The sequence below is a fragment of the Arthrobacter endolithicus genome (assembly GCF_026627425.1).
GTDB lineage: Bacteria > Actinomycetota > Actinomycetes > Actinomycetales > Micrococcaceae > Arthrobacter_M.
In genome coordinates, this window is record NZ_JAPNLH010000001.1 from 55973 (window position 1) to 112308 (window position 56336).

Genomic DNA, 56336 nt, shown 5'->3' on the forward strand with positions numbered 1-56336 from the left:
CCGTTTCGCTCAGCAGAGCAACCCAGGCTGCGACCTCGGCCGGATCGGAGACCAGCACGCCGTCGACCAACCGGGCAGAGGGCGGCCGCGGCAGGAAATACTGCTGTGCGACAAGAGACGGGAAGGCGGAGTGCATGCCGTCCACCGGATCGCACACACTCATCGCCGCGAAGGTGTCGCCGTGGTAAGCGCCGCGCAGGGCCAGGAATTTCTGCCTGTGTGCACTGCCGATGGCGCCCTGGTACTGCACCGCAAGTTTAAGGGCGACTTCCACGGACACCGACCCGGAATCGGCGAAAAACACATGCTGCAGCGGTTCCGGGGTAATCCTGACCAGCTCTTCGGCCAGTCGCACGGCCGGCTCATGGGTCAGACCGCCGAACATCACATGGCTGAACTGTTCCGTCTGATTCCGCAGCGCCGTGTCCAGCACGGGATGGCGGTAGCCGTGGACGGCGGACCACCAGGAACTCATCGCATCCATGGGGGTAAAAACCGTGCCGTCCGCCGCGTCGAGACGGAGCCGGACCCCGGCCGCCGCGGCGACCGCATAGGGTGCCGGCCCGTTTAGCGGTGCATACGGATGCCAGAGTAACCCGCGGTCCCGGGAAATCAGTGCCCGCCCGGTGGGGCCCTGCGCGGTGTGGGACCGCTCAGACATTGGCCGCGATGTCCGTCCCGGCGCCGCGCCGGCGGATGGTGACGCGTCCTGCCGCGGCCGCACCGTCGTCGGCCGTCCCTGCGCCGAGCACCACAAAACCGTTGTCCTCGATCATCTCCAGATCGGCCTTCGCCTGCTGGCCTTCACTGGTGAGGTAGTCGCCCAGGAACAGCGAGTTGGCCACCTGCAGGGCCAGCGGCTGCAGCGAGCGCAGGTGCATCTCGCGCCCGCCGGCCATCCGCAGTTCGGTGGCGGGGCAGGCGAAACGCACCATCGCCAGGATCCGCAGGCACAGCGCGGGCGTGAGCAGCCAGGTGCCCTCCAGGGGTGTGCCGTCGAAGGGCATCAGGAAGTTGACCGGGATGGAATCGCTCCCCAGCTCGCGCAGGGCAAAGACCGCATCGATCAAGGCGTCCTGGTTCTCGCCCAGACCGACGATGAGGCCGGAGCAGGGGGACAGTCCGGCGGCCTTGGCGTGCTCCACCGTCCGGACCCGGTCCGCGTACTCATGGGTGGTGCAGATATCGGCGTAGTTGGCTTCGCTGGTGTTGAGGTTGTGGTTGTAGGCGTCCACCCCGGCGTCCCTGAGCCGGTCCGCCTGGCCGGCTTTGAGGATACCCAGGCAGGCGCAGACCTCGACGGCGGGGTGTTCGTCCTTGAGCTGATGCACCATGTCCGAGACGCGTGCGACGTCGCGGTCCGAGGGGCCCTTGCCGCTGGCCACCAGGCAGACCCGCGAGGCGCCGGCCCGGATCCCGGTGGTCGCCTGCTGCACGGCTTCCTCGGGCTTGAGCCAGGTGTACTTGAGGATCTGCGCGGCTGAGCCCAGGCGCTGGGAACAATAGCTGCAGTCTTCCGGGCAGAGGCCGGATTTGAGATTGACCAGGTAATTGACCTTGACGGTGTTGCCGAAATGCGCCCGGCGGAGGCGCCCCGCTGCGGCCACCATCTCCAGGAGCTGATCGTCCGCCGAGTTCAGTACGGCAAGGGCTTCGGTGCGGGTTAAAGTCCCGCCGGACAGCTGGCGATCGGCCAACTCGTGAAAGTAATTGAACACCGTTCAAGTATGCGAAGGACAGCGAGGGGTGTCAATTGTGCGGCATCATGGAGGGACGGCGGCCCGGTCATTTCGGCCGGACGTGCACGAGCAACGATCGGGATGTGGATGTCATTATCGCGGCAGCAGATTATCGGCACTGCCTTGGAAATCCTGCGCGACTACGGCCTGGCGGATCTGTCCATGCGGCGGCTGGCCCGGGATCTGGGCGTGCAGCCGGGGGCCCTGTACTGGCATGTGAAAAATAAGCAGGAGCTGCTGGGGGTCCTGGCCGAGCGGATTCTCCAGGACGTCGACGTAGACGGCGATGGCGACGGCGATGGCGATGCGGCGCCGGGAAACGCTGCCGGCGCCGGTGGCGGCGATCCAGCGGGCGGCGGCGGCGCGGCCGCGGCCGACGGCGGCGCGGGCCCCATCCGGCGGCTGACGAGGGAGATCCGTCGGGCGCTGCTGCAGGTCCGGGACGGAGCCGAGGTCGTGTCGCTGGCGCAGGCGCTGGATCCCCAGGGGCTGGCTCCGGTGACCGCGCTCCGCGGGCTGCTGGCCACCGGAGGTCTGGGGGAACTGGAGGCCGGTTGGGGTGCACGGGCGCTGACGCACTATATCCTTGGCGCGGTGGCGGAGGAGCAGACCCAGGCTGATCTCGCCCGCGCCGGACTGGTCACTCGGGACGCCGGAACCGGCCCCGGGGCCGGTTCGGATCTGGATCGGGCCTTTGAATTCGGCGTGGAGATGTTCCTGGCCGGACTGGCCGAGCGCACCGCGTCGGCAGGACGTCCGCTGACGATACGATCGTGGGATGCAGACCGAACCGGCTAGTAACGTCGTCGCGCAGGGCCGTCCGCGCGCAATGGCCGCCATGGTGGCCGCGCGGTGGCGTTCGCTGCGGCGTGACCAGCCTGGCAGCGATTGGGGGTGACCGCCGTCGTATGCTGCACCGACACGCAGGCCCATGGCGTGGTGCACGAGGCTCGGGCCCGGGGGACTAGCGTGCCCGTCCCGGCGGCCAGTGCGGAAGGCCCGATCCGGCGCTTGTAGAATTGGTAATGACGTCGCGCCGGTTCCAGGCAGCGAACCGCCAGGCCCGACCCCCTCGATAGGACAGCATCAATGAGCCTGATCCGGCTGCAGGATATCAGCGTGCGCTTCGACCAGACCCAGATCCTGCGGGAGGCCTTCTTCCGCCTCGAACCGGGGGACCGTGTGGGGCTGATCGGCAGGAACGGCTCCGGTAAGTCCACCATTTTGAAGCTCGTCCTGGGCCAGGTGGAACCCGACGCCGGAACAGTCACGCTGGAACTGGGCACCAAGGTGGGGTATTTCTCCCAGTTTTCGGAGCTGAACGGCGAAGCAACCATCGCCGAAGTTTTGGACGGATTGTTCGTCCACATCAAAGACATCGAAGCCGAATTGGCGGACATCGACGTGGCCATCGCGGCGGACTCCACCAGCAGCAAAGAGCTGGACCGGCTGATCCAGCGCCAGACCGAGCTGTTTGAGGACATGGACCGCCTGGACGGCTGGGACTACCAACGCACTATTGACTCCGTCCTGACCACCCTCGGCTTCGCTGCGGCGCATCGAGTCTGCCCGATCGACAAACTCTCCGGCGGATGGCGTAACAGGGCGGCGCTGGCGAAGATTCTGCTGGAGGACCCGGACGTATTGCTCCTGGACGAGCCCACCAACTTTCTGGACGTGGCCGGCGTCGAATGGCTGGAGGCGTGGTTCCGGACCTTCAAGGGCGCGGCGATCGTCGTCTCGCATGACCGGAAGTTCCTGGACGCCGTCGTCACCCGGATTATTGAGGTGGAGAACTACCACCTGCACGAGTACCCGGGGAATTTCGGCGAGTACGTCATCGCGAAGCAGTTTCGGCTCAAATCCTTGGAAAGCCAGTTTGTGCACGAGTCGGAGCTGCTGGCCTTCGAAGCGGAGGGAATCGCTGACCGCCGCGAAGCCGCCAAGGCCGCCAGCAAGGGCTTGGGGAATCAGCTGGCGAAGATCAAGAAGGCCCGCGCGCCGCGTCCGGTGGACCAGATCATCACCGAGATCTATGCCGGGCTGCATATTAAGGATGTGCTGTGCAGGGTGGAGGGGCTCGGCAAGGCCTACGGAGCGAAGACCCTGTTCAGCGGGCTCAGCTTCGAGATCCGGCGGGGCAACCGGATTGTGGTGCTCGGCGCCAACGGCAGCGGTAAGACCACGCTGCTGCGGGTGTTGACGGGAGACGAGCAGGCGGATTCCGGCGAGGCAGTCTGGGCGAAGGGTGCCGGGCTTGTCTCCTACAACCAGATGCTGGCGGAGCTCGACGACAACGACACGGTCAGCCACGCGGTCAACGCGCTGCCGGGCAGCCTGGCGCTGACGGCGACGAAGAAGTCGGTACACCGGTTCCTGGCGATGTTCCAGTTTTCCGAGGCGGACCTCAAGCAGCGGATCGGCAATTTGTCCGGGGGACAGCGGGCGCGGGTGGCCATGGCCCAGTGCCTGCTGTCCGGAGCCTCGGTCCTGCTGCTGGATGAGCCCACGAACCACCTGGACCTCTCCAGCACCCAGGTTATGGAGCGGGCGCTGCTGCATTTTCCCGGCGCAGTGGTGGTAGTCAGTCACGACCGCTTCTTTACCGACAAAATTGCCAATCGGCACCTTGTCTTCGGTTTTGACGGCGCGAAAGCCGGGGAAATCGATGTGCGGGCCGCTTAAACGTCGCTAAACTTCGAAAAAACACATAAGACAACTCGACTATGTCATGTGTCACACATAATGCGGGATATACTTTTCTCGCACCTACCGGAAAGCTGCGACGGTCTCCCTTTAGCGCCATCCGGAATCATTAGATTGCACCAGTACCGAAATCTTGCCCCCTTAATTTTTCTGTTATGCCTCGGCTGACCATGAAGTTTTTCGCATGCTCAATGATCCGGTGGTATGTCGAGCTAGGCGGAATTTTGCGTAAATGTACTTCTCTGCTGACAACTGCTTTTTTACTGGCGACCCTGTTGCTGACGGGAGTGACGCCGGCGTCCGCGGCTACGCCATCATCCGGTGACCCTTTCATCGCTAAAGTTCTGCAACTGACTAATCAATACCGGGCCGCCAACGGCGCACGGCCGGTGGTCTGGAATCAGGCAGTAGCGGGAATCTCCCAGCAATGGGCGGAGGAGACGGGCCGGAAGGTCAACAGCGGCACGCTGGATATGGCCGCCATTCACCGGCCGGACGGCGGTGGTTCGCTGATCCCCCGCGGAGCGGACTGGTATTCGGAAATCATCGCCATCAACAATAGTGCGCAACTGGTGGTGGATTGGTGGATGACTTCTCCGGCCCACCGCGCCGCGCTGTTGGACAGCAGAGTCACCGATGTGGGGATTGGCTACGCCAAGACGACGGCGGCGGGCTGGGGAGCGTACGCGGTCGTTGAGAACTTTGCCGGCTATGCCGACCACCGCCCGCCTGCGCCTGCGCCGCCGGTTTCCCCGGGGCCCGTCCCGCAGGCGATTAGGCCCGGCGATATTGCCGCCATCGATCCCGCTGGGAGCGTTTACGTCTACCCCTCCGCCGGTGGCGGGGATGTCTGGCAGCGGCGGTATCTGGCCGGCGGCGGGCAGGGAGCACGGCAGGCCGATGTTGTCGACTGGAACTCAGATGGCCGGCAGGACCTGATTATTGTGTGGGCTTCCGGCAATGTCTCAGTGAGCTATGGGCAGGCGGACGGAACGCTCGGGGCGGCTCAGCGGATCGGCGACGGCGGGTGGGGCGACTATGACATCACGGTCACCCGGTGGAGCCAGGCCGATAGATACCCGACGATCCTGGCGAAGAATAATCTGACGGGTGACCTCTTTTGGTACCAGAACCCGTCCGGTTCGGCCATCGGATCCCGGACGCGCATCGGTGCCGGAGGCTGGAGCCCGCTGAGCATTGTGGCGTTGGACTACGACGGCGACGGCCGCATGGATGTGCTCGCTAAAAACCCGCAGGGGCTGCTGTTGTTGTACCGCAGCAACGGTGCCGGTGCTTTCGTGGAGGAGTCGCGGCGGAGCATCGATTGGGGCTGGGACATGATGAACTTTATGACCACTACAACGTCGCACCTGGGCGATGGCAAGGATGGAATTCTGGCGCGCAGCCAGTCCGGATCGCTTTATTTCTACCCGGTGTCCCCGAACGGGATCAACGCCGGCCTGATGATCGGCCGCGATGGTTGGAATACAATGCTGATCGGCGGCTAGGGAACAGCGATGCAGCGTCCGTTTGATCAGGCCGCCGTGCCTGCGGACAGGACGTTGAGCCGCCTCCCTTGGGAGGTGTAGCCTCATGCCATGACACCGCAAGAGCTGGCTAACCTCGCGCATTTGCGCCGGGCGCGGGACCTGATTGACCGGGAGTTCGCCCGCCCGCTGGACGTTCCCACGATGGCCCGCCGTGCCTTGATGTCTCCGGCGCACTTCTCCCGCCAATTCCGTTCAGTCTACGGCGAGACGCCGTACAGCTATCTGATGACACGGCGGATCGAGCGGGCCATGGCGCTGCTGCGCTCGGGCATGAGTGTGACCGACGCATGCATGGCTGTTGGCTGTACCTCGCTGGGTTCTTTTAGCTCCCGCTTCGCCGGGATTACCGGTGAGTCGCCGAGCGCCTACCGTCTGCGGGAACATCACGCGGAGCTGTCCATGCCCGCGTGTGTTGCCAAGGTACGCACGCGGCCGCTGCGCGTGGACCGAGCTTCAGCGGGCAGCAGCGAATTGAGCAGGATTGAAGAAGCAGCCCCGGCCGCTGCCGTCTAATGTTGGCCGCATGACAATTTCCCTGCAGTTCTGCAATATCACCGTCAATGACGTGGACGAATCAGTTGCCTTTTACCGCGATGCGCTCGGCCTCCAGGTCCGTAACGACGTCGGCTCCGGTGGCTTCCGATGGGTCACCCTCGGCAGCGCCAGCCAACCGGATGTGGAGATCGTGATCTCTGAACCGCATGCCGGCCGGTCCCGTGCCGATGGAGACACCCTCCAGAAGTTGCTCACCAAGGGTGTGCTGCCGATGCTTGTGTTCCGCACCGATGATCTGGACGCGGCGTTCGAGAAGGCTCGGGAGTTCGGTGCGGAGGTGATGCAGGAGCCGATCGCGCAGCCCTGGGGCCCAAGGGACTGCGCGTTCCGTGACCCGTCGGGCAACACCGTGCGGATATCGCAGGCACCCGCTGCATAGCGGCTTCCTGCTTCAGCTCTTCAGCGGATTGTGGAGGATATCGTGGCAAGACTGATCTATACAGGCATCACCTCACTCGACGGCTACACCGCGGACCGGGACGGCAATTTTGACTGGAGCGCGCCGGACGAGGAAGTGCACACCTTCATCAACGACCTGGAACGCCCGATTGGAACGTACCTGTTGGGCCGGAGAATGTATCAGATCATGACGTACTGGGAGGCTGTGCCGAATCTGCAGGACGAGCCACTATGCATTCAGGACTTTGCGGCGATCTGGGGCACGGCCGACAAAGTGGTCTTTTCCAGGACTCTGGACGCAGCGTCCAGCGCCAGAACACGGATCGAGCGCGACTTTGACCCGGAGATGGTCCGGCACCTGAAGGAGACGGCAGGAGCCGATATTTCAGTCGGCGGTCCCGAACTTGGCGGCCATGCGATCCGGGCCGGTCTGGTGGATGAGTATCGGCGGTTTATCACTCCTTGGGTGGTGGGAGGCGGCACACCGTTTTTACCTGACGACGTGGCGCTGCGGCTCCACCTGGTCGACGAACGCCGTTTCGCCAACGGTGTGGTCTACCTTCGCTACCTGGCCCCCGGACTATGATTCCGGGGCGATCGGGTCCGCGGATTTCCCCTCCACGGGAGCTATGGGATGCGCGGCCGCCGCGTCTGCGGCAAGCGCCTGACGACGACGATAGACCTGTCCGCCGATGGCAGCCGGGATTGCAGCCAAAGCGGCCACGCGCATCCATGGCCGGTCGAAAATTTGACCCGTGGCCGCGTCAAGAGAGGCACGGCCGGCTCCGCCGATGGTGAAAGAAGCGGCGGCGAGTCCGAGCACTGCGGGGTACTCGAACCCACCATTCGTGGCGAAGAAGCCGTTGGGCGCGTGGACGCTCGCGGCGACTCCCATGGTGATGGCCGCGACGGAGCCCGCGGCGGGAGTCGCCAGGCCAAGGGCCAGGGCAACACCCGCACCGGCTTCACCGAGCCCGGCCAGCACAGCACTCGGCGTGGCCGGGCGGAAGCCCATCGCATGCATGCCCTTGCTGGTGCCTTCGATGCCGCTGCCACCGAACCAGCCAAAGAGTTTTTGGGACCCATGGGCGACGAGCACGCCGCCCAGGGCGACGCGGAAAAGGGCTTGTGCTGCAGAGGCTGAAGGGCTGGTCTGGGTGCTCATGGAACTTCTCTTGTTGCTGGGGAATAGATGGTGCCAGCGGCCGGCCCGGACAGCAGCCGGTTCCCACTGCCAGATGTTGCCCATGGACGCTGAGGTTGTACCGACCGCGTGAGTGAAGACGCGGTGCGTGCCAAAGCGGTGCGGCTGAAGCGGTGGATCCAGCGCCAAGTCTTTCAGAAATATTTTAGCGCGGCTCGCAGCGCGATCAGCGTATCCCTCCCGTGGCCGGCTGCCTTTGCGCTGCGGGCCACCCCTTGTTCGCGGGGCGCCTCTGTTCGGGGTGGCTCTGTTCGGGGTGGCAGACTCTGGGTAGGTTGGTCCTATGGCAAGCGAAGCAGTCATCCTTCCCGTCGGTGGCCCACACGGCGAACGCGAGGTGCGGATCTCCAGCCCACGGCGAATCCTGTGGCCGGAGCCCGGGATCTCCAAGCTGGATCTGGCTAACTATGTGGTGGCGGTAGGTGAGGCCTTCGTTACGGCGAACGGCGACAGACCGGTGTCGTTGCAGCGTTTTCCGGAAGGAATCGACGGGGAGCAGTTCTTCTCCAAAAACCCGCCGAAAGGTGCGCCGGAGTTTGTCCGGTCGGTGATGGTGGTCTACCCGAGTGCTCGATCCCATCCACAGTTGGTGATCGATGAACCCGCTGTGGCCGTGTGGGCGGTACAGATGAATACCGTGGTCTTCCACCCCTGGGCCTCGCGGGCGGAGAATTCGGACAATCCGGACCAGCTGCGGATTGACCTGGATCCACAGCCTGGCACTGACTTTGATGACGCGATTCCCGTCGCGTTGGAGCTGAAGTCTGTGCTGGCGGAGGCGGGGCTGACGGCGTATGTCAAGACCTCCGGAAACCGGGGATTGCATATCTTTGCGCCGATCGAACCAGTGCATGAATTCCTGGAAGTACGCCATGCGGTGATCGCGGCAGCCCGGGAACTTCAGCGGCGGATGCCTGAGAAAGTCACAACGGCCTGGTGGAAAGAGGAGCGCGGGCAGCGGGTTTTCGTTGATTTCAACCAGGCGAACCGGGACCGAACGATGGCCGGTGCGTACAGCCCCCGTGCGCTGGCGCATGCGCCGGTCTCCTGCCCGCTGGAGTGGGATGAGCTGGAATCGGCCAATCCACGGAATTACACCATTGCCACGGTGCCGGAGCGGCTCAAAAAAGTCGGGGATCCGTGGGCTGACATGCAGGCGCAGCTAGGCAGTATCGCGGCCTTGCTTGGCTGGTGGGACCGCGACGTTGCAGCCGGGCTGGGGGAACTTCCCTTCCCGCCAGACTATCCCAAAATGCCCGGGGAGCCGCCGCGGGTCCAGCCCAGCCGGGCCCGCAAGCCGGACGTGTAGGTCGGCCTCGTAGGTCGAACTCGTCGGTAGTAGTCGTCGGGAAGGTCCTGGAGCAGAACGACGCCTCGGCCGGATGCGGGAAAAGGCTTCCCTAGACCAGCACCCGGTTCAGATCATAGGCAATGGGACGTTCCAACTGTGCAAAGGTGCAGGAACGTCCCTCGCGATCCGGGCGCCAGCGGAAAAACTGCACCGTGTGCCGGAACCGTGAGCCCTCCATCTGGTCGTATCGCACCTCGGCCACCCGCTCGGGTCGGAGCCGCACGTAGGAAACGTCCTTGCTGCCGGAGAACCGGCTGCGCTCCGTTTCGCCCTTGACGATAGCGCCGTCGTCGTCCCGGAGGACCCACGGGGCGAGCTCATCGATCAGCTCGAGCCGCCGGGCATCGCTGAACGCCGACGCGCCGCCCGCATTGCGCAGCTCGCCGTCGGCGTCGTAGAGACCGAGCAGCAGGGACCCGACGCCGCTGCCGCTTTTGTGGATCCGGTAGCCCAGTACCACCACATCCGCCGTTCGGTGGTGTTTGGTCTTGAGCATTAGCCGTTTGCCCGGGGCGTAGGCGGCGGCGAGGGGTTTGGCGACGACGCCGTCCAGCCCGGCGCCTTCGAAGTCGACCAGCCAGCGGCGGGCCAGGTCCACCTCCGTGGTGGTGCGGGTGAGATGGATCGGATCACCCAGGCTGCCGGCCAGGGCTTCGAGGGCAGCCCGGCGCTCGCCGAAGGGCATCTGGAGGAGGCTGTCCGAGCCGCGGGCCAGGAGGTCGAAGGCGATGAAGATTGCCGGCGTCTCCTCGGCAAGCTTGTTCACCCGGCTGGCGGCCGGGTGGATGCGCTGCGACAGCGCCTCCCAGTCAAGGTGCTCCGCGCCGGGATTTCCACGGCGCAGCACGATTTCGCCGTCCAGCACGCACGGTTCCGGTAGGAGCCGGACGAATGCCGCCACCAGTTCGGGAAAGTAGCGGGTGAGCATCTTGGACCCGCGGCTGCCGATTTCCACCGTGTTGCCGTCGAAGTAGACGATTCCGCGGAAGCCGTCCCATTTCGGCTCATAGCTAAGGCCGCCGGTAACACTGTCCGGCTCTGGGACGTCGGCAATTGCCTTGGCGAGCATGGGCTGAACAGGGGACGCGACGGATGGTTCCATAGTCCGATCTTGCCTTAGCAGGCGGCCGGAGGGTAGGGGTCCGCCGGGGTCACACACCAACCGTCACCCAGCTAAGGCCACCCAGCTAAGGTCATCCAGCTAAGGTCATCCAGCTACTGTGGTCCCGTTACTGAACGGCGAGTCCGGTCCGTGCCATGGCGTCCGCGTAGGCCACCTGCATTTCCTCAAGCCATTCGACCTGCTTGGTCGAAGAGCCACCGAAGGAACGGCCGCTGAGGGAGCGGACCTTGTAGGTTTTGAGTCCGCGGCGCCAGATCAACGGGTTCTGGGTCTTCAACAGCAAGCCGGCAAGCCGGTTGGCCTCGGTCCCATGGGCCACGATTGCCGATGCCCGGGGGATCAGGGCCAGGAGCTTCAGCAGGGGCTTAAGACCGGCAGAGATCTGATCCGGTGTCAGCTTCCCATTGGACTCACCGGGGGTAAACCAGGGGTACACATTCCAGGGCATGATGTATTCGGGCCGGAGCCCAATCTGCCACTGGACGCCCAGCAGCCGCCCGGCTGCGTCGTCGTCGCCGGCGGTAATGAAGCCCGACTCGTGCGCCGAACCGATGTTGGAGTGCAGACTCAGGATCCTGCACTCATCCACGTCGTGGATTGGGTCAACGTAGGAGACTTCGCTGCCCGGCTTGAGGTCCCGCAGCGAATCGCAGAGCTCGTTCACGGCGCCGATGTTGGGATCATAGCGACGGTTCAAGAGGTGGTCGTTCTGCGTTTCACGTGCCATGACTGTCATCCGGTGCTGTTTCTCCTACAAAGGCGGGCGTGCGTGGTGCCGAGGGCGGGACTGCCGCTGCGGGCACCCGTGGGTGCTGAATAGTTGGCGGTTCGAGCGCGGGAGCTGCGCGGCCCTAAGGCCTGCTTCTGTTACCTTCCGCGGCGGGCTCATTGTCCCGGCTGACTGTATGCTCGATTTCCTCTATTCTACCGCAGTCCCTGGCGGACTGCCGCGCACGGCCGCCTTTAAGGTGCTTGAATCAGACGGTTTCGGTGGCCAGGTTGTGGTCCAGCCGAGGCAAACGCCCGAGCCAGGCGTTCTCGCCCGGCTTGCCGATGTTGACCACCATGATCGTTTTACGGCTGGTGCCGGCATGGAAGTCCGCATCAATGGCGTCGGTATCGAAGCCGGCCATTGGACCCGCGGCCAGCCCCGCCGCCCGGACGGCCATGATGAAGTAGGCGGCCTGCATGTGGCCGTTGTTGCCGGCCATGGCGGTCCGGAGCGCCTCTTGACCGTCGAACATGGCTTTGCGCTCCGGCGCATGCGGGAAGAAGGTCGGGAAGTGCTCGTGCCAGTCAGTGTCCACGCTGAGGACGGCGACCATCGGAGCGGCAGCGGTTTTCGCGGCGTTGTTGCCGGCCATGTAGGAAACCAGGCGTTTCCGGGCTTCCGCCGAACGCACCCAAGTGATCCGCAGGGGCTGGATATTCATCGCGGTCGGGCCCATTTTGGTGAGCTCGTAGATGGCGCGCATCTGCTCATCCGTCACCGGCTCATCCGTGAAAGTGTTGGCGGTGCGCGCTTGAAGGAAGAGTGCATCGGTGGCGGCGGCGTCCAGGATCAGTTCGGCGTGGACGTCCTCAGCGGGAAGATTGACGACGGCGGCGGTGGTGTCGATGCTCATGCGGGCGGCTTTCTGTAGGGGAGACAAATACTCTCCTCCGTGTAAGCGTCGTAGCCTGTGAAGTACTTCCCTGATCGGCAGTGTTTTTTGTCACAGGGGATATCTGTCACACCGCCAATTGCTCGGGGTTTGCAGTCTACGGTTCCGCGCGCGGCCAGGGGGTCTCTTCGAGCCGCTCGACGTCCTGATTGAACGCCCGCAGGAGTTCCATGAACCGGGTTTGCTTCTCTGCCGACCAGTCGCCCACCACGCGGTCCAGCCCTTCTTTATAAAGGGTGCGGGCGGCGATGAGCGCTTCCCGTCCGGACTCGGTCCAGGTGATGCGGCGAGCCACTTGGCTGGGGGAGCTTGCTGCATAACAAACGTATCCATGGCGCAATAGTCCGCCGACCTGGCGGTGGATCGTGGACGTGTCAAGGCCCAAGGCCCGCGAGAGCTCCTTCAGAGTCATCGGTTCAACCCGTTCCAAGCGGTTGAGCAGCACATAGGCGGATCGCTCCAGCATCGGCCCTTCGTAGTAATACGGGCGCAATTGATAGCGCGAAAGCAGCATGAGCTCGTACTGCATCTGCTCAAGTAACTCGTTGGATACCTTCATGATCCTCCCTGGGCCGCCTTGCTCTTCAGCTTATTCCAGTCCAACTGTGGACAAAACATATTTCATGTATGGTGCAAGTCTTTTGTACTATACAATAGATGAGATCAGTCCATCCTTTCCGCTCTCGTTCAGGACCCCCATGACACATCGCCTTACGGCCGCTCACGCAAAATCTCCCTCTCCCCGACTGGCAGTTGCCGTCTTGGCTTTCGTGGGAATCGTCGTCTCGCTGATGCAGACCCTCGTGGTGCCGCTGATCCCGCAACTTCCCCTGCTGCTGCACACCTCGGCCTCCAATGCATCCTGGGTTATCACCGCCACGCTGCTGGCCGGGGCCGTCATCACCCCCATCGCCGGACGGCTGGGGGACATCTTTGGCAAGCGACGCATGCTCATCCTTTCCCTCGTTTCGCTGCTGGTGGGGTCCGTGCTCTGCGCGCTGACCGACTCGATGGGCATGATGCTGGTGGGCCGGATCCTGCAGGGTCTGGCGATGGGCGCCATTCCCTTGGGTATCAGCATCCTTCGGGACGAGCTGCCTCGTGAAAAAGTGGGCGGAGCCGTCGCCACCATGAGCGCCACCATGGGCGTGGGCGGGGCCATTGGTCTCCCCATTGCCGCGCTGATTGCACAAAGTGCGGATTGGCATGCCCTGTTCTGGGCATCCGCCGGCCTTGGGGCCCTCGCGCTGGTTTTGGTTGGCGCAATGCTGCCGGAGTCCCCCGTGCGCACACCTGCACGCTTTGACGGCGTGGGGGCCGTGGGTCTCGCCGCAGGCTTGACGGCCTTATTGCTGCCGATCACCAAGGGTGCGGATTGGGGTTGGGGCAGCCCGCTGACGCTGGGGCTCTTTGCCGCAGCCGTTGTCATTTTTGTCCTGTGGGGCGTTTTTGAGCTCCGGGTACAGTCGCCGCTGGTGGACCTGCGCGTCTCCGCCCGCCCCCGGGTTTTGTTCACAAACCTGGCGTCGATTGCGGTGGGCTTCGCCATGTATGCCATGACTTTGTCCTTCCCGCAGTTGTTGATGGCGCCGTCGGTCACTGGCTATGGGCTCGGCCTGACCATGGTGCAGGCCGGTCTGGCACTGGCCCCCGGCGGCCTGGTCATGATGCTGCTCTCGCCGGTCTCGGCACGCCTGACAGCGCTGCGCGGACCCAAAACGACGCTGCTGTTAGGTGGCGCTGTGATCGGTGCAGGCTACGTTCTGGCGTTCTTCCTCACCTCGGCTGTGTGGCAGATCATTGTTGCCTCGATGGTGATCGGAGCGGGGATCGGGCTGGCTTATGCCGCCATGCCCGCGTTGATCATGGGTGCGGTTCCGCAGGCGGAAACGGGTGCGGCCAATGGGCTCAATTCGCTGATGCGATCTGTGGGCACCTCCACCTCCGCGGCCGTGATGGGCGTAATTCTTGCCAATATGACCATGAATTTGGGGCCGGTGCGTGTCCCCACGATGGACGGCTTCCACCTCACGTTCCTGACAGCAGTTGGCGCTGCGCTGGCGTCAATCGTCCTGGCAGCCCTTATCCCGCGCCAACGCAGCACGCCACAGCTGCCGACGGAAGCGACCCGGGAAATGGCCAACGCCTAGCCGATCACTAGGGCGGGTTCACCGGTGCACGCGGCGGCCCCGGTGACGCACGCTACGGGGCCGTGAGCTCCGCCAGGTCTCCGCGCAGCGGCCAACCCTGACCGTCAAGAATGACCTGTGCACAGCGGTACGTTGTGGTGTTGACGATGATGGGAGCCATCAAATTCACCGTCGTGGTTCCCTGCGCAAAATTCGCCACGACCAGAACCTGCGCCTGCTCCGGCGTTTGAAGACCCAGGGCGGTGCATTGTTCGTCAGTGAGCAGCGGGGCGTAATCGGGCAGATAGACCGCGGCATCCAGGACGTACAGCCGTCGTTGCGTGCCGCCGATGGACTGCATCGTGTACAGGCCATCGGCGTCGGCCACCGCGTCAAGGGCAAAATCCACCAGCGGTTCCAGGCCCGGCGGCGGCGCAATGAAGACGAGCGTCGCGGTCATCGGAGGAAGTCCATCAGCGACATCGGCAGCACCTTGGCGGTTACCGCGAGGGCCGCCTGGTAGCTGGTCGACTGTAGTTGCAGATCCAGGATGGCTTTCCCAAGATCCAGGTCCTCCACGCCCGCACGGCTGGCTTCCAGGGTGCCCTGCAGTGAGGTGTTGGCCTCCTTGGCACGGTCCAGTTGCGCCTGGCGCGTGCCGATCACCGTGCGGTCCGTGATCATGGATGTCATGCGCTTATCCAGCGCCGAGAGATGCTTACTGACGTCGGCTCCGGGGGACTTAAGGTCATCGACGATGTTCTTCAACAGATCGAAGACGGAAGGGTCAGCTGAGTTACCATCGGTACCGAAGATGCCGGCACCGTCCGCGTCAACGCGGACGGTGGTATCCGTACCAATGCGGCGTTCGACGGCGCCAAGGACCGGCCGCGTCGCCGGCGGCACCGCTGCGGTCGAAGGGAACGGTGACGCCGCGTCGGAGTTCCCGGCAAAGACGTTCCGTCCCAGGTACTTGGTGTTGGCCTGGCTCAGCAGGTCCGTGCGCAGACCGTCGATTTCGGCCGCGAGCGCATCCCGGCCCCCTTGGTTCAGGGACCCGTTGGAGCCCTGAACCGTCAGGTCGCGGACCCTGTTCATGATGCCGCTGACGTTGCCCATCGCGGTGTCGATGGTCGACAGCCAGCCGGCGCCGTCGTCGATATTGCGTCCGTACTGATTCGTGGCAGTTTGCTGCGCGCGGATCTGCAGGGCCTGCGCCGTGGCGCTGGGATCATCCGAGGGCCGGCCAATCGCCTTGAGGGTTTGGGCGCGGTCCTGGAGCCTGGCCAGCTCGGCGTTGCTGGCCTGAAGGTTCCGCTGTGCGGACGCCATCATGGTCTGGTTGGTGACACGGCTAAGCATGGCGCTATCTTCCCACGAGTCCGGTTCTATTGATCAATACATCCAGCATCTCATCCACCGCTGTCATCACTCGCGCGGCTGCCTGGTAGGCATGCTGGTAGGTGAGCAGATTGAGGTTTTCCTCATTCAGGCTCACCGAAGAAGAGGAGGCCTGCAGCTGCGTGGCATTGACCGCTGAAGCGGCCGCCAGGTTGCCCTGCTGCTGCCCGGTGCGCGATGCGGTACCGAGCCCGGTCACGAACCCGGACCAACTGGAATCCGGGGAATCCTTGCCGGTACCGAGCCGGGACAGGGCATCAGCGTTGGCGCCGCTGAGGGCTCCGCCTCCTGCAGCGCCGGTGGCCAGTTCAGAAACATCAGTGACGGCGACGGCGATGCCCTTGGCTGCCGGTTGGCCGCTAGTAATGCTAAAGAAGGCCACGCCAGTCTGCCCGGAAGTAGTGGCCCCCGCTTGGTGGACGGCGTTGACTTTGTCCGCCAACTTGGTGGCAAAAACGTTGTAGGACTTGGCTGCCTCGGCAATGACGCCGCCGGTGCCGGCCGCTCCGGTCCCGGCCGGTGCCAGTACGGACAGCGCGCCGGCAAGCTCGCCGCCGTCGAGCGGGACGGCAGATCCGCGCCGGTCCTGCCATTCCAACCGGACCGGGTCGCCGCCGGTACCGTCGGCATCCATCGCATAACCCCCGGTGACCTGCACGCCACGGGCCGTCCCGCCGGTCACAATCGCGTTCCCGCCCACCAGTACGTCCACCATGCCGTCGCCGGTGTCCCGGACGGACCCGCCGGCCAGAGAAGCAATGGTGGCGGTGAGCTGGCTCCGCTGGTCCAGCATCTCGTTGGCGGAGCCGCCGGCGGCGAGGGTGGACCGGATGCGCAGGTTCAGGTCAGCAACCTGGGAAGCGGCGTTATTCAGATCCGTGGTCATGTCGTCCACCTGTGCACGGGTCTTGGACCACTGGGACTCCAGATCGCGGTAGCCCCCGGCGATCTGGCCGGTCAAATCATTCGCGGCAGCCAGCAGAGTGGCCGCGGGACCGGACTCGCCGGCCTTGTTGGACATGGCACCCCAGCCGGCCCAGAAGATTTGCAGCTTGGCGGAAATTCCAGCGGCGCCGGGTTCGTGGGTGGAATCCTCCATGGCGGTGAGGACGTTGCTGCGCACGGCGGTGTAGCCGGCCGAGGCACTCGTGGAGCGGACCTGGGCGTCCAGGAAGGTGTCTGCCAGACGGGCCACGCCGTCTACGGAAACGCCCTGCCCCGGGCGGGCCCCATTGGAGAAGAGCCCAACATTCGCCGTTTCCCCCATGGCCGAGGTGGTCACCCGTTGCCGGGTATAGCCGGCGGTGTTCGCGTTGGCAATGTTCTGGCCGGTGACGCTTAGGCCCTGCTGTGCGGCGTTCACACCGGACAGCGCCGCATTCAATGTGCCGAAGGTGCTCATGGCGAAAACCTCACAGGTCCTTATCGAAGAGTCTGGCGCCGGCGTCCAGCCCGGTGCCGCCGCGGGAATCGTACGTGCCGGCGTCCGGGGCCAGCCCGGCGACCGTTTCCTGCGTCGAGCGGGCTGCGGCCCGCAGGAATTGATCATTGGCGTCGCGGAGCTCGCGGATGCGCATGGTCAGTTCGCCCAGAGCCTTGAGATGGCCGGCAAAAATTTCCGCCCACGGTCCGGCCGGCGCCTTGGCGGCAATGTCACGCAGGCTGGCGTCCTCGTCGATGCCCCACTCCTTGGCGAGTGCGGCGGCCTCCACGGTGCGGCCTAGTCCGGCACTTCGCAAGCGTTCAACCACCTGCTCTACTTCACGGGTTGCGTGCTGCAGCCAGCGGGTGTTTCCGGAGGTCAGGATCAGCTGTTCCTCTTCCAGCTTGAACGTCAAAAGCTCAAGAAGTTCCCGTTCTTTCCACAGCAACGAGGACAGTTCCTGGGCGCCCAACGTGATCAGCTCCTCTTCAATGTTCCGACAGACAACGCAGTCGCGCCTGGATTGTTATCCACTGTCGGCACGGAATGCTTCAATGTTAGTCCGTGGAGGTGATAGGTTTCAGCTAGCGCGCCCGAGCACGTTGTCAGCTTGTTGTTTTGGTCTCTTCGGGAGCCTTCTTGTTCTAACGGTATTTATGGCTCCTGGGGGAACCAACAAATGAATCGTATTAAACGCAATGAGCTGGTGATCGAGAACCTGCCCTTGGTGGGCTACCTCGTCTCTGAACTGTGCGCCAAGGCCACCCATCTTTCCAGGGATGACCTTGCCTCCGTGGGGGCCATCGCCCTGATCACGTCGGCCGAGGCCTACAACCCTGACTTTGGCGTACCTTTTGGCGCCTTTGCCCGCCGGCGGATCGTCGGCGCTTTCGCCGACGAAATGCGCTCCAGCGACTGGGCTCCGCGCTCAGTGCGCCGCCGGATCAAAGAAACCCTCGCCATCCGCGAGACTCTCACCGCGGCGCTGGGTCGCACGCCATCGGTGGACGAGATCGCAGCTTCCATGGGAGTGACCCGGGATGAAGCCGACGCCGCGCTGGCCGATGCAGCCCGCACCGTCTCAACGATTGACGAGGTCACGGCCGAATTCCTGGTCGCGGAAAACGCGTCCCCCGAGGGTGAGCTGCTGGCCGCCGAGCGGCTGCAGTACCTGCGCGCTGCCGTCAGCTCCCTGCCGGAAAAGATGCGCTACGTGGTGGAGCAGATCTATTTTGAGGACCGCAGCGTCAAAGACCTTGCCGCCGAGCTTGGTTCCACGCATTCGGCCGTTTCCCAGCAGCGCGCCGAGGCGATCCGGCTGCTCGGGGACGGTATGGGCACGCATTACGGGCACGACGGCGGCGCGCACGTTCCGCTGTCCCGGATCGCGCCGCAGCGCCGCAACGCCTACCTGACCGCCATGGGCGGCCACACCGCCGGTGGGATCACCCGCGGGGCGCATCACCATCCGGCGCCGGCGATGGATGCCGCCGTTTCCTAGCGGTTTTTCCGGGAGCGCGGGGGTTTCGCAAAGAACTTTCCCCAGTTGCTAACGGCTTTACCTGTTCCGCCGATAGTTGGGGTTACCAGGCCATGGATGGCCTAGTGAATTTGACCCAATCACGGAGGAATACAACATGGGCATGCAAATCAACACCAACCTCGCGGCAAACAACACCTACCGCAACCTGTCGAATACACAGAACGACCTGTCCAAGTCACTGGAAAAGCTCTCCAGTGGCCTGCGCATCAACCGTGCCGGCGATGACGCTGCCGGCCTGGCTATCTCCGAGGGCCTGAAGTCACAGGTGGGTGGCATGGCCGTGGCGGCCCGCAACGCGCAAGACGGCATCAGCGTCATCCAGACCGCTGAAGGCTCCCTGAGCGAGGTAACGTCAATTCTTCAGCGCGTGCGCGATCTGGCTGTACAGGCAGGCAACGACTCGAACAGCACCGAATCCCGCGCAGCGATCTCAACCGAGGTCCTCGCATTGGGTAAGGAGCTGACCCGCATTAGCGCTTCAACGAACTTCAACGGTACGACCTTGCTCGACGCATCCCGTGGGGACCAAGCCGGCCCTCCGATTGTTTCCGGGAAGCCGATGACCTTTCAGATTGGCGCTGGTGGCACTCAGAGTACTGACCAGATCGATGTCAAGTTTATGGACGTCGCTGCAATTGGTAAGACCGTAACGGACTTGGGCACGACGGGGTCATCTGACGGTTTTAAGGATGCTGCAACCGCGTTGACAACGATTACTACCTTGGATACAAATATTAAGGCTGTATCCACCGCCCGGGCTTCCCTCGGAGCGGACCAGAACCGGTTCGAAAGCGTGATCAAGAACCTGGCAGTTTCCAAGGAAAATCTCTCTGCGGCGGGATCCCGTATCCGCGACACGGACATGGCAGAGGAAATGGTCAAGTACACGCGCAATAACATCCTGTCACAGGCCGGAACCGCCATGCTCGCGCAGGCCAACCAGTCCAATCAGGGTGTACTGCAGCTCCTGCGCTAAATCCCGTGACCAGGCCCTGTGAGCAGGTTTTTCCGGTAACAGGGTCCGGGAATCAGGAACAGGTTTGACCGCGGCTCCTGCGGCCGATGGACGAGTGCGACTCACCGGTTCATCGGCCGCAGGGAGGCCGCACCCGCAGTTAGAGACGTATCAGGAGTTACGCGCATGGGAATCACTCTCGATGGCCTGTCGAGTGGTCTGGACACCACCACGCTTATTGCCTCGCTGATGAAGGTGGAGGCCATTCCGCAGACACTCTTAAAGAACAAGGTCTCCGACAGTCAGGTCATGGCGTCGTCGTTGCAGGCGTTAAACAGCAAAATTGCCGCACTGGCAGATCTCGCAAAGACGGCCGCTAAGCCCGCCGCCTTCGATGTCTATGCGGCAACGAGCAGCTCCGACAAGGTAACGGCTGTTTCCACGGCTGGGGCCTCCGCAGGGCAAATCGATTTGGTGGTCGATCGACTTTCCCAGACCCAGGTCAGTGTGACGGGTGCCTTGACTGTATGGCCGGACAGCGGGCTCACCCTCACCGCTAAAGACGGCACGGCGACCACCATCGCATTGACCTCCAACTCTTTGGACGATGTGGTGAAAGCGATTAATGCTGCACCGGCAGGTGTCACCGCAATGAAAGTGGCAAGCGGGACAGATTCGGGCGGTAACCCCCAGTACCGCCTCCAGCTCACTGCAGCTTCAGCGGGTGCCGCTGGCCAGTTCAGCATTTCCGGTACCACTGCCGCTGTGACAGAGATCAAAACCGCCCAAGACGCGCAGGTTACCCTTTGGGCGGGAACCGCCGCCGCCCAAGCCGTTATGTCGTCCACCAACACCTTTCCGGAACTGCTTCCGGGCGTCGCTGTGACGCTGGCTTCCGGTTCCCTAGGGCCGGCTACGGTTACCGTGGCACGCGATGACAAGCAGGCAGCCAAGATGGCCTCGGATCTGGTGACCGCCCTGAACGGGATCTTTTCCCAGATCGCCGCCCGCAGTGCCGTTACCACCAGTACGGATGCCGGCGGTAAGACAGTCACCGCCACTGGGCCGTTCACCGGAGACAGCACCATCAGGGACGTCAACCAGTCCATTCTCTCCGCGGCATCGATGCCGGTGAACGGCCACTCGCCAACGGAATACGGCGTTAGCATTACCCGCGACGGAAACCTGCTCTTTGACGCGGTCAAGCTGACGGCCGCTTTGGCGAAGGATCCCACCGGGACTAAAGCCGCCCTCGCTGAGATTTCCTCCCGGGTAAGCACTGCCGCCGCTAGAGCCTCCGATAAATACAGCGGTACCGTAACCTCCAAGATCACAGGCCAGCAGAGCGCCATCAGAGACCTTAGCGATCAGATCAGCAGTTGGGACCTTCGGCTGGCCAGCAGGCAGGCCGGGCTGCAATCAACCTATGCAGCCCTCGAGGTTGCCCTAGGGAAAATGAAGTCCCAGCAGTCCTGGCTGACCGCACAGCTGTCCGGCCTGTCGTCATCGAGCACGGGAGCCTGAGTACCATGAGCACTGCCTACGCACAGCAGATGGCCAAATACAACCGGGAGGCGGTCCTGTCCGCGCCGCCGGCCCGGCTGCTGACAATGCTCTATGACCGGCTGTTGCTGGACCTGGGCCGGGCCGAGATGGCCCAGACCGGACAGAACTGGGAGACCGCGTCGGAGAATCTGCTGCACGCGCAGGCCATCATCAGCGAGCTGACCTCGACGCTCAATACGGACGGCTGGGACGGCGCGGATGCTCTGCTGGGCGTGTATAACTACGTGGCAGCCGCACTGATTGAGGCCAACATCCGCCGGGATGCGGCGAAAACGCGGGACTGCATTGCGGTGCTGGAACCGCTGCGGCAATCCTGGCATGAAGCGGCTGCATCACTGCCCGTGCAATTGGCCACGGCATCGGCTTCGGGCGGAAACCTTGGCATCGGCTGAGGCACCCGCTAATGAATGGGCCCGCATTCTGGACAGGCTGGAAGAACAGCTGACCGACCCGGAGGTTCTTTGGCATCCGCCTGCCGATGCCGGGCCGATCCCCGTGGAACTGATCGAGCGGGCCCGCCGGCTGCTCGTGGACCAGCATGCCGCCGTCGGGCATCTGGAAAGGCAGCAGCGGGAGACGGCACAGCACCTGGCGGCCATTCAATCGGTGCCCGAATCCACCGGCGTTGGGCGCCCCGTTTTTCTGGATGTGAGCGGCTAGTCAGTCTGACGGCAACCTGACATTTAATCTTTTGCCGATTCTCCTTACGTAACCCCGTCAGATGCCGATAGCTAGAGACGAGCACGGATCGCTCACTTAAATGGCCACGGATCGGCCAGCTTGTCCCTTTTGACGAAGCGGGTAACAGTTGTTCGATTCCGTGACTACGGTGGCCCTTGATAGTGCCCTGGACGGTTTGGCCATGCGGCAGCGCACCATCGCCGACAATATTGCCAACGTCAATACGCCCAATTACCATGCCAAAAAGATTGCCTTCGAAGCCGCGCTGAGTTCCTCGGTGCAGGCACGCGACGGGCATACGACGGCCACGACGACCCGATCGCTGGACGCGACGCAGCTGAACGGGAACAACGTCAACCTGGATACCGAGACGCTCGCGAACATCCAGACGGTGCTGCGCTACCAGTTCGCAGCCCAAGCCTCCAACGCGCCGTTCACCGGCATGCGCACCGCGATGCGGACCAACGGATGACGGACGCAATCAGCATTGCCGGCTCCGCACTGACGGTGCACCGCAAGTGGCTCGATGCCGTGGCGGACAACCTGGCCAACGTCAATACCGCCAAAAGCACTACCGGCCCGGCGTTTCAGGCGCGCTATGTGCAGGCGCAGGAGGGACCAGGAAATTCCGGTGTCTTTGTGGCCGGCACCAGCTTTGGGGACGCTGCCGGGCGGCTGGTCCACGAACCGGCCAATCCGGTGGCGGATAAGGACGGCTATGTCCGTTACCCGGATATTGATTTGGGGCTTGAAATGGGCAAGTTGATCATGGCGCAGCGCGGCTACCAGGCCAATGCAGCCGTCGTGGACCGCGCCAAAACCACCTACGAAGCAGCACTGCAGATTGGACGCTCCTGATGGCCATCCCCGCAATCCCCTCGGTCCAGGGGGTCACGGCGACCGGCTACCTGCCGTCCGTGCAACCGACCGCGTCCGACGACGGCGCCGGTTTCGCGTCGACGCTCACGGGCGCTGTGAACGGCCTGCAGCAGCTGCAGTCCACCTCCAACGATCTGGCGATCAAGGCAGTGACCGGTGATCTGGGAGATATCCACACTGCGACGCTCGCCGCGACGCGTGCACAGGTGACCCTTGAGCTCGTGGCGGCGGTCCGCAATAAAGGCGTCGATGCGTTCAACGAGATCATGCGGATGCAGGCCTGATGCCGGTACAACTTTCCGCGTTCTTCGCCCGGTTGGGGCGGACGGTCGGCGGATTCAGCGTAGCCCAGCGGACCATCGCCATTATCGGCATCGCCGCACTCGTGCTCGGCGGTGTGGCCCTTACCTCTTGGCTCACCAAGCCCACACTGACCCCGCTGTTTTCCGGGCTCGCCGCGGCGGACGCGAACACCATAGTGGACCAGCTGCGTACCGACGGTGTGCCGTATGAGCTGACCAACGGCGGTGCCACGATTATGGTGCCGCAGGAGAAGGTGTACGACGAGCGGCTCAAGGCGGCCGCCGCGGGACTGCCGGCGAACAAGACGGCCGGCTATTCGCTGCTGGACAATATGGGCGTCACCTCCTCGGAGTTCCAGCAGACCGTGACATACCAGCGCGCCATGGAGGGCGAGCTTGCCTCCACGATTTCCGCCATGGACGGCGTGAAAACCGCATCGGTGAAACTCGCCATCCCCAAGGACACTGTGTTCGCCTCCCAAAAGCAGGACCCGACCGCCTCGGTGTTCATCGAAACGGCCAAGGGTGCGGCGCTGAATTCGGACCAGGTGCAGGCCATTGTGCACCTGACCTCCGCCTCCATAGACGGGCTGAAGCCGCTGAACGTGGCCGTCATCGATTCGGCCGGGACCGTGCTGTCCGCCGTGGGGACCGGGGCGGCCGGGGGAGCGGCCAAGCAGGGCACCGATTATGAAAAGCGGATCAGCGCTGCCGTGCAGACCATGCTGGACCGGGTGGCCGGACCCGGCAATGCGACCGTCGCCGTGGCTGCGGACATGAGCCAGCAGTCGGGCCAAAAAGTGCAGGAATCCTTCACCCAGCCGCAAAATGCCCCGGCACTGAACGAGTCAAAGGCCACCGAGTCCTCCACCGGCTCCGGAGCCGGTGCTGCCGGCGTGCTGGGAGCGGACAGCACGGCGCCGGCGAGCGGCAATAACGGCACGTTTACCTCGGATAAGACGACGAAGAACAACGCGGTCAACAAGACGACCGAGACCACCACCATCCCGGCGGGAGCGGTAACCCGGCAGACGGTGTCCGTAGCGGTGAACAAGGCGACGGCCGATGGGCTGGATATGTCAACGCTGCGTGACCTCGTCTCCTCCGCGGCGGGGATCAACGTTGCCCGTGGGGACGTGGTGACGGTGGCCGCGCTGCCGTTCAATACCGCCGGTGCTGCCGATGCCAAGGCCGCCCTGGATGCGGCCAAGGCCGAGGCGGATGCCCAGCGCACGGCAGAGACCTGGAAGACCATCATCATTGTCGCCAGCATCCTGCTCCTGATCGCCCTGGCGCTGCTGCTTTACGCGCTGAAGAACCGGCGGCAGAGCCGGCAGCCCGTTGATCTTGGCGAACGGCTGGACCCGCTGGGGCTGCTGGACCCGGCCACCACGGCCATGGCGCTGACCCCTGCGCCGGTGGCTCCGCTGCCGGTTGCTCCGCTGGCGGTCCGGGAAATCCCGCGGCTGCCCGACGCCGGGCCCAATGACCTGGACGGCAAACGCGCCCGGATCGATTCTCTGGCAACCCACGAACCGGAGAAGACCGCCGGCTACCTGCGCAGCATGATGGATGACAGGACCCCGGTATGAGCGTGCCCGCCATGAACAGCGCCGCCATGAACAGCACGGATATGACGCTGACAGGGGTGCAGAAAGCCGCCATCATCCTGATGCAGCTGGGCCCGGAAAATGCCGTCCGGGTGATGAAGCAGTTTACCGAGGCCGAGGCAGAGGAAGTCGCCGCGGAGATCGTGTCTATGCAGCGGGTGGACCCGGCCCTGGCCGGCCAGGTGATCAGCGAGTTCCACGAGATGACCTTTCACACCACGTCGAACACCCGTGGTGGCCGCGACTTTGCCCGCGAGCTGTTGGAGGCGTCCTTTGGCTCCGAGCGGGCTGCGAACGTCATGGGCCGGCTGGAATCCAATATGGCGGGAACGTCCTTTGAGTTCATGGCCGATGCGGACCCGCGCCAGATTCTGATCTTGGTGGATGGCGAGCTGCCGCAGACCATTGCGCTGATCCTGGGGCACATAGGAGCGCAGAAAAGCTCTGCCGTCCTGGCCGGATTGGGCGAGCCGCTGGGCGCGGAAGTTGCACAGGCATTTGCCGCTATGGGCACGCCGACGCCCGAGGCGGTCAGCATTGTGGCCGAAACGCTGCGTGCCCGGGCCAACGCCGTTGTCTCGATGCGCGAAACGGCCGAGGTGATTGGCGGCGTTGAATCTCTGGTGGAGATCCTCAACCGCGCCGACGTCAGCACCGAGAAGGCCCTGATGGACGGCCTGGAGGAACGTGATCCCGTGTTGGCGGAGGAAATCCGTTCCCGGATGCTGACTTTCCCGGACATCGTGAAACTTGACCGCAAGGACGTCCAGCAGGTGCTGCGCGGCATCGACGCCGGGATCCTGGCGCTGGCCCTGAAGGGTGCCGATCCCGAGCTCATCGAGGTGGTGCACGCGAATATCACCGAACGCAACCTCGAAATCCTGCAGTCCGAAAGCAGCGCTGCAGGTCCCGTGCGTGCCTCGCACGTGGAGCAGGCACGGGCAGACATTGTGCGGTCCATCCGCGAGCTGGAAGCGGCGGGAACTATCACCGTGCGACGGGCTGAGGAGGATGACCTTGTCTACTAAGTTCACTGCTGCTTCCGCCCGTGATTTCGCGACTGATTCCACCCGCACGGACCGCTCCGGTCACCAGGTCCCACGCACGGCAGCCGGCGCTACCTTCAAGCCGATAAGCTTCGCGGCGGTGGACTCTGATTCCCCCGACAGTCCTGGTTCCCCGGGGTACATCCGCGGACACTCGATCGGCTACACCTTTGGGATGCGTGCCGCTGCTGCCGAGGCCAAGATCCGCCGTGCCGAGATGGATGACGAGCATGCCGCGGCGATGGTGCGCCAGCGGGCTGAGCTGGACCGTGTCGTTGGTTTGCTGACAGCGGCGCAGGCGGCGCTTAACGCCGTGGTGCTGCCGGTGGTCACCGAGGCCCAGGATGTGCTGCTGGCTGGTGCGGTGGACCTGGCCGAGGCCATCCTTGGACACGAGCTGGCCCAGGGCCCCGCCTCAGCCAGGTCCGCGCTGACACGTGCGCTGGGGCAGCAGACCCCAGCCGGGACGTATGCAGTGCGGATGAACCCGGCGGATCTGGCCGACCTCAACGAGCTGGATGACCCGTCACTTGGGCAGGCCGGTATTCGCTTTGTCCCGGACGCCGCGCTGGCACGCGGGGATGCCATCGCGGAATTTGAGCACGGCTACCTTGACGCCCGCATTGCTGCCGCCCTGGCCCGGACGAAGGATGCCCTGGTGGAGGACCAGCAATGACAGCGCCTGACCAGATGACGGCGCCCACGCCAATGGCAGCGCCCACGCCCCGCAGCACCGCCGCCTGGCGCCCGCATGCCCGGCGGTTCGAGGCTGCCCTGAGCGCTGCGCGCCCCGAGCGGGTCGGGTCGGTTTCCTCCGTCGTTGGCCTCGGCATCGAACTCGCAGGCCTGGACGCCGCCATCGGAGATCTTGTCACCATTGGGGAGAATCCGCGGGTGGATGCCGAAGTAGTGGCGACCACGCGGGCCGGCATCCGGTGCATGCCGTTGGGCCGGATGACCGGCATCGGAGCCGGCTCACCCGCCCGCAGCAAGGGAACACCGTTGCTGGTGCCCACCGGAGCGGGGCTGTTTGGCCGGGTTCTGGATGGCCTTGGCCGCCCGATCGACGGCAAAGGCCCGCTGCTGGTGGACGGCCGGGTGCCGGTGGATCACGACACTCCCTCGGCAATGCACCGCAGCCGGATTTCCGAGCGCCTGCAGCTGGGGGTGCGGGTGATGGATACCCTCCTGACCGTCGGCAAGGGCCAGCGGATGGGCCTGTTCGCCGGCTCGGGCGTGGGAAAGTCCTCGCTGCTGTCCATGATTGCGCGTGGGACGGATGCGGAAGTGTCCGTAATTGCGTTGGTGGGGGAGCGCGGGCGTGAGGTGCGGGAGTTCCTCGAGGATGATCTGGGCGCCGAAGGACTGGCGCGTTCCATTGTGGTGGTGTCCACCTCGGATGAACCGGCCCTGATGCGGATGCGTGCGGCCTTCACCGCGACGCGGATTGCGGAATCGTTCCGGGACCGCGGGGCGGATGTGGTCCTGATGATGGATTCACTGACCCGGGTCGCCATGGCGCAGCGTGAAATCGGGTTGTCCGTCGGTGAGCCGCCCGCCACCCGGGGGTACCCGCCGTCGACCTTCTCGGTTCTGGCACAGCTGCTGGAACGCGCCGGGACCGCGGAGCGCGGCTCGGTGACCGGCGTGTACACCGTGCTCGTGGACGGCGATGACCACAACGAGCCGATCGCTGACGCCGCGCGCTCCATCCTGGACGGCCACGTGGTCCTGGACCGCAAACTTGCCGTTGCCGGGCACTTTCCGTCCGTCGATGTGCTCGGGTCCATTTCGCGGGTCGCCTCCAAGGTGATCTCCGCCGAGGAAGGCCGCACGGCCACCTACCTGCGGCGGGTGCTGGCCGCGCGCAAGGGAATGCAGGACCTGCTGGACGTCGGCGCGTACCAACGCGGCACCAACCCGCTCGTCGACTCCGCGGTGGATAACGAAGCGGCGATCAATGCGTTCCTGCAGCAGCGGATGGACGATCAGACGTCCGGCGCCGATGCCTGGAATCAGCTGAACCGGCTTGCCCAGACACTCGGAGGCCAATGATGTCCCGCACTTTCCCCCTCGCCGGCCTGCTGCGGCTGCAGCATCTGCGCCAGGACGCGGCTGCGGCCGACCTGGCCAGCGCGAACGCCCGCGCCTCGGCCAATGGCGCACGGCAGAGTGCTGCCCGCCGGGACCTGCAGGAAACGTCCAGCGAAGTGGCCACGGCCGCCGCGCTCAGTGCCGTAGCCGCCGCCCGCTCCTCCTCCCGCAGCATGCTCGCCGAGCTGGAAGCGGCGTCCCTGGAAACGCAGGCGCACCAGGACCAGGCGCAGACGGTGTTCAACGAGGCACGGGCAGCGTCGGTCCGGCTGGAAAAGCTGGCTGCCAAGCACGACGAACGCGTGGCTGCCGAACTGCTGCAGGCCGAGCAGACCGTGCTGGACGAAATTGCCGTGACGTCGTGGCACCGCAACCGGGACCGGAACGAGCCTGCGCCTGATGCTGCCGTTAAGGGCGGGTCGGCGCCGACCGGGTCTGCTGCCGCGGGCTCTGCTGAGAATGCGGGGAACCGATGAGTCCGTTGATGGGATTGCCGACGACGACGGCCCCGGGCTTCCGCACGGGCGCGGGCGTTGCTGCCGGAGCGGCGGCAGGCCAGCGTGGTGCCGGTGCCGGTGCCGGTGCCGGTAGGCAGGGCGGGGCGTCCTTCGGCTCGGTCCTGCAGGGTGTGCTTGGCGGACCGGACCAATCGGCGAAAAAGGGAAACGGCAAGGCCGCGGATGCTGCGGCCGGCAGCCGTGACGTCCCCGAAACCGAGGGTGCTACAGCGGATGTCGCCGCTAACGTCCTTGCCGCCAATGTCAGTGCAAAAAACCTCGCGGGACCAGCAATTGCGTTCCCGTTCCCCGGCACTGCGCTGCCCGGTATTGCGGTGGCTGGTTCAGCGCTGGCCGCTTCTGAAGCGCCTGCGCCAGCTGACGCCACAGCACGCGCTACTGCGATGCCCGTCGTGGACATCCCACCGACCACCGGGCCTGCCGAGACCACCGCACCCGCGACAATGCCAGCACCAGCAGCAACACCAGCAGCAACACCGGCAACAGCAACGGCACCGACGGCAGCGTCCGGGCCTGTCGCACCGGCGGTAGTTCCGTCCGCAGTGCCAAGCACTAAGCTCGGTCAGGCCGTTCCGCCGTCGGAAGCGCCGCAGTCGGGCACTCAGCCGTCGGGCACTGAGCCGTCGGGCACTGAGCCGTCGGACGCGTCGCCGCCCGACGCGCCGACCACGCCTGCTCAGCCCGACCCCCAGTTTTTGGCCGACACGCAAAACGTGGTCGCAGCGCCAGCGATCATCGTTCCGTTGACCAACCCAACAGCTGCTGCCCCGGCAGTGATCGCCTCGGCAGTTCCCGCAGCAGCGGCAGCGACGGGCCAATCGGGCGCTGTGCTCCCGGCAGCGTCGGTTGCTACCGGCGGACTCCCGCCGGCCAGCGTTCCATCGGCGTCGGCTGCTGCAACACCTGCACCCTCTGCGACAGCTGCGATCGCCCCACCGGCTGCCGGACCGATCCTCGCCCCGACTGCAGGTCCGTTGCCCGCCCCGCCAATCGCTGCAGCGTCGTCATCCGCCGCACCGCTGGCGGGTCAGATCTCCGGTCCTCTAACCGATTTGGCCGCGGCAACGCCCGGCGAGCATGTCATGACGGTTCGTGTGGCCCCGGATTCGCTGGGGCCCGTGACGGTCCGGGCACATATTTCCCCGGACCACGTCCGGATCGAGCTTTACGCGCCGAACGACGCCGGGCGCGATGCGCTGAGGGCCGCTTTGCCGGAGCTAAAGCGTGATCTGGCTGCGTCCGGGATGAGCGCCAGTTTGGACCTGGCGTCCGGGAATCAACCCGAGGCCCGGGATGCGCAGGCCCGCGGCGGTCAAGGTCCGGGCCGCCAGACCTCCCGCGGCAACGGACACTTGCCAACGGCCGGTCCCGAGCCGGGATTCGCGGCCCAGCGTTCCAGAGCAGGATCCACCCTTGATGTCATCACCTGAGAAGAGGAGCACACGGTATGCCTATTGACCCGGTATCGGCAGTAACGGCAACCCCTGCAGCGGTCTCACCGCCAGAAGCGAGCAGCGCCAGCAATTTGTACTCTGCTCCTTCCACTAAGGCTCCCAAGCAGGTGATGGACGGCTCCATGTTCATGTCCCTGCTGGTGGCGCAGCTGCAGAACCAGGACCCGAGCTCGCCAATGGACACGAACCAAATGATCGGCCAGACCACGCAGCTGGCCATGATGGAAAAGCTCTCGGCGTTGGATACCACCAGCAACGAGAACTTTTCCCTTCAGATGCGCATGGCGGCCGCGGCCCTTGTGGGGCAGCAAGTCAGCTACGCGGGCAAGGACGGGGAGACCGTGACCGGCATCGCCAGCTCGGTGTCCTATGCCGGACCCGTTCCGCAGATCACCGTGGACGGCAAAACGCTCGCGCTGGATGCTATCTCCGGCGTCACCACGGCGGCGCCGAAAACACCGGTACCGACAACAGCGGTGCCGACAACAGCGGTACCGACAACGTAACCGGCGAAGATCCACCCACCGGATCCGTGGATCCGCCTATCCGGATCCTCGCACCCGCCTGATCCCCTCTTATCTTCAGCACCGCCCCTCCCGAAAGGAAAACACCGTGCTCCGTTCCCTGTACTCCGGTATCTCCGGACTCCGCGCCCATCAGACCATGCTGGACGTCACCGGCAATAACATCGCCAATGTCAACACCCAGGGCTTCAAATCGTCCTCGGTGCAGTTCCAGGACACGCTTTCGCAGCTGACTAAGAGCGCATCGTCGCCGCAGGCCGCGGCCGGCGGAACCAATGCCGCGCAGGTCGGGCTCGGTGTGCAGGTCGCGGGGATCGCCACCAATTTTGCCCAGGGCTCCACGCAGGCCACCGGCAAGTCCACTGACATGATGATCTCCGGAGACGGGTTCTTCATCACTAAACATGGTGGCGCTACCCTGTACACGCGTGCCGGCGCGATGAACCCCGATGCGCAGGGCAGGCTGGTGACCCCCGACGGTGGTATTCTGCAGGGCTGGATGGCGTCGCCGGACGGTACCGTCGGCACGGGAGCCCCGGTCAGTGACATTGTGCTCTCCACTGGGACAACCGTGCCGGCAGCTGCGACCAGCAGGGCGACGGCGAGTGGAAACCTGCCATCGGACGGAGCGGGCTCGCCGTTGACGCGTGATATTCAGGTCTACGACAACCTCGGAAAGGCCACCAACATCGCCATGACCTTTACACACTCCGCGGGGAACAGCTGGACGGTGTCGGCCGCAGGCTCGCCGGCAAAACCGCTGACCTTCGATGCGAACGGCGGCTTGCCCGCCAACACCACCATGACCGCGGCGGGGGTGACGGTGGACCTGTCCACTGTCACCGGATTCGCCGGCTTGAGCACCATCACCGCAAAGGCCGACGACGGCAGGGCAGCGGGAACGCTCAAGTCATATTCCGTGAGCCAGGACGGCACGATCGTGGGATCGTTCAGCAACGGGATAACCCAGTCCGTTGGCCAGGTGGCACTGGCTACCTTCACCAACCCGGGAGGTCTGGAAAAGGCCGGAAATTCCTCGTACACGGTGACCGCCAACTCCGGTGCGGCGACCACCGGGACCGCAGGTTCAGCGGGGATGGGGACGCTCGCCAGCGGCGTGCTGGAGATGTCCAACGTGGACCTTTCCCAGGAGTTCACTAATCTGATCGTGGCCCAGCGCGGGTTCCAGGCCAACGCCCGCATCATCACCACCTCGGATGAGGTCCTCCAGGAACTGACCAACCTGAAGCGCTAATGCACTAAAAGCCGTCCCCGGCAGCTAACAAAACGCCGGGGACGGCCGACAGTACCTTGCGACGGTCCACTGGACCTGAGAGGTGAGGATGAACCAATGATCGTAGTGACCCGGCTGGATAACCGCGAGTTCGCGATCAACCCTGACCTCATTGAGCGCATAAATGCCAACCCGGATACCACTTTGGTGATGGCCGACGGCGCCAAGTACATCGTTACCGAAACGCTGCCGGAAGTCATCGAACTCATTGCCCAGTACCGTGCCTACGTGATCGGGCTGGCCCGCGACACGCACCCCATGACCGCGCAGCACGGCGGCCGCACCCTCAGCATTGTTCCGCCCCCCGATCCCGGCAGCGATCGTCCTGGCAACTCCGTTCCGCTGCCCCCAGCAAGGTAGCGTCATGGATCCATCAACACTTATCGGCCTGGCCCTGGCCTTCGGCGCGCTCTTCGGTATGGTCACCCTTGAGGGTGCCCATATCCAATCCCTGCTGCTGCCGCCACCCATGATTCTGGTCTTCGGCGGAACCCTGGCCGTGGGGCTGGCAGGCTCCACCCTCAAAGATGTGATCCAGGCGCTGAAGGCGCTGCCGGGGGCCATTAAGGGCAAGAGCACACCGCCGCAGCAAAGCATTGACCAGGTGGTGAAACTCGCGGAAACGGCCCGAAGCGAGGGTCTGCTGGCCTTGGAGCAGGAGGCGGCCAAGGTGACCGATCCATTCCTGAGGGGGGCACTGCAGAGCATCGCGGACGGTACCGACGGAGACGAGCTGCGGATGATGCTTGAGGACGAAGTGGCGACCAAAATCAAAACCGATCATGGGGCCGCCAAGTTCTTTAATACCCTCGGTGGTTACGCGCCGACGGTCGGGATCATCGGCACGGTCGTTTCGCTGACGCACGTGCTGGAGAACCTCAGCAGCCCGGACAAATTGGGCCCCATGATCGCCAGCGCTTTCGTGGCAACGCTCTGGGGTTTGCTGTCGGCGAACTTTATCTGGCTGCCGATCGGCAGCCGGATGGGCAGGGTTTCTGAGCTGGAGGTGGAGCGGATGATGCTGCTGATGGAGGGCGTCCTGGCGGTCCAGGCCGGAAGCCAGCCCCTGGTGCTGCGGGAACGGCTAAAGGCTATGGTCCCGGCCCACGAGCTGAAGGCCCCCGGTTCCAAGAGCAAGGACGCCAACGGTTCCAAGGGTTCAAAGGGCTCCAAGAGCAAGGAAAAGGAAGCGGCGTGAGTGCCCGCCCGCGCCGGCGGAATTTCGGCAAGCCAGCCGAACAGCATGCCGATGAACGCTGGATGGCCTCCTACATGGACATGGTCACCGTGCTGATGTGCATGTTCATCGTGCTCTACGCCATGTCGTCGGTGGACGCGAACAAATTCGAGCGGCTGAAGAATTCGCTCGCCACGGGTTTTGGCGTTGAACAGACCACCAAGGTCGATACCGCGACCGGCGTCGTCGTTCCGCCGGACAAAGTGAAGTCAGAAGCAGAGGGCTTTGCCGGCCCGGCACTGGTGCAGGCCAGCGCCGCCCCGGCTGTGGCCTCGCCGGCTGTGTCGGCTCCGGCAGTAGCCGGGCAGCCGGAAGTCACCCGGACGGAGCTGGCGCAGAAGGAAGTCGCGCGGCTGACAGCCCTCCGGGACAAGATGGCAGCCAACCTTGCGGCCATTGGCATGACTGCTGCCGCGAAGTTCCAAATCGACGAACGCGGCCTCACCGTCCGGTTGGTAAGTTCTGAGACTTTCTTCATGCCAGACGATGCTCACCTGACGGCCCCTACGAAGGCGGTCCTGGACGCGATTGCGCCGGTCCTGGCGGAGGTTTCACTCGATGTTTCGGTGGAGGGGAACGCGGCACTGGTGCCGGAGTCGATCCCGAATCCGCAGTATTGGGAAATCTCCGCCGCCCGTGCCACCAATGTGGTGCGGCACTTTATTGACGCGGACGGCATAGCCCAGCAGCGCATGGCGGCAGTGAGTTTTGGGGCTGCACGACCGGTGGGCACGAGCACCGCTGCGGACGATCTGGCGAAGAACCGGCGGGTGGACATTGTGGTGCTCTCCGACCAACCAGAGAGTGTCCGCTCGCTGATTCCCCAACTGCTTAAATCTGCCGGGCAATAACTGCTAACGGGACGCGGATTTCGGCCGATAGTGGCAGAAGTGAGCGTTGTGCATGAAGGATTCCTTGGTGTGCCGGCAGGTGGCCCTGCCGGCGGTACGGCCGACGGTGAAGCGGTGCGGAGGGTCAAAAACGTCGAGGTTTTTGACTTTGGCCGTCCCACGACGTTGACGCGCGAGCACAGCCGTGTCCTGGAACTGGCGATGGAAACGTTTGCCCGGCAATGGGGGACGCACCTGAGCGCCCGGGTCAGGGTGAAATCGCTGATCGCCTCCACCACGGTGGTGATGCAGACCTACGACGAGTATGCGGCCTCCTTGCCGTCGACGACGGCGATGGTGCTGTGTGCCCTGGAAGGGAACTCCGCGCAGGCCGTGATCCAGTTTCCGACGGCGGCCGGTCTTGGTTTGGTGGTGCAGATGCTGGGCGGTGATGGGGGCCAGCGGCTTCCGCACCGAAAATTCACCCAGATTGAGCAGGCGCTGGTCATGGCCCTGATGGACGATGCCCTGGAGAACCTTCGCTATTCGCTGGATTCGCTGCTCAGCGTTCCGATCCGTCTGGCCGGCATTCAGTACAATGCGCAGTTTGCCCAGGCTGCGGGTCCCTTGGATCTGATGATCGTTTCCGCTTTTAAGATCACGGTCTCCGGTGTCACGGCACCGGCCACCGTGGCCATCCCGGCAGAAATTTTGCTCCCGCACCTGGGCGCGGCAAATCCGGTGGATTCCGCCGAGCACAGCCGGGAACGGATCCTGGAGCAGCTGATTCATGTGCCCGTAGACGTTTCACTGCAATTGACGTCAACTACCGTCCGACCCAGCACCATCCTAAATCTCGCCGTGGGAGATCTCATTGAGCTGCCGCATCCGAAGGACCGCCCGGTTGATGTTGCCGTCGACGGGCTGCCCTTGGCCCACGCGGCCCTGGGCTCCAAAGGATCTCGCTTGGCCGGCGTCATCGTAACTACTGAGGAGAACCCGCGATGAGCGCGAACCAGACCCTGCACACCACCGCCGCCGCCGCCTTGGCGGAGCTGCTGCCCACCATGACACCGTTGAACGCCACGGTGCATCCGGGCGGCATTCCGGCAGGGGTTTCGGCAGCTGAGGCCGTGATGGCTTCCTTTGTCGGGGCATTATCGGCCGATGTGGCGCTGGTGCTGACGGATGGATCGTCCATGGCCGGCGCGGGCGGCGGCGCGGCCCCGGGGTTTGTCTCGCTGCAGGATGTGCTTCGCCCCGCATTTGAGCGCGCGACGTCCGTGCTGGGAGCCGGCGTGCTGGGGGAGTCCAGGACCGACGATGCCTCCGCTCTCTTTGCGGACCAGGAGACCGTCGTCTTCGAGCTTGGCGGAGCCGGTCAGACGGCGGGCTGGTTCGCCATCCGCATCCGCGAGCACGCGCTGTCCGGATCCGGCGCCCGGACCTCGAATGAGTCAGTGCTCGGTAAGCTCGGGCGGATCAACAACGTCGAGATGACGCTGACCGTCGAGATCGGCCGCACCCGGATGTCCGTCCGGGACGTCCTCGCGCTGGAACCGGGCCGTGTCATCGAACTGGACCGGTCAGCTGGTGCTCCTGCGGATGTGCTGCTCAACGGGCGCCTGATCGCCAAGGGCGAGGTCGTCGTCGTTGATCAGGACTACGCCATCCGCATCACGAAAATCCTCGACGTGGTCGAAGCGGCCAGTTAGATGGACACACTCATCCTCGCTTTGCGGGTGGTCCTTTCGCTCGGAGCGGTGATAGCGGTGCTGTGGCTGGTGCAACGGCGCGTCAGCCGTGGCGCAGGGGTCCGCGGGACCGCGGATCCGCTGAAGGTTGTTGCCCGCAAGGGCCTGGGGCAGAAGGCCTCGGTGGTGGTCATTGAAACAGGCGGCCAGCGGTTTTTGCTCGGTGTGACCGAGCATTCGGTCAATGTGCTGCAGGAGTTGGCAGTACCCGCCGAGGAAGTGGCTGCTGCGGCGTTCGCGAACTCCCTGCAGCAGGCCCAAATGGCCGATCCGAACCTGACCACAAAAGATCTGACCATTGCTGATCTAAACGGCTCCGCCCGGCCTTTCCCGTCGCGCCGGGAGAGCCGGACCCCACCGGCGACGGGCGCCCTCGGCGGTTCAATCCTCGCCGGTGCCACCTGGCGGCAGGCTGCGGCCGCGGTCCGGAAAGGACTGACCGGGTGACGACAGTCGTCACAGCTCGGAGGGGCAGGCGCGTGGTGTTGGTGATGCTGGCGTTGCTGGCCGCTACGGCGCTGTTGCTGCTCGGCTCCGCCAGCGCGCAGGCCGCGCCGCAGCTGCAGGGCCAACCCGTGCAGACACAGCAGATAAGGACTCAGGCCGTCCAAGTCCGGCCGGCGCACCTTTTACAGGCGCACCTTCCACAGGCGCCCGGGGACCCAACCGATCCCACCGCTCCGGCTACTCCGACGGACCCGGCCAACCCGTCCTCACCCGACGGCGGCGTCACGGTTAAGATCAACGGGCCGGACGGCACGCCGTCGTCCGCCGTTGTCACGCTGATCGGCATCACCCTGCTGTCGGTGGCGCCGGCGCTGCTGCTGATGATGACCTCCTTTACGAAGATTTTTGTGGTGCTGGCGATGACCCGCAACGCACTGGCCCTGCCGAACATTCCTCCGAATCAGGTGCTGGCCGGGCTGGCGCTGTTCCTGTCCTTTTTCATCATGATGCCGGTGCTGACGGACGTGAATAATCTGGCGGTCCAGCCATATCTGCACGGCAGCCTGGATTTTGGCGCGGCGATTCAGGCTGCCTCCAAGCCGCTGCAGACCTTTATGCTGGCCCACACACGGCAGGAGGACATCGCCCTGATGACCCGGGCGGCGGGCATGGCTAACCCCGCCAGCGCCGCCGATGTCCCCATGACCACGCTGATTCCGTCCTTTATGATTTCCGAACTCCGGGCTGCTTTCATCATCGGTTTCGTCATTTTCATTCCCTTCCTGATCATCGACATTGTGGTCTCCTCGGCGCTGATGTCGATGGGCATGATGATGCTGCCGCCGGTGATGGTCTCATTGCCGTTCAAAATTCTGCTGTTCATCCTGGTGGACGGCTGGGGCCTGGTTATCACCGCCCTGATCCAGAGTTACCGGGGCGGCTGATGGATACCAGTGCAGTTATGGACATTGGAGCGCAGGCACTTTTACTGGCGGCCAAGCTGGCCGCACCCGTTTTGCTGACCGCACTGGCCGTGGGCCTGCTGATTTCGCTGCTGCAGTCCATCACGCAGATCCAGGAGGTCACGTTGTCCTTTGTGCCCAAGGCGGTGGCGGTGGCGCTGGTGCTGCTGGTCGCCGGGCATTGGATGATCAGCGAAACGGTGACCTTCACGCACGAAATGTTTGCCCGGATCCCCGGCCTGCTCAACGGCGGCGGCTAGGGTGGCCCTGACACTGAATCCGGCCTGGCTGGAGGCCTTGATGTTGGCCAGCGTGCGGATGATCGCGTTCTTTGTGGTGGCTCCGCCGTTTTCCTACAACGGCTTTCCGATCCGGATCAAGGCCATGCTGGGGCTGGGGCTGGCGCTGGCCGTCTCGCCGCGGGTGGCATCGACGTACAAGTCCCCGGATACTGCGGGTTTCATCACGGCAGTGGTCCTGGAGATCGTGGTCGGGGCGGCCCTGGGGTTTTTGGTCATGCTGATCTTTTCCGCCATCCAGTCCGCCGGCAGCCTGATCGATATGTTCGGCGGATTCCAGATGGCCCAGGCCTTCGACCCGCAGGCGATGCTCAATGGCGCCCAGTTCACCCGTTTGTTTCAGATGACCACACTGGCCCTGCTGTTCGTCTCGGACGGTTACCAGCTGGTAATTGGCGGCATGATCCGCAGCTTCACAGCGCTTCCACTGGGCGGCGGAATCGACCTCAGCCACCCGATCCAGGCGATGACGGCGGCCACCGGACAGATGTTCCTGGCGGCCGTGCAGATCGCCGGGCCGCTGCTGGTGGTGCTGTTCCTGGCCGACGTAGGGCTCGGCCTGCTGACCCGGGTTGCCCCGGCGCTGAACGCCTTTGCGCTGGGCTTCCCGTTGAAGATTTTCCTCACGCTGACCCTGGCCGGCGCGGTGTATGCCGCCCTGCCCCGGATTGTTTCGGCCCTTGCAGGCCAGGCCTTCACCCAGTTATCGGGAGGCTAGATGGCCGATTCCCAGGAGCGGACCGAGAACGCCACCGACAAACGGATGAAGGAAGTCCGGTCCAAGGGACAGTTATCACGGTCCCAGGACGTCACCGCCTGGCTCGGCGTGGGGGCGGCAGCCGTCATGCTTCCGGTCACCATTGCCCGGGCCGGGGATTCGGCGGCGGATCAGCTGTTCACGCTGCGCTCCATCGCCGCCAGCCCGGATCCGGGTCACGCGCTGTCGGCCCTCGGCGCTGGCTGCGCGTCGCTGGCCGGTTCGCTGACGCCGATGCTGATCGTGGTGGCGCTGGCCGTGCTGGCGGGAGCGGCGCTGCAGGGCGGTGTGCACTTCAAGAAATTCGAGGTGAAGTTTGACCACTTCAACCTGTTGAAGGGGCTCAAACGGGTCTTGGGCACCCAGGCGTTGTGGCAGGGGCTGAAAGCGCTGCTCAAGACTGCCGTCGTCGCGCTGGTGCTGTACGTTGTGATCCAGGGACTCATGCCCGTGCTGCTCAACGCCGGCGGTCTGTCCATCACCGCACTGACGTCCGCGGCGGGCGACGGCGCGGCATCGATGCTGGAGTTTGCGGTTGCCGCCGGTTTGGTGCTGGCCGCCGCGGACGTCATTGTCGTGATGCGGCGGAACCGGAAGAAAACCCGGATGACCAAGCGGGAGGTCAAGGATGAGAACAAAAACACCGACGGCGACCCGCTGATCAAGTCGCAGCGCCGTTCCCGGCAGCTGGCAATGAGCCGGAACCGGATGATCGCCGCCATCTCCGGTGCCGACGTCGTGCTGCTGAACCCGACGCATCTGGCCGTTGCGCTGAAGTACGAAGCAGGGAAATCCGCTCCCCGGGTGGTGGCCAAGGGGGCAGGCCACATGGCGGCGCGGATCCGCAAGGAGGCCGACGCGACCGGGGTGCCGATGATCCAGGACGTGCCGCTGGCCCGGGCGCTGCATGCAAGCTGCGCTATCGGTGCGGAGATTCCGCTGGAGCATTACGATTCCGTGGCACGCGTGCTGGCGTTCGTGATGGCGATGAAGTCCCGCGGCAGATTCGGGACCGGCGGTCCGCCAAAATCCGGCCCGGCCAGTACGGCACAACCCGGCCCGGCCGGCCCGGCACAGCCCGGTACGTCACGCACCCGCATTAGCGCAGAAGGAATCTAGAGTGAACCGCAACTTCTCCAAGCTCGTCGTCCCGGTGGGCGTGGTCGGCGTCATCATGCTGCTGATCATGCCGATCCCTTCGGCCCTGCTGGATGTGCTGATCATCATCAACATCTCGCTGGCGCTGGTGACGCTGCTGACCACCATGTTCGTGAAGAAACCGCTGGACTTTTCCGTCTTCCCCTCACTACTGCTGGTCGCCACGCTGCTCCGGCTGGGGCTCAATGTTTCCTCCACCCGGCTGGTGCTGGGCCAGGCCCACGCCGGTGCTGTCATCCAGGCCTTTGGCAAGGTCACCGTGGGCGGATCACTGATCATCGGATCGGTGATCTTCATGCTGCTGGTGGTCATCCAGTTTGTGGTGGTGACCAAGGGCGCCGAACGCGTCGCCGAGGTCGGTGCGCGCTTCACCCTGGATGCCATGCCGGGCAAGCAGATGGCCATTGACGCGGACCTCAACGCCGGTCTCATCACGGATGTGCAGGCACGCGAGCGGCGGGCGGAGGTCTCCGCGGAGGCGGATTTCTACGGTGCCATGGATGGCGCTTCCAAATTCGTCAAGGGTGATGCCATTGCCGGCATCATCATTATTGTCATCAACCTGGTCGGTGGCATCGCCATCGGCATGGCCCAGCGCGGGATGTCCATCACTGATGCGCTCAATACCTACGCACTGCTGACCATCGGCGACGGCCTGGTCACGCAGATTCCCGCGCTACTGATGGCCGTTTCCACCGGTATGATCGTCACCCGCTCCAACGCCGAATCGGATATGGGCAGCACGGCGTCCTCCCAGCTGGGCCAGTCCCGGACGGCACTGCAGATCGCCGGCCTGGCCGCCATTGCGATGGGACTGATTCCGGGAATGCCGGTGATTCCTTTCATGCTGGTGGGCCTGGGGCTGCTGGCCGCATCGCAGCGGATCAAGACCCAGGACCGTGCGGACAAGGCCGCCAGTGCTGCCGCCGCAGCTCTGGAAGCGGCCGTTCCCCGTTCGGAAACCACCGAGGACCTGATCGAAGCGATGCGGGTCCACGCGGTGGAGATTCTGCTGGCGCCGGATCTGGTGGACCTGGTCTCCGGTGCCTCCGATGATCTGCTGGCCAGGGTGCGCTCGCTGCGGCACAAAATTGCCATGGAGCTGGGCCTGGTGGTTCCGCCGGTGCGCACGCGGGACAGTGTGGAACTGGCCTCGGGTACGTATGTGATCCGGATCGCCGGGGTGGAAGCCGGGCGCGGCAGCGCGCCGGGGGGCAAGGTCCTGGCGCTCGGGGAGAACCTGGATGGACTGCCCGGGATCACCACGGCCGAGCCGGTGTTCGGACTGGCCGGCAAATGGATTCCCGCGGAAATGCGGCACAGCGCCGAGATGGCCGGAGCCACTGTCATTGACAGGGTCTCGGTGCTGGTGACGCATCTGTCCGCCATCGTCACGGACAACGCCGCACGGCTGCTCTCCCGCGAAGACGTCCGGGTGCTGACGGACGGCGTGCGCGCGGTCAATCCATCCGCCGTGGAGGAGCTCATTCCGGGCACCCTGTCGCTGGCCGAGGTGCAGCGCGTCCTGCAGGGACTGCTGGCCGAGCAGGTCCCGATCAATGATCTGCCGCGCATCTACGAGGCGCTGACCCTGCGGGCGAAGGCGGGCACAGACCCCGAGGGCCTGATCGAGGCCTCGCGGCAGGCGCTGGGCCCCGTCCTCGCGGCCAAATATCTGGACGGCCAGACGTTGTCCGTGATCATGATCGATCCGTTGCTGGAGCAGTCCATGCTGGAGGCGATCCGGGTCTCCGAGCACGGCACCCAGATTGTCATGGATGCCGGCCGGATTGAGCACGTGCTGGACTCGCTGAAAACGTCGGTCGACGCAGCCGGAGCGATGGGCCGGGACGTGGTCCTGGTCTGTGCACCCGCGTTGCGGCCGGCCATCCGGCGCCTCGTTTCGGCGCAGTCCGCCGGCCTGCCGGTACTGTCATACCAGGAGGCGACGGCGGCCAATGTGGCCATTGAAACGGTAGGGGTGGTGCGTGGTGCCGAGCAGATTTCAGCTTAGGGGGGAGTCGCTGGAGGGAATTGAGTGGCGGCTCTTCAACAGTCACGGCAGCACAGCGCGGATCATCTCGGCGGAGAAGGTCTCCGAGGGCGGCCTGGGCGGGTTCTTTGCCCGGCAGTTCTTCGAAGTTGTGGTGGAGGTGGACGACGGCGCCGTAGCGCCTGAGGGGTCAGTGCCGGCTCCGGGACAGCCGGGTTACCTGCCGCCCGCTTCCGGTAAGGCGAAGAAGCGTGCCGGCCGGCCACCGGCGTCCGCACCGACCCCGGCAGGGTCCGGGATCCCTGCCGGGTCCGGGATCGGCGCGCTGCTGCAGGATGCCGACGACGCCGATGGATCCTTTGGCGGCACGGCCGCCCCGCAGGAAAAAGAGTTCCCGTCCGTTTCCACCGCTTCGCAGGGCTTTGCCGAGCTCCTGGCTGACCTGGCAACAACGGTCCCTGCAGCAAATACCACGGGGACCCCGGACGCACCCGCGCTGCTGGCTGGGGCTGGGAAGGTGGTGATGATCGTTGGCCTGGCGACGGATCCGATGGACGTGGCCCGCTCCATGCGCCGAGTCCTCAAAAACGCGGAAATCAGGACAGCGGGGTCCATTAAAGCCGTCAGCGTGGACCACGTGGCCGGCCGTCTTGGCCTCGCCGCCGCGCGCGCAGCCGGTACGGCGGCCGGGCGCACGGTGATCGTCGCCTTCGGCATCACCCCCGGTGGACAGGTCCCCTCGGCCGCTCTGAGCGAGGTGGAAGCGGATCAGATCTGGGTGGTGGTCGATGCGGCACGGAAACAAGCCGACACCGCCGTCTGGGTGGATCGAGTCGGCTGGGCTGTGGAGGCTGACGCCCTGGCGGTATTGGGAAGCATGGAGACGCTCACGCCCGGAACGGTGCACGAGCTGGGGCTGCCGATCGGCTGGATCGACGGCGGACCGGGGACCGCCGCTGACCTCTAGCCGCGCGGTCCGGTGGCTTTCCCGGTGTCTGACGCGCCGCCGTCGCTCGTTATCACCTGTGCCGTTCCACAAAGTCTGCGTTCGGCAAAAACAAGATAGGGTCAAACAGTGCTGGTACTTACACGCAAGCTCGGTGAAAAGCTGCTCATCGGGGAGGACATCGTCATCACCGTCCTCGACGTGCGCTCAGACAGCGTCAGGCTTGGCATCGATGCCCCGCGCGGCATCACCATTGCCCGCGCCGAAGTGGTCGAAGCGGTCAGCCAGGCCAACATCGCCGCCGTCCAAAGTGATCCTGGCGCCGAGGAGCACATCAAGAACCTGCTTGGCCACGCGCTGCCCGCCACGAGGCCGCGCCCCGTGGAACCTGAACCCCGTAGAACCTGAACCCCGCGGAACCCGAACCCCGCGGACGGCCGGCCCTTGACGGAAGGGGCCCTGCGGGTTCTAGCGTAGGTGGTGGGGAACCGCTACGAGAAAAGGGCACGCCATGAGGAACATCGCATTGGGATCGCAGGGGCTCGAAGTCTCCAGACTGGGACTGGGATGTATGGGAATGTCGGCGTTCTATACGGGCAGCGGACAGGACGAGGCTGGTGCCCTGCAGACCATTCACCGGGCCCGGGAATTGGGAGTGACCTTCTTTGATACGGCGGAAATATACGGGCCGTATGCGAATGAGGAACTGCTCGGTAAGGCACTGGCAGGCTGCCGGGATGAAGTCGTGATCGCCACGAAGTTCGGCACCATGCTGCACCGTGGTGCCGGCGGACGCGGGTTGGACGGCAGCGCTGAGAACGTCCGGCTGTCCGTCGAGGGATCGCTGCGGCGGCTGAAGACGGACTACATCGATCTGTATTACCAGCATCGGATGGACCCGGACACGCCCGTCGAGGAAACCGCAGGGGTCTTGGCGGAGCTGATCACCGAAGGCAAGATCCGGCACTACGGACTCTCCGAAGCGGCGCCTGAGACAATTCGCCGCGCCCATGCCGTTCATCCGGTCACCGCGGTGCAGACGGAGTACTCGCTTTGGTCACGGGACCCTGAGCAGGAAATTCTGCCTACGGTGCGGGAGCTGGGCATCGGATTTGTTCCCTACTCACCGCTGGGCCGGGGCTTCCTCACCGGGCGGATCCGCTCGGTCAATCAACTGGACCAGGACGATTTTCGGCGCAACAATCCGCGTTTCGAAGGGGCAAACCTCACGGCCAATATCTCGATTGTGGAGCAGGTGGACAAAGTGGCCGCCGAGGCTGGTGCTACACCCGGACAGGTGGCGCTGGCGTGGCTGCTGGCCCAAGGCGACGACATTGCCCCCATCCCCGGGACCAAAAGGATCAGCTATCTGGAGGAAAACGTCGCCGCCGATGCCTTGACGCTGACCGGGGACCAGCTGGCGGCGCTGAACGGACTACCCGCCGCCGCGGGGGATCGCTACGCGGACATGTCGCCGCTGAACAAGTAGATCCCGTCCCGGTGCCCGGCCTGGTGCCCGGTGCCCGGCCTGATCACGGGGAACCGGCGGTGGTGACCATCCGCAGGACCGCCGTTCCTTGATCCTCCCCCGCCGTGAGGTCGACGTACAGGCCTCCGAGCTCCGCGAGGGAGGCAACATGGGTGCCGCCGCAGGCAATGCGGGCCTCCCCATCGGGCAGCGAGCAGACCCAGTACCGGCGGTCGGTGAGGGCATCGCCGTCGCGCTCTATCCGTACCGGCGATCCGGCCAGTACCCAATTGGCCAACGTTGCGTTGACAGCGGCGCTGACGGCGGCCAAATCCCCGGTCAGACCCTCGACGGTGAACCCTTTGCGGCGCAGTGACTTATTCAGCCGGAAAACGTCCACCGAGCCGTGCTCCTGAATGGTTGAGGACGCGATGGCGGCGGCGTCGAAGTCGGGGCTGCCCAAAGCATCGGCCCGGGTCTCCTTGGACCAGCGCGGCGCCATGGCGCGGTTCAACGCCAGCGATGCCGCGTGGCACGCCGTGTGGCCAGCGCTCAGGGCGGCGCGATGACCGGCATCGACGACAACCTCGACGACGGTGCCCTCCGGCAGCTGTGCCTCGGCGGGTAGCAGATGTGCCACCACGAAACTCCAGCCCTCTGTGTCCTTGCTGACCGGGATAGCGGCACCGATGAACAGCTTCTGGCCGTTTGTCGCCGCCACGACGCAGTCCAGCACCGGCCACTGCTGCCCGCCAGCCGCGGCCAGAATGCGGATCACCGCCCGGTCAGGCCCCTGGTCAGGCCAGCCCGCGTCCACCGGATGGCACGGGGTGACGTCCAGCAGAACCGCCAGCTTGCCGCCGTCGGACGTCTGCCCGTCGTCAATCAGCTGACTGCCTATAACGATTTCGGTGTGCAGGACGACGGCGGCACCGGCGGTTTGCGCGGCGGGGTAGGTAACGAGCGTGTCAGAAACGGGAAGCGTCATGAAGAACAGCCTAAGACACCGGGTGGAGGAATTTTCGGCGGCCGCTAGAGCCACTTCTTCCGCTTAAAAATCGTATACATCAGGGCACAGAGGATCAGCATTAGACCGATCGCGAAGGGGTAGCCGAATGTCCAGGAGAGCTCGGGCATGATGTGGAAGTTCATCCCGTACAACGAAGCGATAAACGACGGGGCAAAGAAGATCGCCGCCCAGGAGGAGATTTTCTTCAGTTCTTCGTTCTGTGCGGCGCTGGCCTCGTTCTGCCGGTTGGTGGTCAGCGTGCCATCGACGGTCAGTGCGTTCTGCAGCAGTTGGCGGAAGGAATCCGCGCGGGCCGTAACATTTTGGACGTGGTCCTGGACATCGCGCAGCGCGCGTTCCAGCTCCCGGTGCACGCCGGTATTTTCGAACCCAAGTTCAAGGTTGGTGAGCATGTCCGTGAGCGGATGAATGGCCCGTTGAAACTGGATCACCTCGCGGGAGAGCTCGTAAATACGGCGGGAAACGGTCGGATCGCCGGCAAAGAGCTGGTCTTCGATCTCATCGATGTCATTCTCCAGCCCGGCAACCACTGGCGCATAATCGTCCACCACCTGGTCAAGGATGGCGTAGAGCACGGCCTCGGGGCCCAGTGCCAGCAGCTCGGGATGGTCCTCGAGCCTGCGGCGGACGCGTGCCAGCCCGGGCGTCTCTGCATGGCGAATGGCAATGACAAAGTCCCGGCCGGTGAAGATGTGCAGCTCGCCGAACTCGACCACCTCATCGGCGTCAATATAGTGCGCAGGCCGAAGGACCGTGAACAGGATGTCGTCATAGCGTTCCATTTTGGGCCGCTGATGGGCCTTAATGGCGTCCTCCACGGCCAACTGGTGCAGTCCGAACTGGGCGGCAACTGAGTCCATCTCGGCCGCAGTGGGCCGGAACATGCCAATCCACACCATTCCGCCCCGTTCGGCGAGGATGTCATGGGTGTGTTCCAGGCTGAGCGGATCGGCGGTGCGAACGCCATTGACGTAGACCGCGTTGTCGATGATAGTCACCGGTTCATTATCCTTGTCCCGGCCCAGAACGTCCGCTTCTCGCCAGCTGCGGCAGCAGGCCGTGCTTCGCGGATGTCACCGGCCGTCACCGGTCTGTGGCCGTCACCGGTCTGTGGCCGTCATTCGTCTGTGGTCGTCATTCGTCCGCGGCCATGCCGACCAATAGCGGTTGAACCCGGTATGGGATGTGCTCATGCAAAGCCAGGGAGGTTTCAGTGCGGATAACCCCGCGGATGCGCAGCAGCGCGCGGAGGGCATTCTGCAGGTGATGAACGTCGGTGGCGGCGATGCGGCACCACACATCGCCGCGCCCGGAAATTTCGTAAACCTCCAGCACCTGCGGCTGCTTGCGCAGTGCGGTGATGACCCCGTCCAGCTCGCGGTGCGTCACCTCTATCGTCACAAAGGCGACGACGTCGTAATTGATCGCGGCCAGGTCAACTTCGCGTCCGCCGTCGCGCAATGTCCCGGAGCGCAGCAGGCGCCGCAGCCGTGTTTGTACGGTATTGCGCGCGATGCCGAGAGTCTCGCCAAGCTCGCCTATCTGGGCGCGCGGATCGCGGACCAACTCCAGCAGCAATTTCAGGTCCATGGCGTCAAGTTTGCTCATCGGGGTCACTCCTATTCGGTTGGCGGGAAGTTATTTGAGCAGAATGGTCAGTTCGGCGCTATTTGAGCGGTCAATTGAGCCTTGCTGCTTCAGTCTATAGAGGAAATAGTACAGTTCTCGGGCCGCCATAGGGGTTGCTGGAGTGAGCCGATGGGTGGGCAGTATGAGCGTCCTGAGTGAGTTGCGGATGCGTCCGGCGATGGTATCCCGGCGGGGCTGGGACGCCTCAATCTCTGCGCGGCTTGTCCTGGCGGGCGTCGTCATTTTTACACTCCTTGTTGGCGCCAACCTGGCCACACCGCTGTACTCCCTGCTGCAGGTTCGTCTCGGGCTAAGCCCGCTCGGTGTCACGGCCGCCTTCGCCAGTTATGTGCTGGCTCTGGTGCTGGGGCTGTTGTTGTTCGGCCACTGGTCGGACCATATTGGCCGGCGGGCCGCGCTGGTGTTGGCCGTGCTGATCGGATTGGCCGGTGGTCTGGTGTTCGGCACGGCGCAGAACCTGCCGATGCTCGTAGCGGGCCGCGCACTGCAGGGACTCGCCGTCGCCCTGGCCACGGGAGCCAGTGCCGCAGCCCTCCGGGACCTGCTGCCTACCCGGCCGGAGTGGGCCTCCCGGTTCACCTTGCTGGCCTCCTCCGGGGGAGTAGCGGCCGGGCCGGTCATCGGCGGCTTGCTCTCACTCTTGCCGGACCATACCCGGGCGCCGTTCCTGGTGCACTCCGTGTTGCTCGTGCTGCTGCTCGTTCCCCTGTACCTGCTCGACGCGCGTCCAGCCATCCGGCCGGCGGTCAATGGAACGGCATTGGCAGCGCTCAAGCCGCGCCGGCCTGGCGTTTCGCGTCAGGCGCGCGGAGCTTTTTGGCTGGCCTCCAGCGTTGGGTTTCTCAGTTTTGCGGTCTTTGGCTTTTGCCTCTCCCTGGCGCCTGGCTACTTCGCCCAAGTGGTTGAAGTAGATGCACGCCCGCTGATCGGGCTGCTCGCCGCAGTGACGCTTGGTGCCTCAGCCGCGAGCCAACTGCTGAGCGTGCGGGGTCGGCTGCTGGTTCCCGTTGGCCTGATCGTGCTCGGGGTGTCGGTGCTGCTGATCGCGGTAGCGGGCATTGCCCATTCGCCGTGGTTGCTGATTCTCGCCTCCATGGCGGCCGGTGCGGGACAGGGCATCGCCTTCCGCGTGGTCTTCAACGAGGTGGCCGGAAAGGTGGAACCGGCCCGGCATGCCCAGATCATCAGCGGAGTGTACGTCATTACCTATCTCGGCAGCGCGCTGCCGGTGATTGGAATGGGCGCCGCGGCCAATCTTTGGGGACTGCCCGTCGTGGTGACCGGCTTCGCGGTCCTCGTCGCCGCGGCATCCGCCACACTCGCCGTCGTCGCCTGGCCCCGAGCCCGCACCGTCAGCAAGCCAACCCCGCCCGGCCGCTAGCCCGCCCTGCCAAAGCTAGGTGAGTGGGTACGTCTGCCCCTTAAAAGCCGTCGCAGTGGGGCAGATGTACCCACTCGACGGCCGGGGTGCGGAGAATATTAGCCAAGAAACCCCGGGCCAGTAGCCTAGTGATCATGCATTTGATGCGGAAATTCGCATCAAAACGTTCATATATTCGTTTCTATAGCCAAACGCCGAACGTTGTCGGCATACTTAGGGAAAAGTTCCGAAGTAAGCCCTGATAGCCGGGGCACAGGTAAGGTGGCGCAGATGCTTAGTCCGGATTCTATGGCGGTACATGCAGGCCGCGAGGGGCTCACCGCCCAGGGTCTGCATGCAGTTCCGCTGGATATGTCCACCACTGCTCCGCTGACCTCCGTGGAAGCGGGTGGTCTGGCCTACGAGCAACTGGCGACCGGAGGAATCCCGGGGGACGGCCAGAGCACGGTCTACCAACGGCTCTGGAATCCCACGGTGGCGCGCTTTGAAACCGGCCTTGCCACCTTGGAGGGTGCCCCGCAGGCTGTCGCGTTCGCCACCGGGATGGCGGCGCTGACAGCGGTTCTGTTGGCGGTGGTAGCCGGTGGCCGTAAGCATGTGGTGGCTGTGCGTCCGCTGTACGGGGGGTCGGATCACATTCTTGCCACCGGAATGCTAGGGACGGAGGTCACCTACACCACGCCCGCGGAGGTCCATGCCGCGCTGCGGCCCGATACGGGCCTGGTCCTGGTGGAAACTCCGGCCAATCCGGACCTGCAGTTAGTGGATATAGACGCCCTGGTGCACGGCGCGGACGGGGTTCCCGTTTTGGTGGACAACACCTTTGCCACACCGGTGCTGCAGCAGCCGCTCCGGCATGGCGCGGCCCTGGTGCTGCACAGCGCCACCAAGTTTTTGGGCGGCCACGGGGACGCGATGGGCGGGGTCGTGGCCACCAGCGCCGAGTGGGCGGTGCGGTTGCGGCAGATCCGCGCGGTGACCGGCGGTCTGCTGACGCCCTGGCCGGCGTATCTGCTGCACCGCGGACTGGCCACTTTGCCCATCCGCGTCCGTGCCCAGCAGGATGGTGCGGCGAAGTTGGCATCCGGCCTTGCCTCGCACGAGCTCGTGACGCGTGTGTTGTACCCGGGTCTGCCGGAATGTGATCCGCGCTCGCTCGTGGGCGGGCAGATGTCCGGTCCGGGCTCGCTGTTGTCCTTTGAAGTGGCCGGCGCGGATCATGCGGAACGGATTGCCGGCGCCGTGAAGCTGATAATCCATGCCGTATCGCTCGGTGGGGTGGATACGCTGATCCAGCACCCCGCCGGTCTCACGCACCGGCCCGTTGCCGCCGAGGCCAAGCCGCATGCAACGATGCTGCGGGTGTCCGTGGGGCTGGAGGACCCGGCGGATCTGATGGAGGATCTGCTCCAGGCGATTGAATCAACGCGCTAGATCAGGACGGAAGCGGCCCTGTGTTGCCAGGCATATGCGCGAACACCAGCGTGGTCTCGGTGTGGCTGACCACCGGGTCGGTAGTGAGATTATCCAGCACCCAGTCGCGCAGCACATCCGTGTTGGGCACGGCAATATGCAACAAATAGTCCACCGATCCGGAAACGTGGAACGTGGACAGGACCTCGGGGAGCCGCGGAACCGTGCCGGTGAACCTATCGATCTGGTCCCTGTCATGGGCGCGCAGCCGGACGGCGATGAGCGCCTGTACGCTTCGGCCGACGGCGCTGAGATTCAGGTTCGCGTGAAAGCCCTCGATCGCGCCGCGGTCAATGAGTGCGCGGGTGCGCATGAGCGCGGTCGACGGCGCAATGCCCACCGCCTCGGCTAGGTCCCGGTTGGTGATCCGCGCGTCCGTCACCAGCGCGTCAATGATCTGGCGGTCGACGGCGTCCAACGGGTCCGCGGTCCGCGCGGCTGCGGGCGGGGAGCGCCGGGGGGATTTCGCGGCTGACGTCATGGAAGCTCCCTCACTGCTCGAACATTACACGCGAAATTCTATCAGTACCCGAATTTTCTGCACCCTTTCTCGTGCGGCGGATGGAGCCACAATCGCGCATCGGCCATCCTGCGCGCTTAGCCGTCCCGGCCGGGGACGCCGCTGGGCAGGAGCAGCAGCGCCGTCGCCGCGGCCAGCACGCCGAGAGCGGCCAGCACCGCCACCAGCGCGGACCAGCCGGCGGATTGGAAGACAAATCCCGAAGCCCAGCCGATAGCGCTGGAGCCTGCGTAGTAGCTCAGGTTGTAGATCGATGCTGCCTGCGCCCGTCCTGCCTGCGCCGGCCCGGTCCTTCCTGTCTTCACGCCTCTGACCGGGGCCAGGCCGCCGGTCCAGCCGGAAGCAACGCTGTGGGCGCCGAAGAACCCGGCCGTGAAGAACACCAGTCCCAGCAGGATCAGCGGCAGCGGCGCGAGCGCTGTGATCGACAGCCCGGCGGTCATCACTGCGATACTGCCGAGCAGAATATTCCGGCGTCCGGCCCGCACCGAGAGTGCCGCAGCCCACCGTGAGGAGACCGTTCCGGCAAGGTACGCCAGAAAAATCAGGGCGACGGCGGCCATCGGCAGCAGGTAGGGAGGTGCTTCCAGCCGAAATCCCATGTAATTGTAGACGCTGACAAAAGACCCCATGAGCAGGAACGCCTCGGTATAGAGGGCCAGGAGCCGCCTGTCCCGCAGGGCCGGCAGCAGCCGGGACAAGGCCCGGCCAAAGCCCACCCGCGGCGCAGGCGTGAAACCGCGTGGCGCTGGTGCCAGCACTAGAAAGCCCACAGCCGCGGCGGCGGACACAACCGAAACGCCCAGAATTCCGATCCGCCAGCCGGCAAGCTCGCCGATCGGTCCCGCGAGAAGCCGGCCCAGCAGGCCTCCCACCGTGGTTCCTGCCACGTATGCCCCAGCCGCCATCGCGGCATGGACCTTATTGATCTCCTCGTTCAGATAGGCAATGGCCAGGGCCGGGATCCCGCCCAGCGCCATTCCTTCCAGCGTACGCAGCACCAGCAGCACGGAAAAAGTGGGCGACAGCGGCGACAGCAACCCCAAGATGGTGGCTGCGATAATGGCGGTCCCCATCACCGGCACCCGGCCGAATCGGTCCGCAGCAAAGGACCAGGGGATAACGGTCACCGCCAGCCCGATAGTCGCCACGGAGATGGTCAGCCCCGCCTGCGCTGCGGTGATCTTCAATCCCTGCGCCAGCAGCGGTAACAGACCCTGGACGGAATACAACTGTGCAAAGGTTGCCACTCCGGCGCAGAGCAACGCCAACAAAATCCGTCGGTACGCCAGGCTGCCCTTGTTATGACCGAGCCACATCGGATCAGGTGCCAGGTTCCGGGAGTTCTGCAGGAGCTTCTTCACTCCTCTAGCTTAGAAACATCTTCGCCGCAGGACCGCGCCGATGTGCTGCGGCACTCACTGCTGGACAAACCGGATGCTGGTTATGCGAAGGTAACGACCGGATGCTGGTTATGCGAAGGTTCGGCCGCGGATGGCTAGTCTGAGGTGGTGACTATTGAACATGGCGGCACCGCTTCCCTCCCCGGAATTAACTCTGGCCGGGGCAGCATTATCGGACTGGATATCGGTGGTTCCAAGACCAGGGGGATTCACTGGGTAGACGGCAAGCTGCGCGCGGATGCAGAGGCCGGCAGTGCGAATGTGCAGAACGTCAGCCGTGCCGAAGCCTCGGTCAATCTGCGTGAGTTGTTCGCCCGCTTGGACGCCGCGGACGTGTCCCGGGTCTACGCCGGTTCCGGCGGGGTGGACACGGACGACGACGCCGCGGCGCTGGCTGCGCTGCTTGCCCCCTGGGCTCCCGACGCCAAGATCACGGTGGTCCATGACACCCGCCTGTTGCTGGCCGCAGGGGGTGCCGATACCGGGATTGCCGTGATCGCCGGAACGGGGTCCGCTGCCTGGGGAGTCAACGAGGACGGCGCTCAGGCCCGGGCGGGTGGCTGGGGCTACCTGCTCGGAGATGAGGGCAGCGGCTACTGGTTCGGACGCGAAGCCGTACGGCACAGCCTGCACCGGATGAACCTTGACCTGCCGCCCGATCGGCTCACGTCCGCGCTGCTGGCCAAGTGCGGACTGCAGAATCCGGGGGAGCTGATAGCCCACTTTCACGGCGATACGGGGCGGCGCTACTGGGCCGCCCTGTCGCCGGTGGTTTTTGCCGCCGCGGCCGAGGGACACCGCGGGAGCCTGGCGATGATTGACCGTGCGGGCACGGACCTGGCGGCGCTCGCAGCCCAATGCGCCGCTCAGCTGACGGTCTCCGGCCCAATAGTGCTCGGCGGCGGCGCGGGAATGCATCAACTACCGCTGCAGCAGGCCTTCAAAACTCATTTGGCCGCCGTCGGCCTGACCGACGTGCACGTGCTGGAGCAGGATCCGATTTTTGGCGTGCTCAAGCTCGCCGCCGGCTGAGCAGAACGGCCACTTGTGGCCTACGCACCCGGAACGGACGGCCGGGCCGGGCCGGGCGGCTGTGCCGCGCCGTGTCTGCCGTACGATCCCCTTTGGCTACGATGGGTGGCGGGCAATGAGGTCGTGTGGATACGGTAGGGCTATGACTTCATACAAGAGCGTCAACCCGGCCACCGGCGAAACGGTGCAGGAATTTCCGTCCGCGACGGATGCGGACATCCAAACTGCGATGCAGGCCTCGCATGCGGCGTTTGGGTCCTGGCGGACTACGGACGTGGCCGAGCGGAGCCGGATCCTCACCCAGGTGGCGGCGCTGTACACCGAACGCAAGGAAGAGCTCGCGGAGATCATTACCCTGGAAATGGGTAAGCCCGTCCGTGAAGCGCAGGGCGAGGTGGATCTGGTCGCGAGCATCTACAGCTATTACGCCACCGAGGGGCCCCGCTTCATGCAGGATGAAACGTTGGACGCGGTGGACGGCGGGGATGCAGTGGTGCGCACCGAGCCTATTGGTTCGCTGGTGGGGATCATGCCGTGGAACTACCCGTATTACCAGGTGGCTCGGTTTGCAGCGCCGAACCTGATGCTGGGGAACACGGTGTTGCTTAAGCATGCGGAAAACTGCCCCCAGTCCGCGCAGGCGATCGAGCAGATCTTCCGGGACGCAGGGCTGCCTGCGGATGCTTACATCAATATTTTTGCCAGCAAGGAACAAATTGCCGACATGATTGCTGACCCTCGCATCCAGGGTGTCTCCCTGACGGGCAGCGAACGGGCAGGGTCGGCTATTGGCGAGGTAGCTGGCCGCAACCTCAAACGCTACGTGCTGGAGCTGGGCGGCTCCGATCCGTTCATTGTGCTGGACAGCGATGACATGGACGCCACCGTGAAGGCGGCGGTGGCGGGTCGGATGGGCAATGCCGGCCAGGCCTGCACTGCGTCCAAACGCTTCATCGTGCTCGAGGACTACTATCAGGAGTTCGTGGAAAAGTTCACCGCACGCGCTGCCGCGATGCAGCCGGGGGATCCCTCGGACCCGGCGACGAGGTTGGGCCCGCTGTCCTCGCAAAGTGCTGCCGATTCCCTGGCAGAGCAGGTCGACGACGCCGTCGCCAAGGGCGCTACGGTGCACACCGGCGGCGGCAAGGTGGACGGGCCCGGCTCGTATTTTGCTCCGACGGTGCTCACCGGCGTCACCAGGGAAATGCGCGCCTACACCGAGGAGCTGTTCGGACCGGCGGCAGTGATCTACAAGGTCGCCAGCGCCGAGGAGGCCGTGGATTTGGCCAATGCGTCGCCATTCGGGCTGGGCGGTTCGGTTTTCAGCGCCAGCCCGGAGAAGGCCAAAGACGTCGCGGATCGGCTGGACACGGGGATGGTGTGGATCAATTCGGTGACCGGAACCCAGGCAGACCTGCCCTTTGGCGGAGTAAAGCGCTCCGGAGTGGGAAGAGAGCTGGCCAAGTTCGGCATGAACGAGTTCGTCAATAAGAAGCTCATCCGCCAGCCCGCAGCCCGGCCGGCCAAATAGCTCGTCCAGCCGGCACCTCCAGCCCATGGCGCTACGGGAGCGGCCGGAGGTGCCGGCTGGACGGGCAGGACGGTCCTGGCTGTGTGCCGAAAGCTTACGACCGGGCTTTACAGTGGAAAATCACTCTGCTTATGATCATCAGGCACAGGGAACAAATCCTGACCGCGATGGCCGCCAATAGTGAGGAACCCCACGATGGCAGTATCAGACGCCCGGATCTCCGTGCCCGATTCAATTGCTCTGACGCCGCAGATGGATGCGGCAACCGGCAAGCCCACCGCCGGATCAGGGGCGAAGCCCATGATCGAATTCACCTCAATCACCAAGCGCTATCTGGACAACCAGCCCGCGGTGGATGATCTGTCGATGACCATCGACAAGGGTGCCATCACCGTCTTCGTTGGCCCTTCGGGCTGCGGTAAAACGACCTCGCTGAGGATGATCAACAGGATGGTGGAGCCCACCAGTGGCACCATCACCGTCGATGGCAGGGACGTTTCCGCCGTTCCCGCCGCGTCGCTTCGCCGGTCCATGGGCTATGTCATGCAGTCCGCCGGCCTGCTCCCGCACCGGACCGTGACGGATAACGTGGCCACCGTGCTGCGGCTCAATAAGGTGCCGCGTGCCCAAGCGCGGCGCAGGGCAGAGGAGCTCCTTGACGTCGTCGGCCTCTCCGCCGGGATGGGCAAGCGGTACCCCAGCCAGCTCTCCGGCGGCCAGCAGCAGCGGGTTGGGGTGGCCCGGGCGCTGGCGGCGGACCCACCGGTGCTGCTGATGGACGAGCCGTTCAGCGCTGTGGACCCGGTGGTACGGGCGGAGCTGCAGCAGGAACTGCTCAGGCTGCAGCGGGACCTCGCAAAGACGATCGTTTTTGTCACCCACGACATCGACGAGGCCACCGTGCTGGGCGACAAGGTGGCCGTTTTTGCCACCGGCGGCCGGTTGGCGCAGTATGCTGCCGCGGAGGAGATTCTGCGGGCTCCGGTGGACGATTTCGTGGCGAATTTTGTCGGCCGGGACAGGGGATTCAGGCACTTGGCCTTCTCCACGGCGGATGCCGTGCAGATCCATCCGGTGCGCACCACTTCCGAGGCCGAACGCGGGCAGCTTCCTGCGCAGCAGCCACCTTCGAACGCCGCCGAGTGGGTCCTTGCGGTTGATGATGCGCACCGGCCCCTCGGCTGGATCTCCCCGGCGGACGGGAGCACCCTGCTGCCCGGCGGTTCCCTGTTCCACGAGGGGGATACGCTGCGCCGCGCACTGGATGCAGTGCTTTCATCGCCAGCCGGGCTTGGCGTCGCCGTCGACGACGCCGGCACTGTCACCGGCGTCGTTAAGGCACCTGAAGTGCTCGGCGCCATCGAAAACGCGCGGCGGCTGCGCGAAGGCGGCCTCTAGTGACCTGGTTGATTGCCAACCTCAGCGAGGTGCTCTCGCTGGCTGGGCTGCACTTGTATCAGTCAGTGGTTCCGTTGCTGATCAGCGTCCTGATTGCCGTACCGCTGGCCCAGCTGGCGCGGATGAATAAGACGCTTCGGGGCGTCCTGCTCTTCGCCGGTTCCATTCTCTACACCGTTCCGTCGCTGGCGCTGTTTGTGATTTTGCCGGTCATATTGGGCACCCGGATCCTGGACATGGCCAACGTCATGGTGGCACTGGTGATTTACGCCGTGGCCCTGCTGCTGCGATCGACGTTGGATGCGCTCGACTCGGTTGACGACGGCATCCGGCAGGCAGCGGTGGCGATGGGGTACAAGCCGTTCATGCGCTTTCTGACCGTGGACCTGCCGCTGTCCGTGCCGGTGCTTTTCGCCGGGTTGCGGGTGGTGTCCGTCAGTAACATTTCGCTGGTCAGCGTTGGCGCGCTGCTCGGGATCGGAAGTCTGGGCTCGCTGTTCACCGACGGGCTCAAGCGGGACTTCGTGACAGAGATCGTGGTCGGAATTATCGGTACATTGTTATTGGCCCTGCTGATGGACGCTTTTCTGGTGCTGGCCCAGCGGCTGCTGACGCCGTGGCTGCGGGCCGCCGGACGGCCTTCAAAGGGCTCAGCCCAGAGCAGGGCCCGCGAAGAGCGTGCGGTGGTAGGCGCATGAGCGTGCCGGCGGTGCTTCAGACGTACTCTTCGGATAATCCACTCGTTCAGGGCTACGAGTGGCTGATGGATCCGATGCACTGGCAGGGACCGGAAGGCATTCCGCTGCGGTCGCTGGAGCACTTGGGCTACAGCGGCCTGACTCTGGCCATCGCCGTCGCCATTGCGGTGCCGATCGGGCTGTATGTCGGCCACACCGGTCGGGGACGCGTCGTCGTCATTTCGCTTGCCGGCGTGCTGCGCGCTCTGCCCACTCTAGGCATTCTGACCCTTTTTGTGCTGCTGGCCGGGCTGGGGCTGATGCCGCCCATCTGGGCCCTGGTGTTGCTCGCTGTCCCGCCGATTCTGGCCGGAACGTACGCGGGAATCTCCGCGGTGAGTAAGGACACGGTCGACGCCGCACGAAGCATGGGGATGACCGAGCCACAGATCCTGTTCCGGGTGGAGGTCCCCAACGCCCTGCCGGTCATCCTGGGCGGCTTCCGTGCCGGTGTCCTGCAGGTGGTGGCGACCGTCGCGGTGGTGGCATACATCAATCTGGGCGGCTTGGGGAGATTCCTAATCGACGGATTATCCGTCAGCGATTACGGCCGTGTCCTGGGCGGGGCCGTGGTGATCGCTGCACTGGCCATTTGTGTTGATATTGTGCTGGCAGGCATT

Annotated in this window: 61 protein-coding genes (2 of these 61 running past the window's edge); 45 read left to right on the forward strand and 16 right to left on the reverse strand. The window is 64.7% G+C overall.

Annotated features, from left to right (window positions below):
• Both OS914_RS00290 and bioB read right to left on the reverse strand, forming a co-directional pair.
• Window positions 1-661, reverse strand: the 5' end (the start) of a protein-coding gene (locus tag OS914_RS00290) for an adenosylmethionine--8-amino-7-oxononanoate transaminase (protein ID WP_267544063.1). The gene continues 689 nt to the left of window position 1, outside the view; 661 of the gene's 1350 nt are visible here — the first part of the coding sequence; the start codon lies at window positions 659-661; the stop codon falls past the left edge of the window.
• Complete coding sequence (gene bioB, locus OS914_RS00295; RefSeq protein ID WP_267544064.1) at window positions 654-1718, reverse strand: biotin synthase BioB; 1065 nt, start codon at window positions 1716-1718, stop codon at window positions 654-656. The genes OS914_RS00290 and bioB overlap by 8 nt, the downstream gene beginning before the upstream one ends.
• 108 nt (window positions 1719-1826) lie before the next feature.
• Between bioB and OS914_RS00300 the strand changes: the two genes are divergently transcribed.
• The 6 genes from OS914_RS00300 (at window position 1827) to OS914_RS00330 (ending at window position 7535) form a co-directional block, all read left to right on the forward strand.
• Window positions 1827-2537 carry a TetR/AcrR family transcriptional regulator C-terminal domain-containing protein gene (locus OS914_RS00300; protein WP_267544065.1) on the forward strand — a complete coding sequence of 237 codons (711 nt, stop codon included), beginning with the start codon at window positions 1827-1829 and terminating at the stop codon, window positions 2535-2537.
• Between the two features lie 291 nt (window positions 2538-2828).
• Window positions 2829-4424, forward strand: a complete 1596-nt coding sequence (locus tag OS914_RS00310; protein ID WP_267544066.1) for an ABC-F family ATP-binding cassette domain-containing protein — start codon at window positions 2829-2831, stop codon at window positions 4422-4424.
• Window positions 4425-4669: 245 nt separating this feature from the next.
• Entirely contained in the window at window positions 4670-5953 is a 1284-nt protein-coding gene (locus OS914_RS00315; protein WP_267544067.1) for a CAP domain-containing protein, read from the forward strand.
• A gap of 90 nt (window positions 5954-6043) precedes the next feature.
• Window positions 6044-6508, forward strand: coding sequence for a helix-turn-helix transcriptional regulator (locus tag OS914_RS00320; RefSeq protein ID WP_267544068.1), 465 nt, complete (start codon window positions 6044-6046; stop codon window positions 6506-6508).
• A gap of 10 nt (window positions 6509-6518) precedes the next feature.
• Window positions 6519-6929 (forward strand): VOC family protein, encoded by a 411-nt coding sequence (locus tag OS914_RS00325; RefSeq protein WP_267544069.1) that lies wholly within the window; start codon window positions 6519-6521, stop codon window positions 6927-6929.
• A 42-nt stretch (window positions 6930-6971) separates the two neighbouring features.
• On the forward strand, window positions 6972-7535 hold the full coding sequence (locus OS914_RS00330) for a dihydrofolate reductase family protein (protein ID WP_267544070.1): 564 nt from the start codon (window positions 6972-6974) through the stop codon (window positions 7533-7535).
• Here OS914_RS00330 and OS914_RS00335 read toward each other — a convergent pair.
• Window positions 7530-8114, reverse strand: a complete 585-nt coding sequence (locus OS914_RS00335; RefSeq protein ID WP_267544071.1) for a DoxX family protein — start codon at window positions 8112-8114, stop codon at window positions 7530-7532. The two genes, OS914_RS00330 and OS914_RS00335, sit on opposite strands and share 6 nt — an antisense overlap.
• A 322-nt stretch (window positions 8115-8436) precedes the next feature.
• Between OS914_RS00335 and ligD the strand changes: the two genes are divergently transcribed.
• Window positions 8437-9462, forward strand: coding sequence for a non-homologous end-joining DNA ligase (gene ligD, locus OS914_RS00340; RefSeq protein ID WP_267544072.1), 1026 nt, complete (start codon window positions 8437-8439; stop codon window positions 9460-9462).
• A gap of 91 nt (window positions 9463-9553) precedes the next feature.
• Here ligD and OS914_RS00345 read toward each other — a convergent pair whose 3' ends face one another.
• The 4 genes from OS914_RS00345 to OS914_RS00360 form a co-directional block, all read right to left on the reverse strand.
• The gene (locus OS914_RS00345) at window positions 9554-10606 is read right to left on the reverse strand and encodes an ATP-dependent DNA ligase (RefSeq protein ID WP_267544073.1); all 1053 of its coding nucleotides are present in this window, start codon (window positions 10604-10606) and stop codon (window positions 9554-9556) included.
• A 127-nt stretch (window positions 10607-10733) separates the two neighbouring features.
• The gene (locus OS914_RS00350; RefSeq protein ID WP_267544074.1) at window positions 10734-11363 is read right to left on the reverse strand and encodes a uracil-DNA glycosylase family protein; all 630 of its coding nucleotides are present in this window, start codon (window positions 11361-11363) and stop codon (window positions 10734-10736) included.
• A gap of 241 nt (window positions 11364-11604) precedes the next feature.
• A complete protein-coding gene (locus tag OS914_RS00355) occupies window positions 11605-12252 on the reverse strand; it encodes a malonic semialdehyde reductase (protein ID WP_267544075.1) in 648 nt (215 codons plus the stop codon).
• Between the two features lie 136 nt (window positions 12253-12388).
• Window positions 12389-12850: a MarR family winged helix-turn-helix transcriptional regulator gene (locus OS914_RS00360; RefSeq protein ID WP_267544076.1), complete on the reverse strand. Its 462-nt coding sequence runs from the start codon at window positions 12848-12850 to the stop codon at window positions 12389-12391.
• A 139-nt stretch (window positions 12851-12989) separates the two neighbouring features.
• Here OS914_RS00360 and OS914_RS00365 point away from each other — a divergent pair, with 139 nt between their 5' ends.
• Complete coding sequence (locus tag OS914_RS00365) at window positions 12990-14441, forward strand: MFS transporter (protein ID WP_267544077.1); 1452 nt, start codon at window positions 12990-12992, stop codon at window positions 14439-14441.
• A gap of 52 nt (window positions 14442-14493) precedes the next feature.
• Here the strand turns inward: OS914_RS00365 and OS914_RS00370 are convergent, their stop codons facing one another.
• From OS914_RS00370 to OS914_RS00385, 4 genes are read right to left on the reverse strand one after another with little or no spacing between them, the layout of a single operon-like run.
• Window positions 14494-14880, reverse strand: coding sequence for a flagellar assembly protein FliW (locus OS914_RS00370; RefSeq protein WP_267544078.1), 387 nt, complete (start codon window positions 14878-14880; stop codon window positions 14494-14496).
• Window positions 14877-15782: a flagellar hook-associated protein FlgL gene (flgL, locus tag OS914_RS00375; RefSeq protein ID WP_267544079.1), complete on the reverse strand. Its 906-nt coding sequence runs from the start codon at window positions 15780-15782 to the stop codon at window positions 14877-14879. Before flgL ends, OS914_RS00370 begins: the two co-directional genes overlap by 4 nt.
• Window positions 15783-15786: 4 nt before the next feature.
• Window positions 15787-17223: a flagellar hook-associated protein FlgK gene (gene flgK / locus OS914_RS00380; protein WP_267544080.1), complete on the reverse strand. Its 1437-nt coding sequence runs from the start codon at window positions 17221-17223 to the stop codon at window positions 15787-15789.
• Window positions 17224-17233: 10 nt separating this feature from the next.
• Complete coding sequence (locus OS914_RS00385; RefSeq protein WP_267544081.1) at window positions 17234-17716, reverse strand: flagellar protein FlgN; 483 nt, start codon at window positions 17714-17716, stop codon at window positions 17234-17236.
• A 207-nt stretch (window positions 17717-17923) separates the two neighbouring features.
• Here OS914_RS00385 and OS914_RS00390 point away from each other — a divergent pair, with 207 nt between their 5' ends.
• The 30 genes from OS914_RS00390 (at window position 17924) to OS914_RS00535 (ending at window position 43582) form a co-directional block, all read left to right on the forward strand.
• Window positions 17924-18745, forward strand: a complete 822-nt coding sequence (locus tag OS914_RS00390) for a sigma-70 family RNA polymerase sigma factor (protein WP_267544082.1) — start codon at window positions 17924-17926, stop codon at window positions 18743-18745.
• Window positions 18746-18881: 136 nt separating this feature from the next.
• Window positions 18882-19763, forward strand: a complete 882-nt coding sequence (locus tag OS914_RS00395) for a flagellin N-terminal helical domain-containing protein (RefSeq protein ID WP_267544083.1) — start codon at window positions 18882-18884, stop codon at window positions 19761-19763.
• Between the two features lie 165 nt (window positions 19764-19928).
• A complete protein-coding gene (gene fliD / locus OS914_RS00400; RefSeq protein ID WP_267544084.1) occupies window positions 19929-21266 on the forward strand; it encodes a flagellar filament capping protein FliD in 1338 nt (445 codons plus the stop codon).
• A gap of 5 nt (window positions 21267-21271) precedes the next feature.
• Window positions 21272-21700: a flagellar export chaperone FliS gene (gene fliS, locus OS914_RS00405; RefSeq protein ID WP_267544085.1), complete on the forward strand. Its 429-nt coding sequence runs from the start codon at window positions 21272-21274 to the stop codon at window positions 21698-21700.
• The gene (locus tag OS914_RS00410) at window positions 21687-21968 is read left to right on the forward strand and encodes a hypothetical protein (RefSeq protein WP_267544086.1); all 282 of its coding nucleotides are present in this window, start codon (window positions 21687-21689) and stop codon (window positions 21966-21968) included. The genes fliS and OS914_RS00410 overlap by 14 nt, the downstream gene beginning before the upstream one ends.
• A 148-nt stretch (window positions 21969-22116) precedes the next feature.
• Window positions 22117-22461, forward strand: coding sequence for a flagellar basal body rod protein FlgB (locus OS914_RS00415; RefSeq protein WP_267544087.1), 345 nt, complete (start codon window positions 22117-22119; stop codon window positions 22459-22461).
• Window positions 22458-22847, forward strand: coding sequence for a flagellar basal body rod protein FlgC (locus tag OS914_RS00420; RefSeq protein WP_267544088.1), 390 nt, complete (start codon window positions 22458-22460; stop codon window positions 22845-22847). Before OS914_RS00415 ends, OS914_RS00420 begins: the two co-directional genes overlap by 4 nt.
• Complete coding sequence (gene fliE / locus OS914_RS00425) at window positions 22847-23152, forward strand: flagellar hook-basal body complex protein FliE (RefSeq protein WP_267544089.1); 306 nt, start codon at window positions 22847-22849, stop codon at window positions 23150-23152. Before OS914_RS00420 ends, fliE begins: the two co-directional genes overlap by 1 nt.
• Entirely contained in the window at window positions 23152-24762 is a 1611-nt protein-coding gene (fliF, locus tag OS914_RS00430; RefSeq protein WP_267544090.1) for a flagellar basal-body MS-ring/collar protein FliF, read from the forward strand. The genes fliE and fliF overlap by 1 nt, the downstream gene beginning before the upstream one ends.
• Window positions 24759-25808, forward strand: coding sequence for a flagellar motor switch protein FliG (gene fliG, locus OS914_RS00435; protein ID WP_267544091.1), 1050 nt, complete (start codon window positions 24759-24761; stop codon window positions 25806-25808). The genes fliF and fliG overlap by 4 nt, the downstream gene beginning before the upstream one ends.
• A complete protein-coding gene (locus OS914_RS00440; RefSeq protein WP_267544092.1) occupies window positions 25798-26502 on the forward strand; it encodes a FliH/SctL family protein in 705 nt (234 codons plus the stop codon). Before fliG ends, OS914_RS00440 begins: the two co-directional genes overlap by 11 nt.
• A 32-nt stretch (window positions 26503-26534) precedes the next feature.
• Window positions 26535-27881 (forward strand): FliI/YscN family ATPase, encoded by a 1347-nt coding sequence (locus tag OS914_RS00445; RefSeq protein ID WP_267544340.1) that lies wholly within the window; start codon window positions 26535-26537, stop codon window positions 27879-27881.
• The gene (locus tag OS914_RS00450) at window positions 27878-28396 is read left to right on the forward strand and encodes a flagellar export protein FliJ (protein WP_267544093.1); all 519 of its coding nucleotides are present in this window, start codon (window positions 27878-27880) and stop codon (window positions 28394-28396) included. Before OS914_RS00445 ends, OS914_RS00450 begins: the two co-directional genes overlap by 4 nt.
• Window positions 28393-29868 (forward strand): flagellar hook-length control protein FliK, encoded by a 1476-nt coding sequence (locus tag OS914_RS00455; RefSeq protein WP_267544094.1) that lies wholly within the window; start codon window positions 28393-28395, stop codon window positions 29866-29868. Before OS914_RS00450 ends, OS914_RS00455 begins: the two co-directional genes overlap by 4 nt.
• A 17-nt stretch (window positions 29869-29885) precedes the next feature.
• Window positions 29886-30398 carry a flagellar hook assembly protein FlgD gene (locus OS914_RS00460; RefSeq protein WP_267544095.1) on the forward strand — a complete coding sequence of 171 codons (513 nt, stop codon included), beginning with the start codon at window positions 29886-29888 and terminating at the stop codon, window positions 30396-30398.
• A gap of 106 nt (window positions 30399-30504) precedes the next feature.
• Entirely contained in the window at window positions 30505-31671 is a 1167-nt protein-coding gene (locus OS914_RS00465) for a flagellar hook protein FlgE (RefSeq protein ID WP_267544096.1), read from the forward strand.
• Window positions 31672-31767: 96 nt separating this feature from the next.
• Window positions 31768-32070 (forward strand): flagellar FlbD family protein, encoded by a 303-nt coding sequence (locus OS914_RS00470; RefSeq protein WP_267544097.1) that lies wholly within the window; start codon window positions 31768-31770, stop codon window positions 32068-32070.
• A 4-nt stretch (window positions 32071-32074) separates the two neighbouring features.
• The gene (locus OS914_RS00475; protein ID WP_267544098.1) at window positions 32075-32908 is read left to right on the forward strand and encodes a motility protein A; all 834 of its coding nucleotides are present in this window, start codon (window positions 32075-32077) and stop codon (window positions 32906-32908) included.
• Window positions 32905-33798: an OmpA/MotB family protein gene (locus tag OS914_RS00480; RefSeq protein ID WP_267544099.1), complete on the forward strand. Its 894-nt coding sequence runs from the start codon at window positions 32905-32907 to the stop codon at window positions 33796-33798. The genes OS914_RS00475 and OS914_RS00480 overlap by 4 nt, the downstream gene beginning before the upstream one ends.
• A gap of 39 nt (window positions 33799-33837) precedes the next feature.
• Window positions 33838-34785 (forward strand): flagellar motor switch protein FliM, encoded by a 948-nt coding sequence (locus OS914_RS00485; protein ID WP_267544100.1) that lies wholly within the window; start codon window positions 33838-33840, stop codon window positions 34783-34785.
• On the forward strand, window positions 34782-35492 hold the full coding sequence (fliN, locus tag OS914_RS00490; protein WP_267544101.1) for a flagellar motor switch protein FliN: 711 nt from the start codon (window positions 34782-34784) through the stop codon (window positions 35490-35492). Before OS914_RS00485 ends, fliN begins: the two co-directional genes overlap by 4 nt.
• A complete protein-coding gene (gene fliO, locus OS914_RS00495) occupies window positions 35493-35978 on the forward strand; it encodes a flagellar biosynthetic protein FliO (RefSeq protein ID WP_267544102.1) in 486 nt (161 codons plus the stop codon).
• Window positions 35975-36922: a flagellar type III secretion system pore protein FliP gene (gene fliP, locus OS914_RS00500; protein WP_267544103.1), complete on the forward strand. Its 948-nt coding sequence runs from the start codon at window positions 35975-35977 to the stop codon at window positions 36920-36922. Before fliO ends, fliP begins: the two co-directional genes overlap by 4 nt.
• Window positions 36922-37200, forward strand: a complete 279-nt coding sequence (gene fliQ, locus OS914_RS00505; protein ID WP_196397245.1) for a flagellar biosynthesis protein FliQ — start codon at window positions 36922-36924, stop codon at window positions 37198-37200. The genes fliP and fliQ overlap by 1 nt, the downstream gene beginning before the upstream one ends.
• Window position 37201: 1 nt before the next feature.
• Window positions 37202-37957 (forward strand): flagellar biosynthetic protein FliR, encoded by a 756-nt coding sequence (locus tag OS914_RS00510; RefSeq protein WP_267544104.1) that lies wholly within the window; start codon window positions 37202-37204, stop codon window positions 37955-37957.
• Complete coding sequence (locus OS914_RS00515) at window positions 37958-39115, forward strand: EscU/YscU/HrcU family type III secretion system export apparatus switch protein (protein ID WP_267544105.1); 1158 nt, start codon at window positions 37958-37960, stop codon at window positions 39113-39115.
• Window positions 39116-39170: 55 nt separating this feature from the next.
• Window positions 39171-41168, forward strand: a complete 1998-nt coding sequence (locus OS914_RS00520) for a flagellar biosynthesis protein FlhA (protein ID WP_420713834.1) — start codon at window positions 39171-39173, stop codon at window positions 41166-41168.
• The gene (locus tag OS914_RS00525) at window positions 41146-42114 is read left to right on the forward strand and encodes a hypothetical protein (RefSeq protein ID WP_267544107.1); all 969 of its coding nucleotides are present in this window, start codon (window positions 41146-41148) and stop codon (window positions 42112-42114) included. Before OS914_RS00520 ends, OS914_RS00525 begins: the two co-directional genes overlap by 23 nt.
• 108 nt (window positions 42115-42222) lie before the next feature.
• Window positions 42223-42501 carry a carbon storage regulator CsrA gene (csrA, locus tag OS914_RS00530; RefSeq protein ID WP_267544108.1) on the forward strand — a complete coding sequence of 93 codons (279 nt, stop codon included), beginning with the start codon at window positions 42223-42225 and terminating at the stop codon, window positions 42499-42501.
• 103 nt (window positions 42502-42604) lie between these two features.
• Window positions 42605-43582: an aldo/keto reductase gene (locus tag OS914_RS00535; protein ID WP_267544109.1), complete on the forward strand. Its 978-nt coding sequence runs from the start codon at window positions 42605-42607 to the stop codon at window positions 43580-43582.
• Between the two features lie 43 nt (window positions 43583-43625).
• On the opposite strand, the gene OS914_RS00540 is transcribed toward OS914_RS00535, so the two are convergent.
• The 3 genes from OS914_RS00540 to OS914_RS00550 form a co-directional block, all read right to left on the reverse strand.
• Window positions 43626-44549, reverse strand: coding sequence for an alanyl-tRNA editing protein (locus OS914_RS00540; protein WP_267544110.1), 924 nt, complete (start codon window positions 44547-44549; stop codon window positions 43626-43628).
• A gap of 44 nt (window positions 44550-44593) precedes the next feature.
• Complete coding sequence (gene corA, locus OS914_RS00545; RefSeq protein ID WP_267544111.1) at window positions 44594-45589, reverse strand: magnesium/cobalt transporter CorA; 996 nt, start codon at window positions 45587-45589, stop codon at window positions 44594-44596.
• Between the two features lie 136 nt (window positions 45590-45725).
• Complete coding sequence (locus OS914_RS00550; RefSeq protein ID WP_267544112.1) at window positions 45726-46199, reverse strand: Lrp/AsnC family transcriptional regulator; 474 nt, start codon at window positions 46197-46199, stop codon at window positions 45726-45728.
• A gap of 163 nt (window positions 46200-46362) precedes the next feature.
• On the opposite strand from OS914_RS00550, the gene OS914_RS00555 reads away from it, so the two are divergent.
• A complete protein-coding gene (locus tag OS914_RS00555; protein ID WP_267544113.1) occupies window positions 46363-47622 on the forward strand; it encodes an MFS transporter in 1260 nt (419 codons plus the stop codon).
• 270 nt (window positions 47623-47892) lie between these two features.
• On the forward strand, window positions 47893-49056 hold the full coding sequence (locus tag OS914_RS00560) for a trans-sulfuration enzyme family protein (protein ID WP_267544114.1): 1164 nt from the start codon (window positions 47893-47895) through the stop codon (window positions 49054-49056).
• Window position 49057: 1 nt separating this feature from the next.
• Here OS914_RS00560 and OS914_RS00565 read toward each other — a convergent pair whose 3' ends face one another.
• Both OS914_RS00565 and OS914_RS00570 read right to left on the reverse strand, forming a co-directional pair.
• Window positions 49058-49576, reverse strand: a complete 519-nt coding sequence (locus OS914_RS00565) for an Lrp/AsnC family transcriptional regulator (protein WP_267544115.1) — start codon at window positions 49574-49576, stop codon at window positions 49058-49060.
• A 116-nt stretch (window positions 49577-49692) separates the two neighbouring features.
• Entirely contained in the window at window positions 49693-50934 is a 1242-nt protein-coding gene (locus OS914_RS00570) for an MFS transporter (RefSeq protein ID WP_267544341.1), read from the reverse strand.
• A 192-nt stretch (window positions 50935-51126) separates the two neighbouring features.
• Here OS914_RS00570 and OS914_RS00575 point away from each other — a divergent pair, with 192 nt between their 5' ends.
• From OS914_RS00575 to OS914_RS00595, 5 genes are all read left to right on the forward strand, one after another.
• Window positions 51127-52050: an N-acetylglucosamine kinase gene (locus tag OS914_RS00575; RefSeq protein ID WP_420713830.1), complete on the forward strand. Its 924-nt coding sequence runs from the start codon at window positions 51127-51129 to the stop codon at window positions 52048-52050.
• A 142-nt stretch (window positions 52051-52192) separates the two neighbouring features.
• Complete coding sequence (locus tag OS914_RS00580; RefSeq protein ID WP_267544116.1) at window positions 52193-53581, forward strand: NAD-dependent succinate-semialdehyde dehydrogenase; 1389 nt, start codon at window positions 52193-52195, stop codon at window positions 53579-53581.
• A gap of 300 nt (window positions 53582-53881) precedes the next feature.
• A complete protein-coding gene (locus OS914_RS00585) occupies window positions 53882-54979 on the forward strand; it encodes an ABC transporter ATP-binding protein (protein WP_267544343.1) in 1098 nt (365 codons plus the stop codon).
• Window positions 54979-55677, forward strand: coding sequence for an ABC transporter permease (locus OS914_RS00590; protein WP_267544117.1), 699 nt, complete (start codon window positions 54979-54981; stop codon window positions 55675-55677). The genes OS914_RS00585 and OS914_RS00590 overlap by 1 nt, the downstream gene beginning before the upstream one ends.
• Before the next feature lie 65 nt (window positions 55678-55742).
• A protein-coding gene (locus tag OS914_RS00595; RefSeq protein ID WP_267544344.1) for an ABC transporter permease crosses the window boundary here: on the forward strand, window positions 55743-56336 show its 5' portion. It continues 108 nt past the right edge of the window; only the first 594 of its 702 coding nucleotides appear in the window; the start codon lies at window positions 55743-55745; its stop codon lies beyond the right edge, outside the window.

Bases quoted from the DNA above. Each gene is read 5' to 3' on its own strand.
- OS914_RS00345 (WP_267544073.1), bottom strand. From the start codon at position 10,606: ATGGAACCATCCGTCGCGTCCCCTGTTCAGCCCATGCTCGCCAAGGCA.
- OS914_RS00475 (WP_267544098.1), top strand. From the start codon at position 32,075: ATGGATCCATCAACACTTATCGGCCTGGCCCTGGCCTTCGGCGCGCTC.
- fliG (WP_267544091.1), top strand. From the start codon at position 24,759: ATGAGCGTGCCCGCCATGAACAGCGCCGCCATGAACAGCACGGATATG.
- OS914_RS00320 (WP_267544068.1), top strand. From the start codon at position 6,044: ATGACACCGCAAGAGCTGGCTAACCTCGCGCATTTGCGCCGGGCGCGG.
- fliS (WP_267544085.1), top strand. From the start codon at position 21,272: ATGAGCACTGCCTACGCACAGCAGATGGCCAAATACAACCGGGAGGCG.
- OS914_RS00300 (WP_267544065.1), top strand. From the start codon at position 1,827: ATGTCATTATCGCGGCAGCAGATTATCGGCACTGCCTTGGAAATCCTG.
- OS914_RS00470 (WP_267544097.1), top strand. From the start codon at position 31,768: ATGATCGTAGTGACCCGGCTGGATAACCGCGAGTTCGCGATCAACCCT.
- fliQ (WP_196397245.1), top strand. From the start codon at position 36,922: ATGGATACCAGTGCAGTTATGGACATTGGAGCGCAGGCACTTTTACTG.
- OS914_RS00515 (WP_267544105.1), top strand. From the start codon at position 37,958: ATGGCCGATTCCCAGGAGCGGACCGAGAACGCCACCGACAAACGGATG.
- OS914_RS00325 (WP_267544069.1), top strand. From the start codon at position 6,519: ATGACAATTTCCCTGCAGTTCTGCAATATCACCGTCAATGACGTGGAC.
- fliO (WP_267544102.1), top strand. From the start codon at position 35,493: ATGGACACACTCATCCTCGCTTTGCGGGTGGTCCTTTCGCTCGGAGCG.
- OS914_RS00420 (WP_267544088.1), top strand. From the start codon at position 22,458: ATGACGGACGCAATCAGCATTGCCGGCTCCGCACTGACGGTGCACCGC.
- OS914_RS00520 (WP_420713834.1), top strand. From the start codon at position 39,171: ATGCTGCTGATCATGCCGATCCCTTCGGCCCTGCTGGATGTGCTGATC.
- OS914_RS00450 (WP_267544093.1), top strand. From the start codon at position 27,878: ATGATGTCCCGCACTTTCCCCCTCGCCGGCCTGCTGCGGCTGCAGCAT.
- OS914_RS00460 (WP_267544095.1), top strand. From the start codon at position 29,886: ATGCCTATTGACCCGGTATCGGCAGTAACGGCAACCCCTGCAGCGGTC.
- OS914_RS00455 (WP_267544094.1), top strand. From the start codon at position 28,393: ATGAGTCCGTTGATGGGATTGCCGACGACGACGGCCCCGGGCTTCCGC.
- OS914_RS00570 (WP_267544341.1), bottom strand. From the start codon at position 50,934: ATGTGGCTCGGTCATAACAAGGGCAGCCTGGCGTACCGACGGATTTTG.
- OS914_RS00395 (WP_267544083.1), top strand. From the start codon at position 18,882: ATGGGCATGCAAATCAACACCAACCTCGCGGCAAACAACACCTACCGC.
- flgL (WP_267544079.1), bottom strand. From the start codon at position 15,782: ATGCTTAGCCGTGTCACCAACCAGACCATGATGGCGTCCGCACAGCGG.
- OS914_RS00535 (WP_267544109.1), top strand. From the start codon at position 42,605: ATGAGGAACATCGCATTGGGATCGCAGGGGCTCGAAGTCTCCAGACTG.
- OS914_RS00335 (WP_267544071.1), bottom strand. From the start codon at position 8,114: ATGAGCACCCAGACCAGCCCTTCAGCCTCTGCAGCACAAGCCCTTTTC.
- fliF (WP_267544090.1), top strand. From the start codon at position 23,152: ATGCCGGTACAACTTTCCGCGTTCTTCGCCCGGTTGGGGCGGACGGTC.
- OS914_RS00560 (WP_267544114.1), top strand. From the start codon at position 47,893: ATGCTTAGTCCGGATTCTATGGCGGTACATGCAGGCCGCGAGGGGCTC.
- fliN (WP_267544101.1), top strand. From the start codon at position 34,782: ATGAGCGCGAACCAGACCCTGCACACCACCGCCGCCGCCGCCTTGGCG.
- OS914_RS00355 (WP_267544075.1), bottom strand. From the start codon at position 12,252: ATGAGCATCGACACCACCGCCGCCGTCGTCAATCTTCCCGCTGAGGAC.
- OS914_RS00585 (WP_267544343.1), top strand. From the start codon at position 53,882: ATGATCGAATTCACCTCAATCACCAAGCGCTATCTGGACAACCAGCCC.
- OS914_RS00445 (WP_267544340.1), top strand. From the start codon at position 26,535: ATGGCAGCGCCCACGCCCCGCAGCACCGCCGCCTGGCGCCCGCATGCC.
- OS914_RS00310 (WP_267544066.1), top strand. From the start codon at position 2,829: ATGAGCCTGATCCGGCTGCAGGATATCAGCGTGCGCTTCGACCAGACC.
- OS914_RS00360 (WP_267544076.1), bottom strand. From the start codon at position 12,850: ATGAAGGTATCCAACGAGTTACTTGAGCAGATGCAGTACGAGCTCATG.
- flgK (WP_267544080.1), bottom strand. From the start codon at position 17,223: ATGAGCACCTTCGGCACATTGAATGCGGCGCTGTCCGGTGTGAACGCC.
- OS914_RS00580 (WP_267544116.1), top strand. From the start codon at position 52,193: ATGACTTCATACAAGAGCGTCAACCCGGCCACCGGCGAAACGGTGCAG.
- OS914_RS00390 (WP_267544082.1), top strand. From the start codon at position 17,924: ATGAATCGTATTAAACGCAATGAGCTGGTGATCGAGAACCTGCCCTTG.
- OS914_RS00550 (WP_267544112.1), bottom strand. From the start codon at position 46,199: ATGAGCAAACTTGACGCCATGGACCTGAAATTGCTGCTGGAGTTGGTC.
- fliD (WP_267544084.1), top strand. From the start codon at position 19,929: ATGGGAATCACTCTCGATGGCCTGTCGAGTGGTCTGGACACCACCACG.
- OS914_RS00370 (WP_267544078.1), bottom strand. From the start codon at position 14,880: ATGACCGCGACGCTCGTCTTCATTGCGCCGCCGCCGGGCCTGGAACCG.
- OS914_RS00555 (WP_267544113.1), top strand. From the start codon at position 46,363: ATGAGCGTCCTGAGTGAGTTGCGGATGCGTCCGGCGATGGTATCCCGG.
- ligD (WP_267544072.1), top strand. From the start codon at position 8,437: ATGGCAAGCGAAGCAGTCATCCTTCCCGTCGGTGGCCCACACGGCGAA.
- OS914_RS00540 (WP_267544110.1), bottom strand. From the start codon at position 44,549: ATGACGCTTCCCGTTTCTGACACGCTCGTTACCTACCCCGCCGCGCAA.
- OS914_RS00365 (WP_267544077.1), top strand. From the start codon at position 12,990: ATGACACATCGCCTTACGGCCGCTCACGCAAAATCTCCCTCTCCCCGA.
- OS914_RS00565 (WP_267544115.1), bottom strand. From the start codon at position 49,576: ATGACGTCAGCCGCGAAATCCCCCCGGCGCTCCCCGCCCGCAGCCGCG.
- fliE (WP_267544089.1), top strand. From the start codon at position 22,847: ATGGCCATCCCCGCAATCCCCTCGGTCCAGGGGGTCACGGCGACCGGC.
- OS914_RS00350 (WP_267544074.1), bottom strand. From the start codon at position 11,363: ATGACAGTCATGGCACGTGAAACGCAGAACGACCACCTCTTGAACCGT.